The sequence below is a fragment of the Paenibacillus baimaensis genome, from assembly GCF_025567575.1.
The window spans coordinates 115,343-166,319 of the sequence record NZ_JAOQIO010000038.1 but is presented as its reverse complement, the minus strand read 5'-3'; the positions used below and the strand labels follow the sequence as shown (position 1 = coordinate 166,319).

Sequence of the window (50,977 nt, the reverse complement as noted above, 5' to 3'; positions counted from 1 at the left end):
TCGTCTATGTCTTCGCTTGGAAACCAACCAACTTCCTGAACAATTTTAGTTCAACTTATATAGTATGGCAAACGTTGGGGCGACGTACAGGTGGATATCGTTGGACCACTCATTAACAAGCGTAGCGAAATTGAAGCTCTCGGCTGGGATGTTCATATTGTTGATGGGTTTAATCACACCCAAGCTATGCAAGCGGCCAACGTCCTGCCGATTGTACGTCCTTGGTTAGATTCCAAGCTAATACGTAATCAATAAATAGATCAGCAATGCGCACGACCCTTCCCTCCTGGTAATAAGGCAAAAAAAACGCTAACGAAGTGAGCTCTCACTCCGTCAGCGTTTATCACCTTCGCTATCATTCTCTAATAGGAATAACCATGTTCCAGGTGTTCCGACCACCAAAATTCCCGTCTCCGTCTGCCGTAGCTGCAAACAAATGAGTCGGTTTCCCATTCTGGAACAGCAGGAACGGCCTTTCGAAATTGCCCATACGCCTTGTCGTTCCGTCATCCCAGGTGACTTGCCGTGAATAAGCTTTAGGATTTTCGGCAAGCTGCCAATTCATACCGTCCCGGGAATGAGCATGAATACCTCCGTGCTTTTCTCCGCCCACGTTTCCGTTCATGTCTTTGGCTATCATCTCATAACCGTCTTCGGTTTTCCATACGAAGGGATCTTCAAGGTGAATATCCGAAGGCGGGAAAATCGGTTCCTCGCTCATAGCACGGTAAGGACCTGTGTAATGATCCGCCCATGCTGCCCCAAGAGCCATATCGCTGAAGGTATGTCCCTTGTAAGCTCTGGATTTGTAAATGAGCAGTACAGAGCCATCTTCGTGTACACAAGGAGCCGGATTCGATGTAAGATAGCTGTCGAACTTATCAGGCCGGACATCTAGAATTGGCTTGTCCAGTCTCTCCCAAGGTCCTTCTACACTATCCGCTGTGGCCAAGCCGATCCGTTTGTTGGCTCTGGCCACGATACAACGAGCATCATCCAAGTCGTATTTTTCGCCTGGCGCTACATCGGGGAAAGGATAAGTTGTTCCCATGTAATACAGGAGATATTTACTTCCATGTTTAACGATATGTGGATTATGAGTACTGCGGCCGTCCCAATATTGTGCGCCTCTGGCAGGCAATACGACCTCTTGAAATTGGTACGGACCTTCAGGCGTGTCGGAAACGGCCCGCACTACTTCCGAATGGGCAAGCCAACCCGGATGCATAGGAAGATGCTTAGGCCAACGGGAGGCGAACATATGGAAGCGTCCGTCCTCGCTCTGGACTACCGAGCCGCACCAAACCCAATATCCTGTCATTTCAAATCCACCGTCTCTCGGTGCTGGTAGCAACCGCTCATATAAGTTTGTGGTCATTACTATTTTCACTCCATTCCAGCCCGACAGGGCCATGCTCTCCTTCCATTATAGATTCTCTCCAAATGCATTACTATTCAGAAAATCATTCAAATTAAGCACAAAATCAATCTTTGATATGTTGCAAGGGCCCCATTCAGCCATTATACTTAAGTTACATAAACGAATGGAAAGGTTGCGTCCCCATGTCATGTCTGGAGCTGTCGATTCCTCCTCTTCCCGTCCTGGTCACGGTGAGCAAAGTCAAGTTTCCCAAGTCATATCAACATTATGAACGCATATTCTCACTGTACGATATCATTTTCGTCCGATACGGCACCTTATATATGAATGAAGACGGGATCCCTTACGAAATTGGGGAAAATCAGATGCTCGTTCTGGAACCAGGCAAGCTGCACTATGGCCATATCGCCTGCAGGGAGGATACGTTGATTTATTACCTGCATTTTCAACATCATTCTGCTCACCGACTCGTGCACCCCGAAGAGATCCGTTGGCATTCCGTTCTACCCATCACCACATACCGCGACCTTGAACCGCAGGAACAGTTCATGTATATCCCTAAATTCAAAGAACTGAACACAAGTCAGATTTGGTCGCTTCTGGACGAGATGATAGAACTTCGCAACCTCTCCGTCCTTGAACAGATGCTCCCTCTTCAGGCTCTATTTGGACAATTGCTCATGATGCTTCAGAAAATGTCGAAAACTTCACATAATCACCACAGTCAACAAATCTGCGACGACATTATCATCTATCTGAATGACCACATAAACAAACCTTTCCGCCTTGAGGAGATGTCACAAAAATTAAATTTTTCTATTGATTACTTGTCCAAATGTTTGAAGAAGCATACCGACTTAACGCCTCTCCAATATTTGAACAGAATTCGGATGTTGAAGGCCAGAGATCTATTGGAGCACTCTGAATCATCCTTGCGGGAAATTAGCTCTAGTGTAGGTATCTCTGATATGAACTATTTTTTTCGTCTGTTCCGCAAACACTTTGGGATACCACCGGCGAAGTACCGCGCCTCCTTTTATTCCGTCATTTCTGAACGCTCAATAACTTAACCAGCATTGACCTTTCAATTAATTGATTTAAAAATAGCCCTCAATCTAAAGATAGAGGGTTTTAGTCATGTGCTTATTGGGCAATTTTCTTCTCGATCGTTTCAAATCCCTTCGTGTCATTCCACATCTGTTCAAATTGCTCTGTGAAGGATTTGGCTACCTCATCGTTACGCATGACCATCAACACTTCATCATTCATCGTACTGGCTGCTTTGGAGTAGTTAAATGATCCCGTAGTTGCGATCTTCTTATCGACAACTGACATTTTAAGATGCATGAGGCCGCTATGCTTGTTAACCTTCATCGGGACACCGGCGCTGCCCAGTATTTTCATAGCTTCGCCCTGTACTTTGCCATCGGATTGAACCTTGTCTGTGATGATCCGAACTGTTACGCTTCGATCTTTTGCGCTTTTGATCGCTGCCACTATATCTGGATGAGTCAAGCTATATATGGCTATGTCCAATGTCTGGCTTGCAGCATTAATGATATCGATCAACGCTTTATCGGGATGCTGATCAGCACGAGTGAAGTAATATTCGCCCACCGACTGCCCCGTTGTTACTGCGGTCGATTGAGTTAACCCTTGAGCCGGTTTACTTAGATCTGACTTTACAGAAGCCTTTACTGCGGAGTAGCCTGCTATCACAATAATACACACTAACGTAATACGTCCGATAACTTTTTTCATCATTCACCTCTATGAAGTTTATAGCAATATTATCACATGGCAGGTAATTGCATGCAAACAAAAAATGCCTTCGATCCCAAAGGAAAAGGCTCTTGATATTCCCTCGTGGTTGAGATTATGGTCAGGAAAAGTTCACTTTACTGGGTATGGTACTTTATTCCTATATTTGGTATAGTTGTATCTGACAATATCAGACAAAAAAAGGGGTTTAAAACGTATCATGAAAAAACAGTTTATTTTATATTCGTCAATCGCTGCATTATGCTTGTTTGCATCCGGCTGTGGTTCGGCACCTAATCAGACAAATGTTCAGTCATCTTCTACACCAACTACCGTTCCCGCTACAGCACCCGCAAAAAAAGAAGAGCCTATAAAAGCTGTTACTTTAGAGAGCCTTGTTCAAGCATTTAAAGATGGAGGCCTTGAAGCTGAAACGCCTACTAAAATGGAGGCAAAGGACTACGGAATGGCACCTAAATTAGGTAATGGGTTGCGCGTTCTTGTTCCATCCTTAGGAAAAGACATCGGAGGCCGTGTGTTACAGTTTGAAAATAAAGCTGATTTAGATAATATTAAAAAATATTACGATGAGCTTGGGAAAAGTTCAGCTATGCTGTATTCCTTTACTTATGCAAAAGGGCTATTTTTAATTCAAATGAGTGGGGACATGAAAGAAGATCAATTTAAAAAGTATCAAGATGTAATGGATAAATTGATCAAATAATCAAATATGCCCTCAATCCCGATGATGAAGGATGAGGGCTTTTGAACTTACTTATCACTTGGGAATAATCAGAAACGCCAACTTCGAAGCTGTAAGCGTTGTACACTGCCCCATCACCTTATACAGCATATCCCATTGCCATTGTATTTTTTGCTAATATATTTCATCTAGCGAACCGCCCAGCGCCAAAAATGCATCAATTACATTTTTTAATGCCTGTTTCTCGGAATCAGTTACTTCATAATCCGAAGATGAGTCTTTTCCCGTAAATCTCACAATGGGTTTTGGGGAAGAAATTATATTTTGTGATATTTCCAGATCTCTTCTAGTAAATGCTTTATCCCATGTCTCATAAATCTTGCTTGATTTAGTTGTTCTTTTTACATTATTGTAATCTACGGCAAAATCGAATGTTTTATCATCCGTCTTGATTTTGTAGGATTGAACATACAACCAACTTAATCCTTCAAATCGGAAGACCATACGCAATTGCAGTTTCCCTTTTTCGGGCTTTCCAACATAAGCGTGAACGCTTGATCCGGATGCCTTTGTTGAAGTATCAGTGTGCCAAGTTATATTTTCTACTTCATCAACTTCCGCCTTCATTTTTGAGGTAGCCAAGGCGATTCTTTGTTTATCTTCTTCTTTTTGCTTAACCTGATCACTTTCGATAAGTATTAACAATTCTTTTGATTTTGCAACTTCTGGTGACGATGGGTATTTTGTTGTTAAATCCTGAATCGTTTTTTTAGCATCTGTATACTTTCGAGCGTTGTACTGGTCTTGTGCTAATGCAATCATTTTTCCGGGACCGTTTTTCAGTTCATCTAATTCTTTCATTTGTAACGAAACTTTTTTATTCAACTCATCATTGGCAATCTTTAATTTTTCGTAATCCGATTTCATTGTTTTGAATTCGCTTGAATTCTTGGATTCGCTTGAATTGTCACAGCCGATTATTATTGCAACAAAAACAAGTATTACAAAAAATAACTTATAGTACGACCTGTTAACATAGGGGATTTCATTTTTTTCAGGTTGTCGTTCTTCGTTCATTCGCTCTTCCTTCTCTCTTGCCAGCGCATTTTTGATTTCTTCTTACGACATCATTAGCTATTTTACTTCCTGTGATTTTTGCTTCTGTTGTTCTTCTCATGCCTCGTTGGATATTATTAACATTATATCGTAATATCCAACAAAAGGTAGAGATCATTCGGAAATATCTGCATAATCAACGTCTGCTATGTTTTTGGAATTGAAATACATGTTGTTGCCAGAACGATAAATGAGATCGAGAACACAGATGGAGTCGGTGCTGACGTCTCTAAATCAAAATTAATTTGTTGCCCATCATTCTTAGCTATCAAGAAAATCATTCCTGTAAGTAGCACCTTGATTCTCCCCTCAAAATTTAACTTATACAACATACTTTGACTTGCATAATTGTTTTTTTCTCCGCAAGATAATTAATAATGTAGAGACCTACGATGCCCTGGTAACAGCCTACATTAAGTCGACCATTCTTAAAAAAGAGGGTATCGTTCCTGAAGCTGCATTGGTGTAAAAAATATCCATTCCTCTAGCCATCTTTCTTATGAGGTGGTTTTTCTTTATTCCTAATTTTTTTCACTATTAACCTAGTAAACTAGCCCTCACTGTTATGAGAAAGAAGAATAGAATATATCACCAAACAAAAAGTGAGGCGATATATATGAATCTTTTACTCAATCGGTTTTATGGTATTGTCGTTAGAAACACGAATGGAACTACGACTGTCTTTAATGGACGAGTTGTAGCCAAGAGCCGCACTCATACCACCATCCGGTTTATGAACTCTAGAGGAGTCATTATACGGAGAGCCATACTGACCGCCCTAATTATCAGAGCTATCCTAATTTAATTAAAATTCAAGATGAAGGAGTTGCTGAGCCAAGGCAATTCCTTTTTAATCGTTTACACTCGAACTATCATTTGCTCGGAATATCTTTGAATATCGCTTGATCCATTAGTCAAATTGCGTCCTTCTGTCGGGATACTTCGGTGCCATCTTTCGATTCGGATCATTTCCATTGTTACAGTCTACACACCTGCAGCCAGTGGATGAGTGATCTGGACGACTCATAGATGATGTTATAAACGCATTACCGCCCATGGGGAACTCGCGCCAGCAAATAAATACAGGTGAAAGGAAATAAGCTGTCACTCTCCTGCCAGATCAGTCCACCCTTCATAGAGTTGCCTTTAAAACCTTGGAATGTAATGCCCCTTTCATCACATCCCTATTGAGGATATTCATTCGGCAGCAGAGGTGGTTTTGCTATTTCAAAACAATTTTGATTGAGTCCCTTAACAGGAATATAGGCTCCTTAATGGTTTATTGCTTGAGCGATTTCTGATAAGCATTAGTCTCAATCCCTGCGCGTTCTGGCAACCATTCCTGATATTTTTTGATAATGACTTTTACTTGCTCCGTAAATTCTAGATGCGAATCAATAGGATTCAACAAGATGAATTTGTTGTTCACGTTAATTCCAATGGTAAAGTCTACAGAATCATCCGCAGACTCCTGCTCGCTTATAGTCGGATCAATCCCAGTATTTCCATGGGAGATCGATAGAGAAGCTACAAGGCAGGCTGTAGAAGAACGTTTAGTATCAGCCCGCATCTATAAGCAATTTAATTGTCCCATTCCGATCACCTACCCCCCGTGTAATAATGGTTGATCGGAACGGTTATTCCCCAGCGCCTCCGCCAAGAGTACACGCTAACGTCATACGGCATTCTACGTGCCTGTTCAAGCGCATCGGCATCAGGATTGTGTGCATCGTCGTTTTCCTTCTGGCGTAAGGCGTCCAGTGAACCACTCCTGCCAACTCTTCTGGACGTTCCCGAATGATTCGGAAGAGATTTACAACGTCGCCGTCAAGATCGTTGACCGTTTCGAGTTGCGAGGGCACTTTGTTAAAGAGTACTGCGCCGGATCCGAAGAATGGTTCGAGATAGGTTGTATGCTGCGGCATGTCGATAAGCCAATCCGATAGATTCCACTTGATGCTAGGGTAATGCAGTATCCTTGGGACTGCCATGTCCTTGCCTCCTCTCCTTGGTATAAGGGGTAATAAACTATTAATTCTTTACACGGCTGCCGCACTACGTGAGCGTTTTTAGTAAATCCATTGTTGTCCCCTGCAGCTTGTCCATTTCATTTGATCCTATCAATGCATTTACTGCTAGTACGTAAGATTGAGAGGAGTGATAAATATGTCTATAAAATACTCAACAGGTCCACTTGAAAACACAGGCAATAATCGTTCAGTTGATACCGTTACCCATGTATTAAACAACAATCGAAACAAAACTGTAACAGCAAAAATTAAAGTTTTCGCCTTGGATGGTACAAAAACAATAATCGACGAAGTTACTGTAAAAGTTCCATCACGTTCCAATATTTTTCATACAACTACTATTCCTGTTAATGTCATTACGTATGAGGTTCAAATCAAAGTACATCATGAAGATGATAACACCGTGCTGGTTGGCACTTTCGGAAGAGACGCGGCCTTCAATCAGAACCCTAATCATATCGTGCATCGAGAATTTACACGCATTGATGTCTAACTTTATAACGATAAATAGCGAATATATGCCTGAGCAGCCAATGATTAATGGCTGTCTCTTTTTTTTAACAAGTAGTCAACTTTGTTGTAAACTAATATTCTTTGTGACGTATACCATTCCATGTACACCGCCCTATCCAAATTATTTTTGCTTGATAAGCCCGTAAGCTGCCAAAGCTACTTTACGAATCCATTCCACATTTTCGGGAATTTCCTCGTCCGACATTTCGCAATTTTTTTTGGACTTCTTCATACCCGTTCCCCCTCCATTCATGGCTAATACCTCATAGTTCCGTCTTTCGTTCAGCACATTATATATCTACTTTGCATTTAATGTTGAGAAACTAAAGTAGAAAAGAGATGATTGTGTGGCTCGTGTAAAAGCTGTTCGTCAGCCCGATTTAGTCCTTATCAGCTGGTCAAGGAACCCTCTGGTACCCGGTTCAGCACGCAGGATTATTTCTTCGCGTGTTATTGGAAGCGCTCAACCATGTAAGGCTAATTTGGCACCTAATCGATTGCTTATCAATGCATATAACTGCCTACTTGACAATGACATTCGTTTTAAAGTGGTCTTTAGGAAAAACACTTCTGATATTAGCGGTTTTGTATTACTACAACGCAATCATTAAATAGATACTTCTCTGGCCTCGTACATAAAAAGATGTGCGAGGCTATTTGATTTCATTTTCTTAGCGCAGTATACGTGTTCCGTTTTACCGTGTACGCAATGGCTCATGCTTCCCTCACAATGTTTCAACTGGTACTATGCAAATATAGTACTACCGAAAAATAACAATACTTGGTAAGTTATGTTTAGAAAGGTAGTGTTCTTATGTTTCTTCCCGATTATTTTTGGATTAAAGTTATTTCTATAGTTTTCTTTTCAGTATTAGGAATTTGTGTAGTGGCAGGTTGGTTTGGTTATTTAATATGGGACACGGTTAGAATGGCGAGAAGTAGAAAAAATGAATCCTGTTGAGGTGAATTACTCGTGTTCATAACCGTATTTTATCGATAATTGTAGCAGTTTTTCTCTGTACTTTAAAAGTGATCGCGGAATGAAATGACCTTGTTCATGTCGGCATATCCCAATTGCTGAATAGCTAGCTTTAAACTTCCAGCAGCAGAATCTCCAAACACAATATGCACCTTTATTTCTGCATGTTGCTTCATTCGCTTGAACTCACCTCTCTATCCCCCCAATGATCAGCTGTAAGATGCTGACTGATCAGGTCCCTATTCAAGTCGATCTTAATTCATACAGGCCATTCTGAAGCCTAGGGCTGGCTGAATCTGTGACTTTAATAGAAACTGTTGTATCGAACACGGCTGGTGTTCGTCCACCCGGGAACCAGGGCCGCTGCTTGATCTACAACAATCAAGAGGCCTTCCACGTCACCAAGCGGCGCGAATTGCTGCCCGTCCCCACCCCATTGGTTAAGCTGAAACGCTTCAGTGAGCACCCTGGCAACCAAGCTTCGTCTACCGCATTGTCAAGCGTATGGTGAGCGATGAACTCAATCAGATTATCGACGCAACGTGATAAAACGGATTTTCCGTGGGCGAGCTCTCCCGGAAAGAAAGAATCGATTCCCCAGCTTGGAACGACAGATGCGGCTGTTGATCCTCTAGAATGTCCATCCCCAACAAGGAGCCATAAAAAGCTTTCATTGCGTCGAAGCGATGTGTGCGTATGATTACTGCCTTCCCTGGCTTGCTTGCTCAAAAAATAAGACTTGAAAACAACTGTATGCTGTATCATCATTAGGGGGAGGCAGCCTCCCCTATTCACTGTTTGGCAAGCCTCTACTCTAATGAATAACTCTAAGGAGGAACAAGCGAATGAAGGTGCATTTTCTGGGAACCGCTGCGTATGAAGGGATTCCGTCACTTTTTTGCCAATGCTCCACTTGTCATCAAGCTCGTGAACGAGGGGGACGTAATATTCGGACACGAACATCAGTAATGATCGATGAAGTACTGAAGGTTGATTTTCCGCCAGACACGTTGTATCACTCGCTGAAATACGGAATTGATATGAACAACGTGCAGGATCTGCTGATCACACACTCCCATTCCGACCACTTGTATGCAGAAGATATGGGAATTCGCGCTAAAGGCTACGCACAGTTCGGAAACAGCCCCCTGCATGTCTATGGTCACGAAATACCCCTCCAACGCTGTCAGCAGGCATTAAAGGGGCTGTCCCACAACTATAAATTCCATAGGGTTGATCCTTTTGAATCCATCAAGACGCAGACCGCGACCATCGTTCCTCTACTGGCGGATCATGATCCAAATGAAACTTGCCTGCTCTATTATATTGATAAGGAAGGTACAACGATACTGTACGGCAACGACAGTGGATGGTTCCCTGAACAAACCTGGAATTGGCTGAAGGATAAACAGCTCGATCTGGTTATCTTGGAATGTACAACAGGCCATAGTTTGAACAGGAACAATCATATGAACGTCGAAGCAGTACTTGAAACGAAAATATGGATGGAGGACAACAACGTCCTGAAACCGGGAGCTCAGGTTGTGGTGACCCACTTTTCTCATAATGCCGGCTTATTGCATGAGGACTTGACGGAAATTTTTACACCGGCTGGCATACAAGTAGCGTATGATGGGCTAGTCGTCCAATTGTGAAGAGGAACTATCTTATGTATCGACAGATTTAGACGTATCTCAAGCTGATCGCGATCGAGCTCAATCGTACTTCTCAGCCGCTCCCATCCAGCACCATAGGTATCTCGATCCTTGCACGGACGCCCTGATCTTCGCGAAGCGAATACTGTATACCATAGTTGATGCCAAAATGCAGCTGAATGCGCTTCTGCACATTAATAATGCCATATCCTTTGTTGGGCTCTCCATCATGCAGAATCGCATTTAGCTTCTCAATATCTACTTGCTTGTATCCATTGTCCTCAATGCTGATGACGATGCGTTCACCGACCATTTTGACAGAAACCCTTAGCTCACCATCGTGACTCATATTTTTGATACCATGTAAAATCGCATTTTCAATGATAGGCTGCAGCACAACTTTTGGGACCAGGTAGCGTTTCGTTTCCTCTTCGATGTCCCAGTAGACCTGGAACGAGTACTCGTAACGAAATAGCTGCAGCCTCAAGTAAGCCTCCGCATGATGAATTTCCTCCATAATAGGAATGAGCAGCTTCCCTTTACTCAAGCCAATACGCATAATCAGCGATAAATCCTTTATCATTTGAGCGGACTCGGCTGCACCCTCCATTAATGTATGCCAATAAACCGATTCCAAGGTGTTATACAGCAGATGCGGATTGATTTGCGCATGAAGCGTGGACAGCTCTACCTCTTTATTTTTCAGCTCCAGCTCATACTTGTCATATATCGTTTGATTCAGCCGGTTCGTCATACGAATGAACAGATTGTTCAGCAGTACGATTTCGTTTTGGCTGTCCGATTGTATGGAGATGGACAACGACTGTCCTGGATGATAGGAGTTCGTGATGCGCGCCAGCCTGGAGATTGGTTTCAATATCGATTGAATGAAGTACATACTAGCGAGAATGAGAATCAGGAAATATACAATCATAATCCAATTCACCAAATGCTGCACACTGATATGATCGATAATAATCGACTCCACAGGCACTCTCATCAGCAGCTGCGTATTCGTGTATTCACTTGTATGCAGGATGCACATCAACTCGTGATTCGCCTCTTTTACTTTGTATACCCCTTCCAGCTTATATGGCGGCACACTCACGTTCGTTCCGACGCTGTAATGTTTCGTATTGCTTGCTAGCACAGATTGAGAATGGTCGAGCAGTACGACCTCAGCATCCGTATATTTGCTGAATGGCGTAAAATCCATCTGCAGCTGAGTTTCAATACCCGATACAGCCAAATAACCGATAACCATCTCTCCATTGTATATGCTGTTCAGCTGGCGAAGGTAGGCAACCGTCTGTGTATGGTTAGGATTATATCCGAATTTATCGATAACCCGAATAATCCCTTTTCCTTTGGCTTCGCTAGCGTCCTTAAACCACGATAATTCATTAAAATCGGTGGAGTAGAAAATTCCGTTCGTTAACAAATCCGGGTTGGGGACAAAAGAATACGATTTATCCTTATCCGATATAAACAGCGAGTACCGTATCGCATTCGTCGAGTAATTATTCAAATATTTGTCCAATGCATTAAAGATAGCAAGTCTTTCATATTCGGATGAGGAAGGCAAGCTGGCCAACTGTTGAATCTCTTGCGAAATCATGATGTTCTTGGTCTTTTCCTCGAAATCGGTGCTTTCCCGATCCAATGTCAAATGACTTCCACTCACTAGCTGCAGCAGTGCATTGCCGACCTGTTCTTCCGTAATGGATTCGAGCTTTTTGGCTACGACAAAATCGATAACCAGAATGGGAATGACGACGAATACGATGAGCAGCATGATGAGCTTCTTCATCAATTTCATATTCCGCAGCATTTTGATCATAGCCTCATGCATCCCTTTCTCGTTTCATGATACTAGATGTTATATATTTACAATAAATTCGTGAGCATCCGCACCTTTTCCTTTAAATAAAAGAAAACACCTTCAGAAAATGTCTTCTGGAAGGTGCTATTTCAAGTTGAGGAGCTGCTAACCTTTTACACTTGATGCACTTAAGCCGCGTATAATAAATTTCTGGAATGTCAGGAAGAACAGGATCGGCGGCAGCATGGCCAAAGTGAGAATGGCAAAGCGAACACTCCACGGAATGACTGAGGTCGGATATACGACATAACGATAAATACCGGTTGCTAGCGGATACATGCTTTTTTCCGTCATCACGATATTAGGCCAGTAGAAATCGTTCCAGGTATTGGAGAAAGCGAGCAGCAGCAGGGTCCCGATGATCGGCAGGGAAAGTGGAACCGCAATCGTTGTGAAGGATTTAAATTCACTGGCCCCATCCATCCTTGCCGCTTCCAGAATTTCTTTGTGGATGCCGTCAAAGAAGTTTTTTAGCAGCAGCATAAAATACGCATTCACCGCAGCAGGTAGCCAAAATGCCCAATACGTATTAATAAGCCCGAGACTTTTCAAATTCAGAAAATTAGGTACGATATAGGTGGCAGGCGGTATCAGCAGTGTAGCCAAAAAGTACAGTGTCACCCATTTCTTGAAAGGAACCTTCAAATGAGATAGCGCAAAGGCCGCCAACCCGATAAACAACAGCGAAAATACCATATTGCCGACATAAATCAAGATCGTATTTTTCAGAAAGGTCAGCAAGGGTAAATCAAATTGTGTCCAGGCATCATAATAATTTTTCCAGATCCAATCCTTCGGGAAAAACGTCGGCGGAAAGCTGAAAAATTCTTCGCGTGTTTTGAGTGAGCTAAAAAAGGTATTAAAGAACGGATACAGCATCGTAATCGCCATGCAGACAATAACCAGCACCATAAGTGAATAGCCGAGCTTAACGGACACCTTTTTAAAGTCATAGCTTGAGATAATCCCGCGATCTTCTTGTTTCATGCCTTGTCACCTCTGCGCTGCAGTAAATTATATACAATAGACAACAGAATGAGTACAAAAAACATCAGACTGCCCATCGCGCTTGCCTTGCCAAAATCAAGATCACGAAATGCGGTATGGTTAATCCACAGCAGGTAAGTCAGCGTTGCATTGTTGGGTCCGCCATCGGTCATTGATAATTGGGCCTGAAAGCCCTGTGATGTCGTGATGAGCTGTAAGAGCAGCAGCAGTACCATGAGTGTCTTGATGCTGGGCAATGTGATGTGCCTGATCCGCCGCCATATGCTGGCGCCGTCAATCTCAGCCGCTTCATACAGATCCTTCGGAATGCTGACAATCGCGGCAATATAGATCAGAGTCGCCGCACCAAAGCTTTGCCAGGTTTCCAGTAGCACAATCGAGATCATCGACATTTGAGAGCTGAAAAAATCTACCTTCGTGAACCCTATGCTTTCCAGTAGACTGTTAATCGGGCCAACCGCATCAAAAAACCATAACCACATCCCATAAAGCACAATAGCGGGAACGGCGCTTGGCAAATAACCGATAATTCGAGCCGCTCCCTGAAAGTATTTTAATTCGGTGACTGCAATGGCGACGAGAGGTGGAATCCAGAAGCCAAGCAGGATACCGAGAGCCATATAGTAAAGTGTGTTTTTGATGGAGGTGAATAATAGATCGTCCTGCGCGATGTTCAGATAATTCTCCAAGCCAATAAACTGATTGCCATCCACAAAGTCGATGCTGTAAAAGCTGTACACGATGCCTTTAAAAATGGGTACCCATAGAAATATGAAAAACAAAATAAGCTCAGGCAGAACAAATAAGGTGCCCCATAGGTACCAATTCAACTTTTTTCTTGCCTGTGACGTCAACACAGCTTGTCGCGGGAACACATCGGTTTCCATATCAGACACTCCTCATTCATCGGGTTAGCGATCATATGGCATTATGCCATCCACAAACAATCGGACCTCAAACCAACAGAGGTTTAGGTCCGATTATGCAGCCTGCTATTCGACTTTGACTTTATCAAATACTTCAGTCTGCAATTTATCCGAGGTCTCTTCCAACGTTTTCTTCAAATCGACATTTTTGGTGGTGAAGATTTTCTGGATGACGTTGGCCATTTCCGTATAGAACTTTTGTGCCTCGTATTGAGCTTCGGGTTTTCCATCCCACAGGCTGAGCAATTGCGGATCATATTTGAAAACGTTATCGTATTTGGCGAGCAAGCTGGCGTATTTTTTACCAAAGTCCGAAGAGTCATTCCAGTAATTGATCGGTTGGGGAATGTATACGCGATTTTTGCCTTTTCGATCCTCGATTTCTTTTTGAGTGGAGCCGAGGAATTCATCTGTGAAGTATTCATCTGTGATCCATTTGAACGCCGTTTGTTGGGTTTGCTTGTCGGCTTTAGGGTTAATGACGCGGTAGTTCCCGCCCAGAACACCCGTATGCTTGCCACCTTTAGTCAGTGATGGAATCGGATACACGACCAGATCATCCTTGCTGATACCGCCTTCATTAATCGCTGTATCAGCAGCGTTACCGCTTCCACACATGACCATCGCGCCGCGTCCTTGAGAGAACGCATTTAAAGCGTCACCATAACCAAGTGCCCAGTTCTGAGGAATGAGATTTTCATCCTTCAGCTTTTTATAGAACTCCAGCGCTTTCAGACCCGCCTCGGAATTAAATTGGCCAACAACCTTGCCATTGTCCAGCTTTTGCACGTCTCCGCCAGCTGCGTAGAGGAAATTCGTCCAGTTCCAGCCTGCTTCCGGCCCTTTACCCATAGGAATGAAGCCTGCAATCCCTTTGGCAGGATCACTGATTTTACGAGCCGCATCTAGCAGATCGTCCCAGGTCCAATCGATGGGAGGCAGCTCAACGCCTTTTTCCTTGAACAGCTTTTTGTTTAAAGTAATCGTCATGACATATCCATCAACGGGTACGCCGTACGTTTTACCATTAATGACAAATGGTTTGGACAGCAAATCGTTCATATCCTTGGCATGATCCCAGCTATTCATCGAATCTGTCATATCAGCGACCCACTTTTTATTAACCAGCACTTTACCTTCTGTGGCATACGTCGTATATTCTGTTGGTGCACTGTTCGATGCCATTTTCACCCCGATTTCAAGCGGATTATACTGCCAGTCGTCTTTTTTAAAATCCACATTCGGGAATTTGGCCTTGAAACGATTAATACGTTGATCGAGCTGGTCGTTCTTTTCCTTTTGATCCGGTTTGAACCCTTGCGCTGTAATGGTTACTTTATTCGCCGCCGCTGTTTCCTTCGGAGTTGTAGATGCTGTCATATTGTTCGTACTACAACCTGCTAGCAGAGCCGTAAGTGCAAATGCACTGAATGCATACCCTTTCTTATCTTTCATGTGTGGTTCCCCTTTCAAATCATTTCATTAAGGTTTGTTGTCTACACTTATGATTATAAAGGGAACGTTATCTCACTACGATGTGCAGTCTTACGCTAATCATGTCGCATGTTACTGACCCGTGCTTTTTAACTCTGATATGTTGATCCCGAAATGCTTTTTGAAAATTTTGCTAAAATGCTCGGGTGACTCGTAGCCGATTTCTTCAGATATCTCATATCTCCGTTTATCTGTCATAAGAATCAGGCGCCGGCCTTCTTCCATTCTCAGCTTCGTCACATAATCCCAGATGTTAACCCCCATTACCTTTTTAAACAAATAGCTCAAATAGTTCGGACTTAAATGCACGCTGTCGGCAATAACCTGAAGCTTGAGTCCTTTATTACAGAAATGGCTCTCTATGTAGGCTTTTGTTTCAAGCACGACGCGATGATTCACCTCATCAATTTGCGTATGGGTTAAGGATTGATCGTTCATGACACTATCGATATCCCCAATGTAGGACATATAATGCCCTTTGTTGGTGTCGCTCCAATTCAAGCTTTCCAGTGCCTCTTTATAAATGACTGGCCATTGTGTCACACCTTCACGGATGCGACTGATACCGATATGGCATTTAACGTTAACGTATTTATGTAAATTGTTATGAATCATCTGGGCAACCATGAGCAATTGATTCATGCGCAGCAAATCGCGATTCTCTTCTTCGGTTACTTGCAGCAGCAGCGAGAAGGTTGAATTGTGATTATTAAAAACAAAATGGTTCCACTGATTCACCGTCTCATCAATAATGTTCAATGAAGCGTATTTCAGCAAGCTCCTGTCCTTCATTGCAATTATTTCTTCATCATGGATACCGCCCCGATCCAAAGACAGCTTGATCATGAGCATGCTAAAATATTTGCCGCTCACACGGCTTCCAAGCTTCTCCACAATGGAGGCTACATCGGATTCGTGGATCGAACCTGTTACAAGTTCATTCAAGTAATAGTTCTGTTCCAGATTGGAATACTCAGGCAACGCCAGCTGCCCTTCCCAGTTCACCCAATGATGGGATTTACTTTCTTTCTCACTCAGTAGTGTGCCAACAACCGAAACCAAATGATCCGGTGTAATCGGCTTAACCAAATATTCCTTTGCTCCAAATCGGATCGCTTTCTGGGCATACTCAAACTCCCCATGAGCGGATAGAATGACAACTGGAAGAGAAGGATCCTCCATAAAAAGGTTTTCAATCAGCTCGATACCATTCATCTTCTCCATTTGAATATCTGTGAATACCAGATCGATTTTCTCCAAGTGAATAAAGTCCAGCGCTTCAAATCCGTTATATGCAATAAAAACCTCAGAAATATTCAGCTTCGACTGAGTAAGAATAGCAGCGATGCCCTTACAAATCATCGGTTCATCATCCACGATCAAAATATTATACATACCCTCACCCCTATACTTATTAAGTTCTTGATAGCTCGGATGGAATCCTTCATTATTTTACATTTATCCCATAACTGTACACTCATTGTATGGCAGTCCACCCGAATTTGACAGGTGTTTGATTACGATAATTGTGTTATATATACGCAGATAATTCCCTTTAAATGGTATAAATGAAATCAAAAAAGAAGGGCTGCTTATTCGGTTGAACCGATAGCAGTCCTTCTGGGAATGTATTGTTATTTAGCTATTGAGATCCGTCAAGCTTACACGACCCGAGTATGGTTCTTAATGGCGTTAATTATGCGTTCCCAATCGTCAGAGTGAATTTCGTGACCCGTCCCCTCGAGGGAAAGCAGCGATGCATGGGGAAGTTCATCGGCTAGAGCCAGACCATGCTCCAGTGGAAGCACTGTATCTGCTGTACCATGGATAACCAGTGCAGGTGCTTGGATGCTTTGTAGCTTCCCGTCAAAAGAAGCATCGTCTTGAAGCAGTGCATGATTAAACATGCTGAGCAGGTTACTTGCTCGTTTTATTTCTTTTCTGACCTGCTTGTAAGCTCTCTTTTCATCGAATTTATGTTTGGGACCACACAGCAAGCTTGAACCTGCAACCAAATAATTTGCAACCGTATCTTCATCTGACCAGTCCAAACTGGCACCATTAGCATGATAAGCAAGTATCCGCTCATCCATTGGAGGTAACTCCCGCTTATTATCAGATTCGAAAATACTCGATGCGATCAATGTCAAGGTTTGCACCTTGTGAGGATAGCGTACTGCCATAACCTGAGCAATCATACCGCCTAACGACATCCCGACAAGGTGTGCTTGTTCAATATGGTATGCGTCAAGCAACCCGATAGCATCTTCGGCCATATCAGCGACCGTATAATTTGAACTTCCAGGAGCATACACCGTGGAACGCCCAACATCCCGGTTGTCATATCGAATCACGTACCGACCTGTCTCCGCCAATTGTTGGCAAAATTCATCATCCCAATACACCATGGAACACATGGCACCCATGATCAGTAAAACCGCTGGATTGTGAGAATCCCCAAAGCTTTCCGCACATATATCGATTCCGTTTACTCTAATTAGTTGTTCGCTCATATTGATTCCTCGTTTCATTCGAATGTGTTTACATGAAAAAATGTACACTTAAATAAACCTCAGCACATTTACAAAAAAATAGATGAGTCTAGATAAACTGTACTTCAATTTAACGTAAACGAATGAATTTGATAATCACGATAAGCACTCCCTGGATTCATATTAGAAATAGGGTTAGTAACCCGCATCCATTATACCATAATTCTGCTGGTTATGGTTTGCTGACTAGCACGAACAACCCTCTGTAGGATATCATTTAGATTCCAAGCAAGGAATCCTATCAATTAATTTGTAACCTTTACCCAATTCAAACGTGTATAGGTTGAGGGGGGAAGGCATGAAGCGACACACGCTCGACAGCATGTATCAATCGTATGTAAAGGACGTCTATCGGTACTTAATCTCCCTCTGCCGAGATCATCATGCCGCGGAAGATTTGGTGCAGGAAACCTTTTACCGAGCTTATTTGTATCTGGACAACTGTAAGGATGATAAAATTAAGCCGTGGTTATTCAGGGTCGCTTACAACGTTTTCGTGGATTATTATCGCAAAGAACAGCGAAGTATACCCACAGAGACAGAGTTTTTCATGCAGCTATCTGATACTCAAACTCCTGATGAGCTGCTGTTGAAGAAAGAGCTATGGGGGCACATTGGAGATGCCATATCCACATTACCGGTCAATCAAAAGCAAGCTATACTGCTGCACGATTTTCATGAGCTATCGTACCGCGAAGCCGCAGAAATTATGGAAATCCGGTTATCTCATTTTAAAATACTTTTGTACCGCGCAAGACAAGTCGTCAGACAACACAATGAAAGGCAGGGTTCATGATGAGTGATGATTTCAAGCGTCAATTACAAGACTATGCGGACGGTAAATTAACGGGCAATGACAAGGAGCAGTTCGAGCTTGAGCTTGAAAAGATGGAAGCCTACCAGGCTTATCTTGGTGAGCTTATGGGGAATGATGAAGATCGTCATCCACTGGTAGATGGTAGTGCCTATAAGGCTTCCACACCAATCAAAGAAGCATCCCTGCTGCGCAGAAGTAAGTGGCGGGCAAGAATTCAAACCGCCTTGACTGCTATTGGAATCTTGATCACGTTTACCCTCATCAGTGCGATATTGACTGGACTTTTTTATGGATTGGGCAAGCGGTCAAGTATATACCAGGATGTTGTTTCATCTGCGATTGCCCTCACCCGCCCTAACCTCACCGTAAGTGGAGGCAGCAATTCAAACGCCTATTTCACTATGGATTACAAAGGTAATATGAAAAAGAAAATTGGCGATTCAGAGGTTTCTGTCGGAGATTTCCAACTAAAGTTTGTGTTGGGCTGGCCTATGGGGGAGCAAACCACATGGCATTCTGAAAGAAATAACTCCAACACCAGTCTGTTTCTACTTTCCGGGTCAGATGCGGCTAGCAATAATCAGGACTGGGCAACACTTGAGAAGCTTCCTGAGGGTACGGTTACCGAAGCTTTTGTGTCATTGGATAAGAGGTATACAACCGATGAGCTTCTACAGAAATTTAATGGAAAAAATATGACACCTGTTTGGTTTGCCGCCTACACGGGCCAAGAGAGAAAGCTCGGTGTCGCAGAATTGGTGATGAATCCGGTCGGCTTTCCCGCATATCCGCTTTGGCATGCTGAAGACATGCAGGTGACAAGCCGTTCTGAAGAAAAGCGAGGCTGGTTCGGCAAGACTGTCATGGAAAGTTCTATCTCACCAGGCATCCAAACTTATGGAGACGGATCGGTGCGAGACAAAAATTTCCTGGACACTCTGCATCTGCTGCAAAAGTATGCAACGATTACCAATCGCCTTGCCCCATGGCTTCCACTCGAGCCAACCATTACTTATTTGGAGGCTAACGGAGTGAAGCTTTACGGAGTGGTTGTGACCGGACCTACCAAAGAACTGTTAAAGCTTAAAGAGGAGCAGTGGGTGTCCAGCATCCGTGTGGGCGAAGTCCGTTTGTGGAATTGGAATAATCGGTGACAATGATTTACTTTTTATTTTTGATATCCATCATCTTTACGATCCAAGCTGCCGCTTCTGCGCGGGTAGAGAGATCTATTGGGGCGAACAGACCGGTGGTTTTGCCACCCACGATAATAATGCCCGTCTTCTCTACAGTAGACACTGCGCCTCTGGCCCATTCAGGAATGTCGCTGTCATCCGAATAGCTTGTTGTCGTAACGGCTGATAGCGGAATTCCCAAAGCCTTGAATACCATAGCAGCCATCTCGGCATGCGTAATATTGGCCTCTGGTCGGAACGTACCGTCCGGATAACCGCTAACGATACCAAGCTGTACAGCCTGAGAGGTAGATGTCTGCGCCCATATGCCTATCTCGTCACTGTCAACAAATCCCAATTCAGATGGCTGCAGCTCTGGCTTTAATCCGTTCATCAGCATGACTACGAATTCAGCCCGGGTGATGCTGCCATTCGGCCGAAACGTAAAGTCCGGATAGCCGTTCGTTATATGGAGTTCATAAGCCCGCGCAATCTCCTCACTCGCCCAGTGTCCCTCGATGTCGGTGAATGCATCCGAGCCCGGCGCCGTCATCGTTCCCTGCAGTACGGTAATCTGACTCGCAGCTGTAAAACCTCCGTCAACCGTCTTCGCGGTAATGCTTGCCCTTCCGGGTGCAATCCCCGTCACCTGACCTGAGTCGTTTACCTGAGCGATGCCAGGATTGCTGCTGCTCCAAAGCAGCCCTTGATTGGATGCGCTGCCTGGCAGCACGCTTCCCTTGAGCTTCCCGTTGTGCCCCACCTTGACGGACAACTCGGCAGGCTGGATACTAACGCTTTGCACCTCGATTGTTCCTGCAGGATTGGTTACAGTAACCTCGCATGTGGCAGCTAGTCCTCCGTCCTCTGTCCGTGCAGTTATCGTTGCCGTACCGGACGAGACAGCCGTTACATTGCCTTCGTTGTCCACGGAAGCTACTCCATTCTTGCTGCTGCTCCATATGACTTTCTTATTAGGTGCATTGTTCGGGGACAGCGCAGCCGATAAGCTTTCACTTGCGCCCGTCTGCAGCGTTGCTTGAGTCTTATTCAAGGTTATCCCATTGACTTTGACCCGCAAAGCGTACAGGTTCAATTTTGCCTCTTTCATTCCACTTGCATACACGGTACCGTCCTCTCCAATAGTCGGAGCGAGAGCCATGTCGGGGGTGCTGATGCCATACCTCCATTGTGTGCTGCCGTCGGAAGGATTCAAGGCATGAACCATACCACTAGCCGTTAGCAAATGAATGGATCCATTCGGACCGATGACGGTCGGCGTTATGGCTTTGTTGAAAACGGTTTTCCATTTAAGTGTCAAATTTGGCTGTAGTGCATACACGGTTTGATCCGTGGCCCCGGTATAGATCGTACCGTCCGAGCCAATCACAGGAGAAAATGGATTCCCTCCAAAAGTGTACTCCGATTGTTTCGTTCCGCTCGGACTGATCGCATACAGCTTGCTGTCAGCAGCACTGACATAGATGGTGCCGTCCGCTCCCAGTACAGGAACGGTATTGACTACTCCTCCAGCTTGGTACGTCCATTTGATACTGCCATTGGGCTTAACCGCAAATAAAACGTTGCTCTCATTACCCAAAAAGATCGTGCCGTCCTTGCCTATGGCCATGTAAGCGGTCGACTTGAACCCAACCTTGGATGACCATTGCACAGTTCCGTCGTTTGAATGAAGTGCATACAGCGTTCCATCCTTGGCAGCCACGTATATGGTGCCATCCGATCCAAACACGGGCTTGGCATCCACGAGACCTATGGAAGCCGACCATTTTAGCGTTCCATCAGGGTTCATTGCAATAAATTTACCTTCATTATACTTAACGCTGCCAACTCCCATGTAAAGGGTGCCGTCCGGACCTATTGTGGGAGAAACCAGAAGTTGATCTGAGGTCAAGTTATTCCATTTACTCTTACCTTCGCGTGTGACGGCGGATACCATACCGACAAAGCCCGTAAACACAAACTGGTTATATCCCAAATAGACTGTACCGTCCGCTGCCACTACCGGTGAACCTTTAGGATCAATAAGGTCCGCAGCTGGATAATCCCACATTAAGCTGACATTTCCCAGATTTGTATTTGGAAGGATGAGCAGATCAGGTAGGATCCGGGGGAAATTGTCAATAACGGGGGTCGTCAGGTTGGAAATCGGTATAGCGTGAACCTGAGATTCTAATGTGCCGAATAAGCAAGATAATACGGTTATACCGAGTACCATTCTCCTTTGAATATGCCATCCTTGCTTCAACATTATGGACCCACCCTCTCCTCAGACATTTCTACAGTAGCATATTTGATTGTGCAAGTATATTCTACAAAAGTAGTAAAAAAGCAGTATATACATATGCAGGAAGTCCCCTATGGATTTTCATAATGGGCAGTAATATCAAGAAAAAAGAAGAATTAACCACTGTGAAATGGTCATTCTTCTTTTTTAAAATTAAAATGGGTTTGGTTACTTTCCGTCCAGCTTTGCTCTTGCTTCCGTATACTCCTGAATGACTTTATCTCCGCCAGTCTTTCTCCATTGATCGATGGCTTGCTTCCAGCCTTCATCATCAATAACACCAGTGATGTATTTAATTCTGGCCGTATTAATAATTTTGGTCAACTCCGTGCCATTGGTGGATACTGTCGCCGATAAGAGTGGAACGGATACATCCACAACGATGTTCTTCAGGTTGTCTTCCTGTTCTTTCAATATTTTCTCAGTCATTGGCGATGATTTACCTTGAATAGAGGATCTGTCCACGACCTGATTGGTCAAAAACATTTGCCAGACCGTATTGACTTCCTTGGAGACCAACGCCGTGTTTCCTACCACTGTAGGAACCCCGTTTTGATTCGTATAATGGGTTCCTTCGATCCCCCATTTAATTAATGCCTGTCCTTCGGGTGTATCCAATTTATCAAAAGCGGTCAAAATGGCTTTTAGTTCAGCCTCTGTTTTTACGCTAGTCTTCGGAAATGCGAGCACCCCATTAAATCCTGGCTGTGCCGGACTCCTTACAGTACCATCCGTGGATTTGATCAAATAAGCCGTATCGATCAAATCCATTTTGGCATCGGCAATGCTCTTGCCAGCCAAAGCGGGGTTCCGCTGCTGAACCAGCTTGACCAGATTATCCTGCCTGTCCGCTGCATCGGAGAAGTTGTTAATGTACATCCCTCCGCGCTCTTTATCAATTAACTCAAATACTTGTTCCGAACCTTTCACGATTGCGAAATCCTGATTCAATAGCTTCTCGTCATACAGCTTTTTAACCCACTTCAATGCATTCATGTAAGGCTCAGACATAAAGGTCGGCACTACTTTCCCATCCTTAAGTTCCCAGTTGTTGCCTCCTCCAAACATACAAACGATGACATCAAAAGCGTACCCAGCTATGTTCCCACTGCCGTCAACTCCCATCAGCAGACCCGCGGTATCATCCTTGCCGTTTCCGTCGGGATCTTTGGTCGCGAATGCTTTAATTACATTGTATAGTTCATCAATATTGGTAGGCTTCTGTAAGCCTACCTTGGCGAGCCAATCTTTACGCAAGATAATGGCGTTGCGGGCCATAGGCCGGCCTCGAGGAAGCCCATAATTTTTACCGTCGGTTAGTGCATTCGCGATCAGTTTAGGATCATAATTTTTGGCAAATGTCGGCATTGACTTCAGATAGCTTGTAACATCCCAGAACATCCCTGAGCGGACTGCGTTAACGAAGGTAGGCGACTTCATATCCAGTATGGTTATAGCCTGCGGCAGTTCATTGGATGCAATGGATATATTCACCCTATCGTTATAATTAGCAGAAGGAACGAAATTCAAATCCAGCTTGACATTGGCGAATTCCTCAACCTTTTTAATTAAGGGGCTGTCCGCAGCTGGAGCTTCTGTATTATACAAAGGCAGCATCATGCTGAACTTGGTTGGTGTTTGCTTGGCCGTCTCCGCAGGAGTAGTGCCTGGAGTTGTGGCAGTTGGAGTCGTATTTGTGGCTGTGCCCGTGTTCCCTGTACTGCAGCCCGCAAGCAGGGACAATATAACTGAAGAAACTATGGCTGATGTTGTCAACCGATTATTAACGTTCATGGATTCTTCCCCCGTTTAAGTTCATGTGATAAAGCTTATAAGCGATGCCTTGCTCATAGCTATCCTTTAACCGAGCCGAGCAGCATCCCCTGCGAAAAGTATTTTTGCAAAAACGGATACGCACATAGGATCGGAAAGGTTGCTATCGTAATCACACACATCTGAATCGTTTTGGGCTGGATGAGTGATGCACTCTCCACCATATCCCCAATCTGGGAGGATGAACTCATCACTTGCCTTAATACTAATTGAACTGGCCACATTTTCGGATCATTCAAATAAATGACGGCATTAAACCATGTATTCCAATATGTGACGCCAAACATGACCGTAAAAGTCGCCAGCAATGGTTTGGAGGAAGGCAAAATAATTTTAAACAAAATCATCAAATCATTATAACCGTCTAATTTGGCAGATTCTTCAAGCTCCGCTGGCAGCTCCTGAAAGTAACTCTTGAATATAACAAGGCTGAACACACTAATTGCTCCCGGTAAAATTAACGACATATACGTATTTAATAAATGCAGCTTTTGCACGATGATATAGGTAGGAACAAGACCCCCATTAAACATGATAGTGAAAATAACCATAAGCATCAGCAATTTTCTGCCAGTCAATCCTTTGTGGGCCAGCGGATAAGCCATTAAAACAGCCATGATCACACTAAAATAGGTTCCTACAATGGTTATAAAAGTCGACACAACTAAGCTTCTGATCACCACATTTGTAGAAAAAACATACGCATACCCTTCCAGCGACAATCGGCTTGGAAAAAGCACAAAATCACTTTTCGCCAAAATTTCCGGTAGTGTAAACGATGCCACAACGATATGAATAAAAGGCAAAACCGTTAATAAAGAGACAAGTCCAAGGACAACAATATTCAGTATATCAAATGCATGACTCCCATATCTGCTTTGACTGCGCAATACTTTCACGCCCCTAACCTAATAAATACCTTCCTCTCCAAACCATTTGGCAATGGTATTGGATATGACAATCAACAGCAGCGCCGCAACGGATTTGAAAAGTCCAACCGCTGCCGTATAGCTGAACTGGCCACCCACAATCCCCATCTGGTATACATAGGTATCGAATACTTCTCCCAGTTCCCGGTTCATCGTATTGATCATAAGCAGCAGCTGCTCGAACCCCGTATCCAAGAAGGTTCCAAGCCTTAATATTAATAAAATCACGATAGTGCTGCGTATGGATGGGAGCGTAATATGCCATAGCTTTCGCCATCTCCCTGCCCCATCCACTTCGGCCGCTTTATAGAGCTCAGGATTGACACTGGCGATAGCCGCCAGGAAGATGATGGTTCCCCATCCCGTTTCCTTCCAGATGAATTGAAGTACAATCATCGGACGGAATCCTGTCAAGGTCATCAAAGGATTGATTTTATCAAACCCCATGGATACCAGCAGCTCGTTTGCAAGCCCTCCTTCTGTGGTGAAAATGGTATAGGTCAGTGACGATACCACAACCCAGGAAACAAAATGGGGAATGTATACCAACGTTTGAACGACACGCCTGTAACTTATCCACCTCAGCTCGTTAAGCATTAAAGCTAAGATGATAGGCAAAGGAAAAAAGAAAACGATGTTTAATAAACCCAGCGTAATGGTATTCTTAAATAACATCCAGAATGCCGGATCGGTAAAAAAACGTTGAAAATGTTGAAAACCAACCCATTCACTTTTGAAAAAACCTAAAAAAGGCTGATAATTTTGAAAAGCCATGACCAATCCAAACATGGGTGCATACTTAAATGTGAGAAAATACAAGATGCCAGGCACCAGCATGAGATACAGCCATCTTTCTTTAAATAATTTCTTACGGAAAACACTCTTTTTTCTGGCTGTATGGTTCATAGAAGCTACAGCTACGGCATTCCCATTAACATGATTCATGATCGACCCCTCCGAAGTTTATTGCTGCGTCCGCATCTACAACATATCATGCCGTTTTTGTAACAGGCTATAATCAATTATGACACAGCCCGCTGCCCTGCCAGAATCACGGGAAAACCATATGCGGAAGATCGGCCATAATCATTTATAAACAGATAATCATGACACCCATGACAGCTTAAAAAGGAGCCGTTTATTGTGGCCCCCCTCCATAAACTAATTCTCATAACCATCCAGTCTTCGTTTTCGGATCTCCCTGTATTGCCCCGGCGTTATGCCTTCCAGCTTCCTGAAGCTGCGGATAAAGTTTTGCGAATTGTTGTATCTTAATCTATTGGCTATATCCAATACCTTCATATCGGTGTCCATTAACCATTTCTTAGCCATATTGATTCTGTACTGGGTCAAATATTCACCGAAGTTTTCTCCAATCTCTTTGAGAAAAACACGGCGGATATAGCTTGGATGATAATTTAACCGAACAGCACATTCCTCAATGGTCAAGTCTGTATCAAACTCCTCCTCGATCATCCGCAGGACAACTCCAGATATCTTTTTATATTGATTTTCACTTTTATCCTGCAGCATGTGCATGATAGGCTCGATAACGACGTTGCTGAGCCATTGCTCAATATCATGTGCTGTTTTTAGTTCAAACAACTGGTCAAATAACGATTTTTGTCCCTGAAATAAAATACTGTACGATTCCCCCGAATCCTGTACGATTCGCACAAGATCCGTAAGCAAACGCGCCACAGGAATCTGATATTCCAGATAACTCATCTTTAATTTAAATACCTCTTCCATGAACTGATGAAGCGATTCTTTCACTTTGTCATAATCGATCGATTTTACGGCATCAATCAATTCATACTGAATCCGAACGGGAAGTAAAAGCTGCATATTAGGTCCAGGCTGAACATCTTCATTGAACAGAATCACATTGTAGCCTAACCTGATCTGGTATTTCAAAGCCTCGACACCTTCGTTAAATGCTCGATGGGTATGCTCGAATTCATGAAAAGTTCGACTGATTCCAATGCTAATCTGCAGCTCCAAATATTCTTTTACCGTTTTTTGAATATGCTCTGCAAGCGTGTAGATATCATTTTTGAATTGCTCGTAGGTCTCCTGCTCGCCGCCGATAATGGTGACCTGAAAATCATTGACTATAATCGGATGGATGACACATTCCTTGACTAATAGCTCACTGATAATATTATTGATCGCAAACATCGTCAGCTCCCGATCGATACTGCTCCATTTCGTTTTTTCTGTCGTATCGATTTGCAAAACAAGAATGATCATCCACCGTGGAGGTACAGGATATCCATACAGCTTTAATTTATCTTCCGTTTCCTGCTGATCCGCATCCCCTTGAATCAGCTTTAAGGTGAAAAATACTTTTAACTGCTGCAATTGGGTTTGTATCTGATTGGCCATTTTTGACTGATTGGTTACTAGTAATTGTATCTGTTCTCCGATGAATTTAAATTCATTGCTCACCTTCATAGTCGGCCCTGAACCCATGATAGCTTGATAAAGATTGAAAATCGGATTATACATTTTGCGCGAACCAATGAATGAAACAATCGAAATGACCACCAAAATCCCCATACAAATAAAAAGCAAATACCAACCCACAGCCTTGGAATCCTTGGTAATGTCTTCTATGGACATAATGGAAACATAATACCATCCATTGTAGCTTGACTTTCGGTAGATAACGCTTACATTATCATCATCCAATTTCGTATTGAAGTTTCCCGTTTGCTGATTTTCACTCATAATCTTTTTGATATAGCCGGCTTGAACCAAATTGGCACCTTGAGGATTAGCATGGTTATGATTATTGGCCAGAACATGGAAATGATCATCCAGAATCATAACCTCCCCAATTCCGTCACTCCGGGAAATCAATTTACTCATAAACTCAAGCGGCACCTTGGCGATAGCAATACCGATAGGAGACATTGAATTAATGGGAATTTTTTTGATCAGATTAACGGCTTGTTCATTAAAAAACTTATCGGAATATACCAAATCACCATCAGGACCAAAATCCAGCTCACTAACCCACATCGATGGCTGAGGCAGCCCGATAGTAGCTTCGTATTTGGTTTTATTGTCACTCTCGTTGAGTCTGTAAAATCCGTAATTGTTATAAATCCATTGTTTGGAAATATTCATAAGCGAGACATCCTGTACACCTAAATCAAAGGCTTGAAGCTTTCCAAGTTGAATATTTAGACCCATTAATTTTTCAAAGTCCTTAGGTTTCATATCTAGCGTCATGGCTTCATTGACATCAGGAGAGTCAACGAAATACATCAGTGAACGGTCCACACTCTTCAACACTTGCTCAACACCTATTTGGGTTTGGAGCAGAACCTGCATATTGCTCGCGTTCACTTTTTCCTGAATGGTATGAGAGGACCTGTAGTACGAGAAAATACCCATTAAAATTACCGGAAATGTACCCAGCAAAAGACAAAACACAATCATGGTCAACAAGTATTTAGAGGAACGTATTTTCATAGTTACTCCCTTCATCTGTGTCATATTTCCCTCTGTTAACTGCAAGTACGAACAAGACATAGGAAGGGTTGAATCCATTTGTCTTGTCTATTATAGTTACACACTCAACAAAATTTCACAATTATTATTTATCATTCTTCATGAAAAATCCTCTCTTTTCAATAAATGATTATCTGTACAAAAATGATCATTGACTCCTTGCACTGATCGCTTATCTCTATGTGTGTTATCTCGAACCGCTGTGACAAATTTGATTATAGCCTGTTACCAAAACTGCGTGGTATCGTAACCCTGTGCAAAAGCAACTGCAGCTGCGCATAGAATTTTGAATCGTAAAATTATTTAAAAGGAGAATGACTCATGAGCTCTGAAACCAATTATAAGTTTGAACCACAGGATTATGGAATGGTGTTAAATAACGTGGCAGGGGTAGCCGTCAATTCACAAGGAAATTTGTATGCTCTGGTGCGCGGAGAGGTACCTGTGCTCATCTTCAACAGTGACGGGCAATATGTTGGCGGTTGGGGAAAAGGCTTGATTGGCGGTCCTCATGGCATCTTTATTGATTCCGATGATTTTGTTTACTGTGTCGACAGCAAGCAGAACATCGTTATGAAGTTTTCCCCAGACGGACAGCTCCTGTTGACGCTTGGAACGGCTGGCGAATCCTCCGATTCAGGCTGCATAGGTGGAGATTTCAAAACTGTTACACAAGGAGCAGGTCCCTTCAATAAGCCAACGAATGCAGCAACCTCTCCATCCGGCGACATCTTCGTCAGTGATGGATATGGCAATGCCAGAGTACACCGGTTCTCCGCAGACGGTACGCTTATCAAATCATGGGGAGAACCTGGCTACGAACCCGGTCAGTTCCACCTTCCTCACGGCATCGCGGTTGATCAGAACAGCCTTGTCTATGTGGCAGATCGCGAGAACGATCGAATCCAAATATTTGACATAGACGGGAACCTCCAAGCAATATGGGAAAACCTGTACCGCCCTACCGACATTTGTATCAAGGATGGATTTGTTTATGTTTCCGAGGTTGGTCACAGGATGTATATCGACAATGTCCTGTTCAAGCCGAGCAGCAATCCGCCATGGTCACAGATTCGTGTCTTTGATTTGGCTGGTGTAGAAAAAACAAGAATTGGCGGTCCTGAAGGCTGGAAAGCGGGCAATTTCTTTGCAGCTCACTCGATTTGTGTGGATCAGGAAGGCAGTATTTATGTAGGCGAGGTGATCTGGCCAGCCCACGAAATCAGTACGCCTGAGGATTTGCATCACGCTTTGCAAAAATTTCGCAGGCTGTAAGCTTGGATAAGGAGCGGTACAAACCATGAAACCAGTGCTTTCCACATTTCAAGAGGCAGTACAGACCATACCTGACGGAGCCACGATCATGGTTGGGGGATTCGGGTTGGTCGGAATTCCGGAAAATTTAATTATTGCTTTGGCAGATTCAGGTGTTACCAATCTAACCGTGATCTCCAACAATTGTGGAGTCGATGATTGGGGACTAGGCTTGCTTCTGAGAAATAAGCAAATCACCAAAATAATCGGCTCCTATGTTGGTGAGAACAAAGAATTTGAACGTCAGCTCCTGTCAGGCGAGCTTGAAGTCCAGCTAATCCCCCAAGGAACACTGGCCGAACGAATTCGTGCAGGCGGGGCTGGGATTGCCGCATTTTATACCCCTACCGGAGTAGGTACACCACTTGCCGAAGGTCGCGAGATTCGGCAATTCGAGGGTCGCAGCTACCTGCTTGAGCATGCACTGAAGGCGGATTTCAGTCTAATTCGTGGCTGGAGGGGAGATCGTCTCGGCAATCTGGTCTACAATAAAACAGCCAAAAACTTTAATCCGATGATGGCGACTGCGGGAAATGTAACGATTGCGGAAGTGGAAGAGCTCGTTGAAGTCGGACAATTGGATGCCAACCATATCCACACACCAGGTATTTATGTGCAGATGCTAACCGTAGGCTCACAGCAAAAACGTATTGAACGTCTTACAACAAGAGGTGTCATGGGTTGAACAACAATATCGAACAGCTCGATAAAGCTGCGGTACGCGAGAAAATTGCTAAACGGGCCGCCAAGGAAATCGTCGATGGCTTTTATGTCAATTTAGGGATCGGCATCCCTACCCTTGTCGCCGACTACATTCCAGCAGGGATACATGTCATGCTGCAATCGGAAAACGGACTACTTGGGATCGGCATGTATCCTGCGGACAACGAGGTTGATCCCGATCTGATTAATGCGGGCAAGGAAACGGTCACTGCCGTTCCAGGAGCAGCATTTTTTGATAGCAGCGAGTCGTTTGCCATGATACGCGGTGGACATATAGATCTCGCCATTCTTGGAGGGATGGAGGTATCTGAGCAAGGGGATCTTGCCAACTGGATGATTCCTGGCGTGATGGTGAAAGGTATGGGCGGGGCCATGGATCTGGTACAGGGGGCCAAGAGAATCGTGATCCTCATGGACCATCTTACCAAGAAAGGTCAGCCCAAAATTTTAAATCGATGCACGCTGCCGTTAACAGGACAAGAGGTTGTGCATCGGATCATTACGGAGCGGGCCGTCCTGGATATAACGGCTGAGGGCCTGAAATTGCGGGAGGTTGCAAAAGGCTTCACAATCGAGCAAATCATCGCTTCGGTTGAGCCCAGCCTGCTGGTTGATCTGGACGTAATTATAGATGCTTATTAAGGCGGGGTGCAGGTACAATGACAGCAGATGAAGCACAATCCGGGATGCAACAGGTCAAACCGGATATCGAACAGGTATACATTCTGGATGGAGCAAGAACGGCATTCGGAGCATTCGGGCAATCGTTCAGGCAAGTTAGTGCCAGGGAACTCGGTCTGATTAGCGCGAAGGAGGCCTTGCTGCGTGCTGCGGTGGATGCAGCAGAAATCGATCATGTCATTTATGGAAATGTGATTCAATCGGGTATTGATGCAGCTTATACGGCAAGACACATTGCGTTACAGGCAGGCGTTCCGATAGAGTCGCCGGCCCTTATTGTCAACAGAGTCTGCGGCTCGGGTATGCAGGCTATTATTTCCTCCGTGCAGAGCATTCAGTTAAAGGAAGCTGGAATGGTGTTGGCAGGCGGTACGGAAAATATGTCACAGGCTCCACATGCCGATTTTACCAGCCGCTTCGGGGGAATGAAATTAGGCCACATCCAGTTGGAGGACATGCTGCTCCATACACTCACGGATCACTATATCGGCTGTGGTATGGGCATAACTGCGGAGAATATTGCAGCTGCATATGATATTTCACGTGAAGCTCAGGATGCTTACGCCCTGCTCAGTCATGAGCGTGCTGCAAAGGCTTCAAGTACGGGAATGCTGGGAAAGGAAATCGTTGGGGTTGAGGTACAAACACGTTCGGGCAGCCAGTCGATCCAGCAGGACGAGTTGATTCGCAGTGATTCGTCCATGGCACAGCTTGGGAAGCTAAGAGCGGCTTTCCAAAAGGATGGGTCCGTTACTGCCGGCAATGCAAGCGGTATGAATGATGGTGCCGTATCGATGGTACTGGCAGGAGAACATCGATTGGCTGGACGCCAGCCGCTGGCACGTATTGTTTCCTGGGGTATTGCAGGAGTCGCACCCGAGCTAATGGGACTTGGTCCTGTTCCAGCAGCCCGTATGGCATTAACACGCGCCGGCCTAGTGATGGCGGATATCGATCTTGTAGAAATCAATGAAGCGTTCGCTGTGCAATATTTGGCCGTAGAGCAGGAGCTTGGCCTTAATCGTGAACGTACGAATGTTAATGGCGGTGCCATTGCCATAGGGCATCCGCTCGGTGCCAGCGGAGCACGTATTGTACTGACCTTAGCCTATGAGCTCAGAAGACAGGGCAAACGGTTCGGCTTGGCGGCAATATGCGTTGGCGGTGGTCAAGGTATGGCAGTCGTTATTGAGAATTCCAAATGGAAATACACCCCCTCGAACTTATCGGAATAACCAAATGGTTTTTCCCATGTCTATTCCAAGGGGGCATGTATCAGGTTATCATGTAAAAACAAGAAAATAATTACTGGCTGACTTCAAATACGACGACATCATAATCTGTAACTTCGGGGATGGTCACTGTTTTGAAAAGTCCATCCTCGGTAATAGGTAATTCGATTCCGTCTGAAAGCAAGAAAGCCCGTTTCATAGGAGCAGCTTCAGAAATACCTACCTTAACATCACGCACTGGTGTTATTGAAGTAAAGAATCGGCGTCCTCCTAAAGTATTGACCATATGAACCATCCGATACTGCTCCTTTTCCCGGAGAGAAATAACTAATGCATCTGGTGCAACCACCTTAAGCTGTTCTCGCCCATGAGATGTCCAACGTACAGCATTGGCAATTAGCGTACCCAAATCAGGAAACCCGACTTTACTATAGGATTTATCCACTTGATTGGGGAAATACACGACCCTGCCTTTGTTATTGTGCTCAGAAGCAATGAGCATCGGGTATTCAGCGTCATCCTCCAAAGTGTAAGAGAAGCCTTCAGGAAACACCCGGAACGGTGCAGACAATTTTAAAGGGCTTTGATAATCAGCATCTACGGTACGTACCGGACAATATTCACCATAAAGAGGTACGACATCGGTGCCAACAATACCTTCAAGAATCTCATGCTCCCCCACTATCCTAAGGTAAGCCTGCTTGAGTACATGGTCGAATTCTCCGGTAACTCTGCCGCTTGCTCCTAAGCTCGAAGCTTGAAACAAGTCGCCAAGCAAAAAGTCGTCCCGCTTATTTCCCGTTTCATCGTAAAGTGTGGTTTCGTGGGTAGCCACCAGACCTCCGCCATTGTTCACGAATTTTCGGATTGACTCGGCCTCTTCCTCCGAAATGCAGCAAAGTGACGGCAGCAATAACGTCTGATATCGGTCTATTTTATCTGTCTGTAAGGTTCTTGTTGAAATGATATCGAAAGGAACATGTGCATCCAATAAAGCTTGCTCCATTCCCCTGATACTTTGGACGTATTTTTCCATTCCATGATCTTGTCCATAGTGGATCAAGGTCTCCTGTGAAAATACGATAGCGATGGTTGCGCTTGAGCGGTCATGATCATAAAACGCCTTATGTTCCTTCAGAAAACCATACAGCTCTTTAATAGCCTGGAAACCACGGGTATCGTTGTGGGTCGCAGGTGGACCTCCTGATAGATTCACCTGCAGCGTGCCCCCGTTCGCGGCAATTTGCGCTAAGTAAATTTTTTGCTCGACAGGCGGAACCGCCGTTCTCCGCCATGGCCAAGCCAAGAAGTAGGAAACGACGACCCAAACCGGATTATCGCTGATCGAAGTCATGTAACGGGTTTCCTCGTCCGGCCAGGTTAATGAATGCCAATCTTCATGATCGGTCGTTTCATTAATTTTGACACGAGATTGGGCTTCGATAATGACCGTATCCTGATATCGGGCAATCTCCTCCATATCCAGAGACGAATTGACCGTCCAGCCTGCATCTCCAAAACATACAGCATTGCCAAGTACAGGGATCTCCGGATTGATTTTCTTCACCATATCATAAATCCGTTTGGCCGATTCGGTCGTCTTCTCCATTCTCCATTTCAAAAATGGTTTCCATAGTGGATCGGACCAATCTTTGATAGCTGGTATCGTTTGACCTGAGGTCTTCAAGAAATCAGCTTGGCATTTGTCGCAATAGCATATACCCGACCCATATGCCTGAAAACCGTAGCTGGCACCGCACCAGTATAATCCGTCCACATCATACCGACTTAAAACCTCCTGGACAAACAATTCGCCTAATTCATGATGATATCCACCCAATGGGCAGCAGGCATACAAGGTTTCAGCAACTGTATATGGATTGCCTTCATGGTCACGAGCGCACCACTCTGGATGTACAAACCCGGCTTCTATTGGCATGACGCCAAATTCAATCGAAGGAAGAGCTTTGATCCCGTATTCATGTAGCGCTTCAATAATTTCCCCTGTAATATCCCGATCCTGCAGAAAGGGACTTCTTCTTTGCAAGCTGACCTGTGACGGATAGGTCGTTACATAACCCCCTGAGAAAAACGTTAAAAAATTAACATCAAGCTCGTGAAGATCCTTGGCAAGCCTCTTTGCGTCAAAATCGATGCAATCCACATCACGAATCGTCATATGAATTCCCCGATTACGTTCCTGCAGCCAATCCCATTTACCCATTATAGTCACTTTCCTCTCCTGAATCAGATATGTAACCTTGATTTAACCTTTAATCCCTGTCAAGGCAATGCCTTGGACGAAATACTTCTGACCAGCCAAAAAGACGATAAATATAGGCAGCAGCGAGCTGACAGAAGCTGCCATGATCAGCGCATAACTCGTTCTGTTCTCTTCCTGAAAGGACAACAATCCCAAAGGAATCGTAAAGAGCTCTGCTTTCGATAAAAAGATAAGCGGATTTTCGTAATCGTTCCAGGACCAGACAAACGAGAAAATAACGAATGCAACAACAGCAGGTTTTACCAGGGGAAGCGCGATATGAATAAAGGTTTTAAAATGATTGCATCCGTCTATACGAGCGGACTCAAAAAGCTCATTCGGTAAGCTCATAAAAAATTGTCTCATCAAAAATGTCCCAAAAGCTGAAACCATCCCCGGCAACATCAAAGCCCAGTGGGTATTGTAGATATCCAGGAACTTATAAAAGATGAAGCGTGGGACCAGCATCATTTGATCCGGAAACATTAATGTAGATAAATAAAACATGAACAGTACGTGCCTGCCTTTAAACTGGATTTTGGCAAAAGCATATCCGGCCATCAAGCTGGTGCAAATGACACCCACAACGGAAATCGACGTCACTTTGATGGAATTCAGATAAAACAGGTAGAACGGCACCTTTCCCAGCCAAACGTCCCTATAGTTATCCAGAGTAAACGAAGGGGGAACCCATTGTATTGGAAAATTAAATACATCTGCTTCCAGCTTGAATGATGTGGAAAGCATCCAGAGAAAGGGCAGTACCATAATAATGGATAAGGCGAGCATGATGAAGGTCAGTATGGACTTATGGATCATGTTCTGCATGTTTCTCGTCATCTCACACCTCATCTTATTGTTATTGTGTATGCACCCATTTTTTTTGCTGTCTCCACTGCCATAAGGTGAGTACAAGAATGATGACAAAGAGTACCCAGGCTATACTGTTCGCATACCCCATCCGATTGTAGTTGAACGCCACATTGTAAATATAGTAAACGAGTACGGAGGTTGATGTACCAGGCCCGCCTTGGGTCATAATGTTAACTTGTGCAAATATTTGAAAGGAACCGATGACAGAAGTAATCATTACAAAAAACAAAGTAGGCGACATTAAAGGAATCGTAATGATTTTAAATTTTTGAAATAGGTTGGCTCCATCGACCTCAGCAGCTTCGTAATAATCCTTTGGAATCCCCTGTAGGCCAGCTAGCATAATGACCATGTTGTAACCAATCGACTGCCATATGCTCATAATGATGAGGGAAGGCATTGCCCAGGTTGAAGAGCTGATCCAGCCCGGGGGGTTGCTGATGCCGATCGATTTCAGGAACATATTAATGGGTCCAAAGCTGGGCGAGTATAAGATAGCCCAAATGACCGAGATCGCCACCATGGAAGAAATGTGCGGCGAATACAGCAGCAATCGGATTAAGCCCTTGCCATATACACTCTGATTAACAATGACCGCAACCAATAGCGATAAACCTATGGAGATGGGAACGCTGACGAAAGCGAAATAAAACGTATTCATCAAGGAGCTTATAAACCATTGATCATGCAGAAGCTCAGCAAAGTTGTCCAGACCGACAAATCGGATGCCCTTCAAGCCGGAAATCAGGTTCCAGTCACAGAAGCTGAGTACCAGGGAGAATACAATCGGAATGAACCGGAATAACAGATAGCCTACCAAGCTTACAGACAGAAACAGCCAGCCATCCAAATTTTCTCTAAGTCTTAGCTTATTGGACCGGGCCTTTGTGACAACAATCATGTCGGTGTTGGGTTTCATCCTATAAGCATCTCCTGCAAAAGTTATTTTTTGGCCTTAGCGATCAGCTCATCTGATCTTTTTTTCATATCCTTGACGGCATCATCAACACTTTTTTCTCCCAAAAACACTCTTGTTACCTCTTCCTTAACGACTGCACCAATTTCTTTTTTGGCTACGGTTATGGTTGTCTGATCGGAAACCAGAACCGTACTCGGATCATTAAACACCTTATACACCTGATCACCGTTAAAGGTAGGCACATTATACAGGGTGTCAAACACACCTTTTTTGACATTTTCATCATGAATAGGAGCAGGAGGCTGCATGCCTTTGGGCGCAGAGGTCACATCTGGACGGTCAATCGTAAAAAATTTAACCCATTCGAAAGCCGCCTTTTTTTGCTTGCTGCTCTTGGGAATACTCAAATCGCTGTAAGAAATGGTTGAAGTCGTCTTGTAATCTTTATCATATCTGGGCATATTGACGACGCCAATATCAAAGTCGTGTTTGTTTTCCGGGAACTTGGAATAAAAGGTGATGAAGGAAGCTCCCATATACATGCCCGCTTGCCCCTTAAAGAACACATTGGCACGGTTCGTCGCCGAATCGAGTTTCTTGGCCGGAAATTCAGCCAGTGGCATAATCGATTTATCCGTAAATTGCATGTTGTGAAATAATTGCAGACTTTCCTTGAAATACGGGTTATCGTAGTTGCTTTCCTTATCATTCTTATACATCGCGTTCAGCCCAAGCTTCAACTGTGCAATCGTCGCCCAATCTTCAATCACGTAGGGAAGGAATCCGTATTGCTTGTTAGGCCCTTCGCCCTTCGTCAGCTTCTTGGCCGTTTCCCTGAAATCCTCCCAGGTCCAATCGTCCTTCGGATAGGGAACCTTGGCCTCGTCAAACAGCTTTTTATTGTAGAAAATACCATTTACTTTATTCCCGTACGGGACTCCGTAAATGTTGCCATTGATGGTTTCCAGCTTGGCAACCTCTTCACCGAAAGTTTTGGCAAAGTCAATTTTGTTTTCTTCAAAATAAGAATTAAGCGGTTCGTACAAGTCGTTATCCACGCGTGTCCTTAAATCGTCAGGAGACCACTGCGCTATAACATCGATCTGTTCCCCGGAAGCAAGAAGTGTATTCACTTTTAACGGGACGTCGGGAGAATCGGGAATTTTCACATATACGGCTTCAATATCAGGATGAGTCTCATTAAACACCTTGACGGCACTTTCCATTCCCTCTACCGGAGTCCAGTGATAGACTACAATCTTCGTCTTCCCTCCATTCGCCTGCGCTGGATTGTTCGCGCTGTTTGGATCGGGTGCTGAGGAGCACGCAGAAACAAAAACCAGACTGATCGAAACTAGTAATGCTGCTTTTCTCTTACGCATATCATTTCCCCTTCGTTGAGAATTAATTTGTGAACACTAACAATATAAAACAATCAGGTGCAATTAAAAATGGAATAGATTGAGGTGACATTGTCTTCTTCTACTCACATTCCAGAAGCTTAATTGAGGCTATCTGTTGTATACCATTAACCTTGACAGCTGCTTGTCTTTTATTCCGATATGTTGTTTTTTAATCGTTTTTCATATCGTCATTATCGTTGTCGGATGCTGTGAAGCTGCTCCTGTATTGTATGGGGGTTACGCCAACCACCTTTTTAAATATTTTACTGAAATAAAAGTTATCATGATATCCAACCCGTTTTCCTATTTCATGAATTTTGTAATTGGAGGTTGTTATCCATGTTTTGGCATGCTCAATTCGAATATGAATCAGATGATCGATAAAATTTTCGTTAGTTTCCTTTTTGAAAAGATGACTCAAATAATTACCGGAAATATGGAGATGCTCAGCAACCATCTGCAGCGATATGTTTTGGTCATAATGATCATGAATGAATTGTTTAGCTTGGGAAATCAATTTATGGTTATCACCCAAAAGATCCGATATTTTATTGAGCGTGGCAATTAACATCGATAACCAGTCTATGTAATCCTGCAAAACTTGAAATTTTTCTATCTGATTGAAAGGATCATCCTCCCATAAGTCATACAGGGATAAGTCCTTGCTTTTGGAAAATGAAATCAGCATAAAAAGAATCGAAGCGCAAAGTCCCTTTAGACTATCCGGGGAAACTCCTATCAACCCTTGTTGTATAAGCTTCAACTCATGAATAATAGTATCGGTTGATCCCATCGCGCAGGCCTGCTCCAGCTTCATAAAGGTTTCTCCAAGGGCGTTGTCGCTCTTGTCCAGATTGTTCAAATCGTCATTAAAAAAAATAATGCTTTCTCGGGGTAAGGCGAATCCGTTTTGCAGCGCTTTAACGGCTTGTCCGAAGCCCTTTTTAATCTCTACGTACGATGGCTGCCCTTCGCTAACTCCGATAGTGACCGATATGTTCAGGTACTTTTTTAATGCTGACTGGATTCGTTCGCACAACCCTCTGATTCTAATAGCCAGCTGCCCCGTTTCGGACAAAGAATCGTCTGCATAGATGACAACGACTTCCATAGGTTTCGTCGTAAACACATAGCCTGCATGGAATTCATTAACTATTTCTTGGACAACATTGGTAATCGCATACGTAATAATATATAAGTCGTTTTGTTCCTTATACTTTTTGAATACCTCATAGTGGTCGACCTTAACGAGCAGGCAATAAATATGAGCTTGTGGCAGTTCAATTTTCATCAGCCTGAATTGACGGTGAACTTCCTCATTATCTTCAAAATACCCGAATAGCAGCCTGTTAAATAACGCTTCTCTCATCGACGGCAAATAGCTGTCTATTTCGTTTTCGCTTTTGTTTAGGCTGATTTGCTGACTTTTCTCTTGAAGGATCTTTTCCTTGATTTTAATCAAAATCTGCAGCAGATGATCCGGTTCCATTTTCAATTTTAATATATAATCTTCCGCTCCAAGCTTCATCGCTTCCTTGACGTATTCGAAATCGCCATAGGAGCTTAATATAACAAATTTGGTTGTCATACCGAGCTCTTTCATGGCTTTAATGAATTCGATTCCATTCAACAAGGGCATTTTAATATCCGTAATCGCGATGTCCGGTAGCAGCTCCTTAGCTAATGCCAAGGCTTGTTCACCATTCTCGGCTTCCGCTACCACTTCAAACTCATGTTGTCTCCATGGAATTATCGATTTGATACCTACTCGCGCCAAGATCTCGTCATCAATAATCATTACCTTAAGCATGTTCCCAGAGATCCTCCTTAGCTGTATATTGAACCGGTAACAGCAGTTCTATTTCAGTAAATTCCTGTAGACGACTTCGGATGGTAATGCCATAGGCTTCCCCGTACGTCATTTTCATTCTCTCATTCACATTTTGAATGCCGATTCCATTCAAGCCCTGCTTCGTTTGTTCTTTATCGTTCAATATTTCCTCGATTCTCTGCTCATCCATTCCCATTCCATCATCTCTGACAATCATGTGGACATCGTTACCAACCAAACGAGCTGTAATCTGAATCGTACCGAAGCCAGGCTTAGGTTCAATTCCATGAAAAATTGCATTTTCAACAAGCGGCTGGAGCATGAATTTGATGCATAAACATTGGAGCAGCTGTGGCTCGATTTCAAATACAACGTCAAATTTGTCTTTGTATCTCATTTTTTGAATGCTGAGATAGTCCTTTACATTTTGAATTTCATCTTCGATACAAATAAAAGGTTCCACGCTGTTCGTACTATTTTCTAGCAGCCTTCCTAAGGTGTCAATCGTATCTTTGATGTTGTCAGCTTTTTGGATGATCGCCATCCAACGGATCGAATTCAAAGTGTTAAATAAAAAATGAGGATTAATTTGTGCCTGAAGCGCTTTATACTCTGCATTTTTCTTCATTTCCTGCTCTTCTAGCACTTTCATAAACAAGATGTGTATGCGGTCGATCATGTAATTAAAGCTGTTACTGAGCACGCCAATCTCGTCATCACTCTGGATTTTGGCTTTAGCTACTAATTGCCCTTCTTTTATGCTTCTCATCGTAACGATTAAATCTTTAATCGGCTTAACAAACTTGTAGGCTAACAAGTACCAAATCAATCCGGACACAAGCAAACAAACCAAAAAGACCGTAATCGTTACTTTGAAAATTAATTTATTGTCTTTGATTAGCTCATTGTATGGTAGCGTTTCCATAACCCACCAGCCATAACGACTGATATAATAATAAGCTGTCAGCTGCTTGTCTGCAGTATCGCTATCCAATAAATAGCCTTGCTGCTTTTGTTGACCTTTAATCTGACTGAGGCTTCTTTTCCCTCTATCCAAATCAAAGTCCTCGGATGTATAAACAACCTCATCATGATTATCGATCACTAAAATTTTACCACCCTTTTGGATCGATGAATTTCTAAGCATCTCTTGAAACATCGAATTATCAAAGCTGATATAAATCATACCAACATTATCGACCATATTCATATCTTTGATCGTTCTTGCCATTGAAATCAGTTGTTTTTTTCCCGCTACCTTACTGGGATCGTTATAATTATCATCTTTACCGACCCAGTATATTTTCCCGTTTAATTGCTCTGCCTCATCGTACCAAGCATTCGTTTTCATTTCTTTTAAATTTTTTCGGTAAAAGTTCCCGGTTTCTTCACCATACAGCAGGTTGACTCCATTTTCACCCAACACTTGAATCGAGGAAATGTATGAAAAATTACGTGAATGAATGGAATACAAAGAAAAAGCTTCACTCGCTTTAACCATGGCATAATAAGATTCTGGCGTGTTCTCCACAAAATCTTTGGCTAGTATTTTTCTGATATCGTTATTAATGTACATATAGCTGGAAATTTGCTCAACCTGCTTCATTTCATTTTCGATTCCATTTTTAATAAAGCCCAGAGATTCAGTCACCGATTCACTTACTTTAGTTTTTAAAATATCAATTGAAATTAAATAAGAGCAGATACCTATAGCTGCTGTTGGAAACACAGTCGCCAGTATTAAATAAAAAAACATTTTCCGCTGAATACTTTTATTGATAAAGGCTACTACTTTCAATATAAAACCACCTGCTCTCGTTTATTTGCCATGCTCCCAGACAAACACATTATACAGCTTCCTGAGTGGCTTCGCTGCTACTTTTTGATTAGATTTAGTATCGATCAAGGTGACTACTAGCGGCGATATTCATCCTCTGGCAGATCCTCGGACACATCCAATATTATTGAGTATACACGAATGAAGAGGTATAATAGATTAGAGTAACTCTAATTAAATGGAAGGAGATTCATACATGTCATATACGGTCAATGATGTTTCCAAAAAAACGGGGATATCTGCTCACACGCTCCGCTTCTACGAAAAACAGGGTGTACTGCCTTATGCAGAACGAAATGATAATGGGATTCGCTTGTATGATGAGTCCAGTATTGAATGGATTGAAACGATCATATCGCTGCGTTCCACAGGAATGCCTTTGGCTGAATTAAAACAATACGTGGATTTGCATAAAGAAGGGGATCAGACTCTACTAGAGCGTAAAAAAATGATGGTGGATCATAAAGAAAGAATCGAGGAACAAATGCTTCAATTAATTAAAACATTAGGCAAAATCAACTATAAGATGGCTTTGTACGACGTACAATTACAACAATTGGAAAGGGACTCCCGCGCATTGTGACGCTTCAGCAACCCTCCCCATTGCCCAAGCTTTAATAGATTATAAGGTAAGAGTAAATTCGCGATTATGTACTTCTTCCTCCATGTAAACTCGTTCCTTATAGTAAATCTCTTTTTCAGTCATCAACATTACCGTCGAGCTCCGGGTTCCGTAGCCTTCGCTTTTAATAAAAATAGGCGAAAGCGTCCGTTCCCATTCCAACGAAACTCCTGTCTGAGGAAGCATTTCATTGGGGGCCGGGTCAGCGGTTTGGAGTAACGTCAACAGCTGCTCTGTTAAATCACCTTTATTTTCACTTATTAAGGTTGACAAGCCCTCTTTGCCATGCTCGACTTTGGGCCACGCGGTATTTAATAAATGATTACTGATCCCATAAACACCCGGTTTCAGTTGTTGAATCTTATCCTCAATATTGGAATAGTAGTAAAGCTTGTTAGCATCGCCAGCCAACAAATTATACCCAGGATATGCATTGCGTTTGTTAGCGGCTTCCTGCATGTAAGATTCAGGCCGCTCATTGTTGATTAAAAAATCCGCCACCAATTCTCCTCTTGAACGTTTGCCGTCCGTTGATTCCTTTGGGTTTCGATAATTCGTTAAAGCTGCAAAGCGCCCAGCTGTGGTCACTCCCATCCAGGTGCCCATTTTGTTCAAATCCCGACCTGCAAGCACATCAGGATGATCCTGCCAATAATGAACGGCTGCTGTCGGTCTGTTGTAAAATTCATCACGATTAGCAGCAACGATAAGCTTATAAGTTTCGTGTGCCTGATAAGCAAACAAAATTAAACACATGGAAATCCCAACTTTCCTAATGGCAAGAACCAGTCTAACACAGCAGGTTAGCGTTAAGACTGGTTCTTGGCACAATCCTCATTTTTTATTCCAGGTATCCTTCAACGGTACAATACGATTAAATACGAGCTGCTTGCCTGTAGTGAGCTTCTTATCCACACAAAAATAGCCATGTCTGAAAAATTGAAATTTTTGTTCGGAATGTGCATGTTCGACGAATGGCTCCAGCAATCCATCCTTTACGATAACGCGTGAATCAGGATTTATCGCTTCCGTCCAATCCCCGCTGCCCTCCTTCGGAACGTCCTGTTCAAGCAGCAGCTTCTCATACAGATGAACGTCAGCCTTTACGGCATGCGCTGCTGAGACCCAATGGATCGTGCCCTTCACCTTACGCCCGGTAAATCCGCTACCGCTTTTTGTGATGGGATCATAGGTGCAGTGAAGCTCAGTAATTTCTCCTGATTCGGCGTCCTTGATCACTTGCTCGCACCTGATGAAATACGCTCCCTTCAGCCTGACCTCCGCATCCAGACTCAACCGATGAAAGCCCTTAGGTGGCTGCTCCATAAAATCGTCCCGTTCGATATAGATCGTTTTGGAAAAAGGCACTTCTCTTTTTCCCAGCGCCTCATTCTCGCTATTGTTTTCAACCATTAACAGCTCCAACTCATTGTCCGGGTAGTTGGTGATAACGACCTTTAAAGGCTGTAAAACGGCCATAACGCTAATCGTTTTCGGTTTGAGATCCTGCCTGAGACAGTGGTCAAGCAGCGAAATGTCTACCGTGCTTTGAGTTCGAATACTGCCAATTTCCTCGATGAAGCTGCGTATGCTTTCCGGAGTGAAGCCCCTTCTTCTTAAGCCGCGGAGCGTAGGCAATCTGGGATCATCCCAACCATCTACGTAATCGCCTTCTACCAGCTGCCTCAAAAACCGTTTACTTGTTACGACACCCGTTAGACTCAACCGACCAAATTCTCTTTGCCGCGGAGGCTCGGGGACTTCAAGCTCCTTGAGAACCCAGTCGTACAAGGGGCGATGGTCTTTGAATTCAATGGAGCATAAGGAATACGTGATACCCTCAATCGCGTCTTGTATAGGATGGGCAAAATCGTACATCGGATAGATGCACCAGTCATTTCCTGTTCGGTAATGCTCAGCATGGAGTATACGGTAAATAACAGGATCACGCAGGTTGATATTGGGCGATGCCATATCGATTTTGGCGCGAACAACCTTGGAGAAGGCCGGATAGTCCCCTTGCTTCATTTTTGCAAAAAGCTCCATATTCTCCTCAATTGAACGGTCTCTATACGGACTGTTTCTGCCCGGCTCCGTCAAGGTTCCGCGAAACTCTGACACTTCCTCTGGCGTCAAATCACAGATATAAGCCTTCCCTTGCCTGATCAAGGTAACTGCAGCGTTATATATTTCGTCTGAATAGTCCGATCCATAATAGATATGATCGCCTGGATCGTAACCAAGCCACTGGATATCCTCTATAATCGCGTTCACATATTCGATGTTCTCCTTAAGAGGGTTCGTGTCGTCGAATCGCAAATGAAAGGTTCCGTTAAATCTATGGGCAATCGTATAATTCGTGTGTATGGCATAGGCGCTTCCGATATGAAGATAGCCGTTAGGCTCGGGAGGAAATCGTGTACACATGTCCCTTCCGAATTTACCCGCCTCAAGCTCCTCAGTAATCAGTCTAAACAAAAAGTTTTCAGTTTGATGCTCGTTCCCGTTAGCCAATATGGTCTCCTCCTAATGAACGTGATAAGTGGACAATCAACAAAAAAACTTCACCTCCAAGACCAGTTTTATGTCTCGGGGACGAAATTTTCGCGGTACCACCCCAGCTTCATTAATATGTCGCCATATTAACCTCATCAAGTACGGCATTGCAGACAATGCTTATACTTTAGCTCTATAACGGGAGCTCCCGTCACGCCATCCCCATCGAAGGTTCCGACGCACTGCTCAGAGGCTTGGTTCGGGGAAAAACTCTTGACTCCTTTTCAGCTGCCGGAGCTCTCTGTGCAAGAACATTTTCCCTTACTCATCTCATCATCGCTTTTGAATATTCCTTTTATGTTATCAAATCATTACCTTTTGTGTAAACCATTATACGTAATGAGTCAACAATGTGCAATTTGTTACCTGAATTCCCTACTGCTAGCCGATCTGTCGGAATGCCATCATAAACGATACCAGTGCCGCCAAGGAAGCGATAGTTCGTACGTGGTTCCAAGCCGTCCAGCTAGCGTTGTAACGAATCCATAGATCGGCGCCTTGGGCACTGCCAGGGTCTACTGCGGCCAGTGCGTCGTTCAGCGGAACATTGAACACGATGGTTACCAGAAAGGAGCCAATGAGATAGAATATGCTGCCGACAAGCAGATACATCATACCTGCTTCGCCCCATTTGAAGCAGGAGGTGATCGCCAGGACTCCACACGCTAATGCCGTCCCTCCAAATACCAAGCCAAATAGTGGGTTGAGTATAACGATATTGATGGACTGCATAGCGGCAATACCTTGCGCCGGTGGGAGTCGGACGAGGGCAGTCATTACGAATACTGAAAAGGCAAAAAATATTCCTGCTATCAATCCAGAGCCGACAGTCGAGAACAAGGTCAGGCTATTGACGATCCGGTCGCTCATCTCGAACCTCCCCACACACCTGTAGCGGCTGCATTTCGAGCGTAGTCGGCAAAATCCCGAGGTTCCCGTCCCAAAGCCCGCTGGACGCCGTCGGTCAAGTGGGAATTACGGCCATCCAGCACCTTGGTGAACAAGTCGGTCAGCAGTGCCATTATCTCTTGCGGTACGTCCTGTTGTGCCAGCATAGAATTGAACTGCTCTGTAGAAATTGGCACATAGCGGATAGCTCTGCCGCTCGCCTTGGCAATTTCTTCGGTTGCTTCTGCAAAGGTGAGCGCTCGCGGTCCGGTCAACTCGTAAAGCTGTCCAATATGTCCTTGCTGCGTCAAAGCTGCAACTGCTGCATCTGAAATGTCTTCAGCGTCGATGAACGGCTCCGCCACCTCTGTAACCGGAAGAGCAACCGTACCGCTGAGCACCGACCCTAGCAGGAAGCTTTCACTGAAATTTTGACTAAACCAGCTCGCTCTCAGAATCGTCCAGTCAGCACCGGATTCCCGCAAGGCCTGCTCGCTTAGCTGTGCCTCTTCTTCACCTCGGCCGGATAGCAGAACCAGCCGCTTGACCCCACTATTCACGGCAAGGTTGGCAAAAGCACCAATGGCTGTGGCGGCACCCGGCAGCGCCAGATCAGGGTAATAAGTGATATACACCGCTCCCACGTTCTGCAATGTCGCTTCCCATGTGTTTGGGTTCTCCCAATTGAAGGACGGGTCGCCAGAACGGGAACCAATCCTTACAGGTAAACCGAGCTTCGTCAGCCTCTCAGCCACACGTCGACCGGTCTTGCCTGTTCCACCAATAATTAAAGTTGGTTGCTTATCCTTGATAATTGCCCTCTTACCTGTTTCGTTGTTCATCCATGATCTCTCCTTTAGTTAATTTCAATATATTTTAATTTCTTACGTATAATATTGTTTGCGCAAGCAAGTGTTAATTCAAATAAAGAATGTTGGATCATTCTATATTTTCAATGCGATCACTCACTTTATACAGATAAAGTGATAATTCATCGCCTTCCTTTTCCCCCAATAAAGCAGCATAACGACTACGAAGGCTATTCCAGCATTCGTTGATTGGCTCCTCTAATGCCTTCCCTTTATCCGTAACATAAATAAGTGACAAACGCCCATCGACACGATTCGTAATTAGCCCTTTAATGATAAGCTTCTCAATAAGACGGGTTACAGTTGAGGGTTGAAGATGGAGTATTTCCCCTAACTCTTTTTGTGAAATCCCTTCCTTTTCAAAAACGGCCATCAATAAAAAAGCTGACGTTGGTGACAACCCACTTGCGGCAAACTCATCCTCTGCCATTTTGGTGATCACTCTACCCAGTCTATTCGCAGTAAAATACAGACATTCTTTTAAATAGGTCCCCAGCACGGTTACAACCTCATTTCCGATAAATTGCTTGCGCATACAAATATAATATATTTCCAAAATAATGTAAAGTCCCTATTTCCTACTTCCTCTAGCCACGTCATTCATCAAGGATCCTGAGAAAGCATTGAAATTGGATAAACACCAAATTGGGCCATTGACCATATCCTATAAAAACTTTAACTAAGGGGTAGATGACGGTAATGAAGCTTACTTTGGAAATAGCTAAGGTATTGTTAGAAGCAGCTGAAAGAAAAGCAAAAGAAATGGGATTGGCTGATGATATCGCTATTGTTGATGATGGCGCTAATCTTATTGCCTTTCATCGTATGGACACGGCCAGGATTGCAGGAATCGATATAGCTCAGAACAAGGCTTGGACAAGTGTAGCGATGAAAATGCCAACGTCGAATTTGGCACAAGCCGCTCTTCCTGGAAACCCGTCGTTCGGGATTAATACGACCAATCATGGGAAAGTCGTTATTCTTGGCGGGGGGATTCCTCTTATGAAGGATGGGATGGTTATCGGTGGAATCGGTGTAAGCGGCGGCACCAGTGCTCAAGATATCGAAGTGGCGAATGCCGCAATACATGTTTTTGAAGCTTTAAAAAACAAACGGGATTCCGCGGCCATCTCCTATCGTATAGGATCAAATCAGCCTATGTAGTTGGGAAATTAAGTTTTTGAACATAAGCCGGCGCTTTCTTCTGATCAGAATCTGATGGGAAAAGACGCCGGTTATGGTTGTATATGTGAACCTCTTACATAAAATGCTGCCTTAAATGTTACAATTCTGGCTCATTCGTGATGCAATCTTCGTCAAAACCTCTCTACTCGTCTCGATTGTAGCTTACTAAATTTGAGAAACTACAAAAAAATGAGTAAACTATAAGTACTAAAGGAGGCGTATCACAATGACAGGTTTAACCAACAACATGGAAATAGGAATCAGTACATTTTTGGAGGCTACGCCGAATCCAGTTACTGGAGAGGTCATCAGCCATGCTGCGCGGATACGCGATGCAGTTGAGGAAATCATTCTCGCCGATCAGGTCGGTCTGGATGTCTATGGGATTGGGGAGCATCATCGAGCCGATTATGCGGGCACCTCACCTGCTGTTGTATTGGCAGCTGCGGCAGCCATGACCAAGCGGATAAGGCTCACAAGTGCGGTTACCGTGCTGTCCTCAGATGATCCGGTTCGCGTCTATCAAGCCTTCTCTACCCTTGACGGCATTTCAAATGGACGAGCTGAAATTATGGCTGGCCGGGGTTCATTCATAGAGTCCTTTCCGCTTTTCGGATACAGTCTGGACGATTATAATGAATTGTTCGAAGAAAAGCTGGAGCTGTTGCTTGCAATCAGATCCTCGGAGAAAGTTACCTGGCGCGGCGGCCATCGTCCTGCCATCGATAACCTTGGTGTTTATCCCCGGTCTGTTCAAAACCCACTACCTGTATGGATCGCAAGCGGCGGCAATGCAGAATCTGCTGTTAGGGCAGGCATGCTCGGTCTTCCTATCGCATTCGCGATCATCGGCGGAATGCCGGAGAGCTTTGCTCCGTTAGTTGATCTCTATAAGAAGTCAGCCGCGCGCGCCGGTCACGATCCTGAAAAGCTGCCGATTGCGACACATTCACACGGTTTTGTTGGAGAAACAACCGAGCAGGCAGCCGATTTGTTCTTCCCTTCCACACAAGCTCAAATGAACGTCATCGGGCGCGAGCGTGGTTGGGGTCAGCATTATAACCGAGCTGCTTATGACCAAGCACGCAGCCTTCGTGGTGCGCTCTATGTCGGAGATCCCGAATATGTCGCTGAGAAAATTATTTTGCTGCGCAAAAATTTGGGGGTTACTCGTTTTTTCCTGCATGTAAATGTCGGTACGATGCCGCACCGTGAAGTGATGCGTGCCATCGAGCTGCTCGGAACCAAGGTTGCACCCATCGTTCGTAAGGAACTGGCCCGAAACGTGGCAAAGGAATAATCAATCTTAATTAGGGTACTGAAGCTATCCAACCAGCTGCTTATGCGCAGCTGGTTGTTCATTTAGCTTTAGGGTAATGGCACAATACTAACAGGCTCGATCAGAAGTAAAATCTCTCTGACATCATCCGCATCAAACTTACCATCCATATTGCTGTCATACATGGAAGAAATTTTCGTAAGTGCTTGAGCAGCATCCATGCGCTCTGCTGCAGATCGCTGAATGGTGATAGCGTATGTACTTTTGCTCGTTCCGTCTTGGGCCGTTACCTCAATGCTAATGTTATTGCTTCCTACCTGTAGATCGATCGGGCTGCTCGCTTGTCCGACTGATAAAGCGATTCCGTTAACTTTTATAGAAGCAGTACTGTCTTCTAATGAAGCCCTTACCGCTACCGCATGAACCGTATTACTCACTGAAGCTGTATACACATAGACATTTTTGTTGAAAGGTTCAACCATAGAAATGCCATCCAGTGTAAGTCCACTAAGATTAGAATTGCTCCGTAACAAGATTTCTAGTGAAGTGGCGCTTGAAGCACTGCCCATAAAATTGGTATCTCCCGTGTATTCGGCTTTAATGGAATGATTCCCAGCGGTTAATGAAGAAATCGAAATAGATGCTTGTCCCCCTGATAAGGAAGCAATGCCAAGTATCGTAATGCCATCCTTGAAAGTAACCATCCCCGTAGGTTCACCTCCAGGCGAAGATGTCACTTGAGCATTAATGGTAACTGAATCACCATAAGCTGACGTATTGCTACTGAAAGTCAAGCTTGTGGACGACATCAGCTTGTTCACAACTTGGGTGAGTCCTGTGGACATACTCCCTGAGTGTAAGCTGTCCCCCTCATATACGGCCGTAATCGGAGCATGCGTGCCAGCAGATAGTGATGAGGTAGAGAACGTTGCTGCTCCACCTGCCAATGATGCCGTCCCGAGTGTTGTACTTCCTTCTGTAAAGGTAACCGTACCCGTTGCCGGATATCCTCCCAAGGATGTAACTGTGGCTATGAAATCAACTGAATTCCCATACGAAGAAGGGTTCGCATTAGAGTTCAAGGTGGTCGAAGTAGCAATAGGATTTACGGTATGCTGGACCCCACCAGACGTACTTCCAGTATGATTGCCTTCTCCGCTATAAGCAGCTGTAATCGTGTGTGTGCCTATTGCCAATGTGGATGTCGTGAAGCTGGCAGCAGCACTATGATTTTCAAGAAAACCCCATTCAACCGTAGCATTGCTAGTTCCTTGTCCCCAAAAGGTTATCGACTGGGCTGATGCATCCACAGTGATCTGCCACAGATAACGAGTGCCTGTTCGTTCCCATTGCTTCACAACCGTGCCGGAACTGTCATAGGCAACAATGCCCAAGGAGTCACGATTATCATTGTAGCTAAATGCCCAGTAGGTATAATCGCCCCACTTCACAACGGGGCAATCTACTGAAGTAAAGGTGTCGGGTCCTGAATAACAACTTACTTTCATTCCGGAAGGAACTGCTGGCTGATTGGGCACTGTAGCTACCGCAGGTACGGTGCTGGACAAAGTCGCAGTTCCCATTGTTAAGCTTCCGTCTTTAAAAGTTACTGTACCGCTCGGCTGAGTCCCTTGGATAGCAGAATCGGTTACATACGTTGTAAAGGTAACGGAGTTCCCATACGTTGATGCAGCCACACTGCTGGATATTGTCGACGTGGTTACATTCTGAGCAAAAATCGCATCAGGATGCATACTTGTTATTAATACGAAAAATAAAACAAAACCTATGAATCTTATTCGTTCTATGAAGTTAAAAAATCGGTCCACGTCATAATCCTCCTGAATAAAGATAGTTTCCTCTATTTATTATACAACATCTTCCACACCTTTAATGAAAATATTTATTGACTTTAAGTATA

General features: G+C 44.0%; 43 protein-coding genes and 1 other annotated feature. Of the genes, 13 read left to right on the top strand and 30 right to left on the bottom strand.

The genetic code is table 11. From position 1 onward, the window contains the following. Positions 1 to 355 precede the first annotated feature (355 nt). On the bottom strand, positions 356 to 1,378 hold the full coding sequence (locus OB236_RS13855; RefSeq protein ID WP_262684520.1) for a glycoside hydrolase family protein: 1,023 nt from the start codon (positions 1,376 to 1,378) through the stop codon (positions 356 to 358). Between the two features lie 185 nt (positions 1,379 to 1,563). Here OB236_RS13855 and OB236_RS13850 point away from each other — a divergent pair, with 185 nt between their 5' ends. Then, on the top strand, positions 1,564 to 2,451 hold the full coding sequence (locus tag OB236_RS13850) for a helix-turn-helix transcriptional regulator (protein ID WP_262684519.1): 888 nt from the start codon (positions 1,564 to 1,566) through the stop codon (positions 2,449 to 2,451). Positions 2,452 to 2,524: 73 nt separating this feature from the next. Here OB236_RS13850 and OB236_RS13845 read toward each other — a convergent pair whose 3' ends face one another. Beyond that, positions 2,525 to 3,142: a phospholipase D-like domain-containing protein gene (locus OB236_RS13845; protein ID WP_262684518.1), complete on the bottom strand. Its 618-nt coding sequence runs from the start codon at positions 3,140 to 3,142 to the stop codon at positions 2,525 to 2,527. Between the two features lie 220 nt (positions 3,143 to 3,362). Between OB236_RS13845 and OB236_RS13840 the strand changes: the two genes are divergently transcribed. Next, positions 3,363 to 3,866 carry a stress protein gene (locus OB236_RS13840; RefSeq protein ID WP_262684517.1) on the top strand — a complete coding sequence of 168 codons (504 nt, stop codon included), beginning with the start codon at positions 3,363 to 3,365 and terminating at the stop codon, positions 3,864 to 3,866. A gap of 153 nt (positions 3,867 to 4,019) precedes the next feature. Here OB236_RS13840 and OB236_RS13835 read toward each other — a convergent pair whose 3' ends face one another. From OB236_RS13835 to OB236_RS13825, 3 genes are all read right to left on the bottom strand, one after another. Further along, the gene (locus tag OB236_RS13835; protein WP_262684516.1) at positions 4,020 to 4,922 is read right to left on the bottom strand and encodes a tol-pal system YbgF family protein; all 903 of its coding nucleotides are present in this window, start codon (positions 4,920 to 4,922) and stop codon (positions 4,020 to 4,022) included. A gap of 1,318 nt (positions 4,923 to 6,240) precedes the next feature. Then, a complete protein-coding gene (locus tag OB236_RS13830; RefSeq protein WP_262684515.1) occupies positions 6,241 to 6,531 on the bottom strand; it encodes a hypothetical protein in 291 nt (96 codons plus the stop codon). Positions 6,532 to 6,598: 67 nt separating this feature from the next. Continuing rightward, positions 6,599 to 6,952: a DNA adenine methylase gene (locus OB236_RS13825; protein ID WP_317259347.1), complete on the bottom strand. Its 354-nt coding sequence runs from the start codon at positions 6,950 to 6,952 to the stop codon at positions 6,599 to 6,601. A gap of 175 nt (positions 6,953 to 7,127) precedes the next feature. Here OB236_RS13825 and OB236_RS13820 point away from each other — a divergent pair, with 175 nt between their 5' ends. Continuing rightward, the gene (locus tag OB236_RS13820) at positions 7,128 to 7,484 is read left to right on the top strand and encodes a hypothetical protein (protein ID WP_076237160.1); all 357 of its coding nucleotides are present in this window, start codon (positions 7,128 to 7,130) and stop codon (positions 7,482 to 7,484) included. Between the two features lie 1,043 nt (positions 7,485 to 8,527). On the opposite strand, the gene OB236_RS13815 is transcribed toward OB236_RS13820, so the two are convergent. Beyond that, positions 8,528 to 8,659: a DUF1835 domain-containing protein gene (locus tag OB236_RS13815; protein WP_262684514.1), complete on the bottom strand. Its 132-nt coding sequence runs from the start codon at positions 8,657 to 8,659 to the stop codon at positions 8,528 to 8,530. 205 nt (positions 8,660 to 8,864) lie between these two features. After that, complete coding sequence (locus OB236_RS13810) at positions 8,865 to 9,251, bottom strand: hypothetical protein (protein WP_262684513.1); 387 nt, start codon at positions 9,249 to 9,251, stop codon at positions 8,865 to 8,867. Between the two features lie 77 nt (positions 9,252 to 9,328). Here OB236_RS13810 and OB236_RS13805 point away from each other — a divergent pair, with 77 nt between their 5' ends. Further along, positions 9,329 to 10,138 carry an MBL fold metallo-hydrolase gene (locus tag OB236_RS13805; RefSeq protein WP_262684512.1) on the top strand — a complete coding sequence of 270 codons (810 nt, stop codon included), beginning with the start codon at positions 9,329 to 9,331 and terminating at the stop codon, positions 10,136 to 10,138. Positions 10,139 to 10,211: 73 nt separating this feature from the next. Here OB236_RS13805 and OB236_RS13800 read toward each other — a convergent pair whose 3' ends face one another. The 6 genes from OB236_RS13800 to OB236_RS13775 all read right to left on the bottom strand — a co-directional run bounded on the left by OB236_RS13800 (position 10,212) and on the right by OB236_RS13775 (position 17,961). Beyond that, on the bottom strand, positions 10,212 to 11,978 hold the full coding sequence (locus tag OB236_RS13800) for a sensor histidine kinase (protein ID WP_262684511.1): 1,767 nt from the start codon (positions 11,976 to 11,978) through the stop codon (positions 10,212 to 10,214). A gap of 147 nt (positions 11,979 to 12,125) precedes the next feature. Beyond that, a complete protein-coding gene (locus OB236_RS13795; RefSeq protein ID WP_076237151.1) occupies positions 12,126 to 13,007 on the bottom strand; it encodes a carbohydrate ABC transporter permease in 882 nt (293 codons plus the stop codon). After that, on the bottom strand, positions 13,004 to 13,915 hold the full coding sequence (locus tag OB236_RS13790) for a carbohydrate ABC transporter permease (RefSeq protein ID WP_262684510.1): 912 nt from the start codon (positions 13,913 to 13,915) through the stop codon (positions 13,004 to 13,006). The genes OB236_RS13795 and OB236_RS13790 overlap by 4 nt, the downstream gene beginning before the upstream one ends. A gap of 105 nt (positions 13,916 to 14,020) precedes the next feature. Further along, positions 14,021 to 15,409, bottom strand: a complete 1,389-nt coding sequence (locus OB236_RS13785; protein ID WP_262684509.1) for an ABC transporter substrate-binding protein — start codon at positions 15,407 to 15,409, stop codon at positions 14,021 to 14,023. A gap of 111 nt (positions 15,410 to 15,520) precedes the next feature. After that, a complete protein-coding gene (locus tag OB236_RS13780) occupies positions 15,521 to 16,843 on the bottom strand; it encodes a response regulator (RefSeq protein ID WP_262684508.1) in 1,323 nt (440 codons plus the stop codon). 266 nt (positions 16,844 to 17,109) lie between these two features. Continuing rightward, on the bottom strand, positions 17,110 to 17,961 hold the full coding sequence (locus OB236_RS13775; protein WP_262684507.1) for an alpha/beta fold hydrolase: 852 nt from the start codon (positions 17,959 to 17,961) through the stop codon (positions 17,110 to 17,112). Positions 17,962 to 18,298: 337 nt separating this feature from the next. Between OB236_RS13775 and OB236_RS13770 the strand changes: the two genes are divergently transcribed. Continuing rightward, positions 18,299 to 18,796, top strand: coding sequence for a sigma-70 family RNA polymerase sigma factor (locus OB236_RS13770; RefSeq protein WP_262684506.1), 498 nt, complete (start codon positions 18,299 to 18,301; stop codon positions 18,794 to 18,796). After that, on the top strand, positions 18,796 to 19,971 hold the full coding sequence (locus OB236_RS13765; RefSeq protein WP_262684505.1) for an anti-sigma factor: 1,176 nt from the start codon (positions 18,796 to 18,798) through the stop codon (positions 19,969 to 19,971). The genes OB236_RS13770 and OB236_RS13765 overlap by 1 nt, the downstream gene beginning before the upstream one ends. Before the next feature lie 7 nt (positions 19,972 to 19,978). On the opposite strand, the gene OB236_RS13760 is transcribed toward OB236_RS13765, so the two are convergent. The 5 genes from OB236_RS13760 to OB236_RS13740 all read right to left on the bottom strand — a co-directional run bounded on the left by OB236_RS13760 (position 19,979) and on the right by OB236_RS13740 (position 28,542). Next, positions 19,979 to 22,261 (bottom strand): S-layer homology domain-containing protein, encoded by a 2,283-nt coding sequence (locus tag OB236_RS13760; RefSeq protein WP_262684504.1) that lies wholly within the window; start codon positions 22,259 to 22,261, stop codon positions 19,979 to 19,981. A gap of 204 nt (positions 22,262 to 22,465) precedes the next feature. Further along, positions 22,466 to 24,091, bottom strand: a complete 1,626-nt coding sequence (locus tag OB236_RS13755) for a type 2 periplasmic-binding domain-containing protein (protein WP_262684503.1) — start codon at positions 24,089 to 24,091, stop codon at positions 22,466 to 22,468. 59 nt (positions 24,092 to 24,150) lie between these two features. Then, on the bottom strand, positions 24,151 to 25,029 hold the full coding sequence (locus OB236_RS13750) for a carbohydrate ABC transporter permease (protein WP_408638465.1): 879 nt from the start codon (positions 25,027 to 25,029) through the stop codon (positions 24,151 to 24,153). Positions 25,030 to 25,038: 9 nt separating this feature from the next. Beyond that, a complete protein-coding gene (locus OB236_RS13745; protein ID WP_408638464.1) occupies positions 25,039 to 26,004 on the bottom strand; it encodes an ABC transporter permease in 966 nt (321 codons plus the stop codon). A gap of 216 nt (positions 26,005 to 26,220) precedes the next feature. After that, entirely contained in the window at positions 26,221 to 28,542 is a 2,322-nt protein-coding gene (locus OB236_RS13740; protein ID WP_262684501.1) for a helix-turn-helix domain-containing protein, read from the bottom strand. Between the two features lie 360 nt (positions 28,543 to 28,902). Here OB236_RS13740 and OB236_RS13735 point away from each other — a divergent pair, with 360 nt between their 5' ends. The 4 genes from OB236_RS13735 to OB236_RS13720 all read left to right on the top strand — a co-directional run bounded on the left by OB236_RS13735 (position 28,903) and on the right by OB236_RS13720 (position 32,534). Next, positions 28,903 to 29,856 carry a peptidyl-alpha-hydroxyglycine alpha-amidating lyase family protein gene (locus OB236_RS13735; RefSeq protein ID WP_262684500.1) on the top strand — a complete coding sequence of 318 codons (954 nt, stop codon included), beginning with the start codon at positions 28,903 to 28,905 and terminating at the stop codon, positions 29,854 to 29,856. Between the two features lie 25 nt (positions 29,857 to 29,881). Further along, positions 29,882 to 30,580 (top strand): CoA transferase subunit A, encoded by a 699-nt coding sequence (locus OB236_RS13730; protein WP_262684499.1) that lies wholly within the window; start codon positions 29,882 to 29,884, stop codon positions 30,578 to 30,580. Beyond that, complete coding sequence (locus OB236_RS13725) at positions 30,577 to 31,260, top strand: 3-oxoacid CoA-transferase subunit B (protein ID WP_262684498.1); 684 nt, start codon at positions 30,577 to 30,579, stop codon at positions 31,258 to 31,260. The genes OB236_RS13730 and OB236_RS13725 overlap by 4 nt, the downstream gene beginning before the upstream one ends. A 65-nt stretch (positions 31,261 to 31,325) precedes the next feature. Then, a complete protein-coding gene (locus OB236_RS13720) occupies positions 31,326 to 32,534 on the top strand; it encodes a thiolase family protein (RefSeq protein WP_262684525.1) in 1,209 nt (402 codons plus the stop codon). 70 nt (positions 32,535 to 32,604) lie between these two features. Here OB236_RS13720 and OB236_RS13715 read toward each other — a convergent pair whose 3' ends face one another. The 6 genes from OB236_RS13715 to OB236_RS13690 form a co-directional block, all read right to left on the bottom strand. Next, positions 32,605 to 34,755 (bottom strand): alpha-amylase family protein, encoded by a 2,151-nt coding sequence (locus OB236_RS13715; RefSeq protein ID WP_262684524.1) that lies wholly within the window; start codon positions 34,753 to 34,755, stop codon positions 32,605 to 32,607. Between the two features lie 42 nt (positions 34,756 to 34,797). After that, a complete protein-coding gene (locus OB236_RS13710; protein WP_262684497.1) occupies positions 34,798 to 35,634 on the bottom strand; it encodes a carbohydrate ABC transporter permease in 837 nt (278 codons plus the stop codon). Between the two features lie 19 nt (positions 35,635 to 35,653). Further along, on the bottom strand, positions 35,654 to 36,586 hold the full coding sequence (locus OB236_RS13705) for a carbohydrate ABC transporter permease (protein WP_262684496.1): 933 nt from the start codon (positions 36,584 to 36,586) through the stop codon (positions 35,654 to 35,656). A 23-nt stretch (positions 36,587 to 36,609) separates the two neighbouring features. Further along, a complete protein-coding gene (locus OB236_RS13700) occupies positions 36,610 to 37,968 on the bottom strand; it encodes an ABC transporter substrate-binding protein (protein WP_262684495.1) in 1,359 nt (452 codons plus the stop codon). A 190-nt stretch (positions 37,969 to 38,158) separates the two neighbouring features. Continuing rightward, positions 38,159 to 39,799, bottom strand: a complete 1,641-nt coding sequence (locus tag OB236_RS13695; protein WP_262684494.1) for a response regulator — start codon at positions 39,797 to 39,799, stop codon at positions 38,159 to 38,161. Then, complete coding sequence (locus OB236_RS13690) at positions 39,792 to 41,618, bottom strand: sensor histidine kinase (RefSeq protein ID WP_262684493.1); 1,827 nt, start codon at positions 41,616 to 41,618, stop codon at positions 39,792 to 39,794. The genes OB236_RS13695 and OB236_RS13690 overlap by 8 nt, the downstream gene beginning before the upstream one ends. 235 nt (positions 41,619 to 41,853) lie before the next feature. On the opposite strand from OB236_RS13690, the gene OB236_RS13685 reads away from it, so the two are divergent. Further along, positions 41,854 to 42,240 (top strand): MerR family transcriptional regulator, encoded by a 387-nt coding sequence (locus tag OB236_RS13685; RefSeq protein ID WP_262684492.1) that lies wholly within the window; start codon positions 41,854 to 41,856, stop codon positions 42,238 to 42,240. 39 nt (positions 42,241 to 42,279) lie between these two features. Here OB236_RS13685 and OB236_RS13680 read toward each other — a convergent pair whose 3' ends face one another. The 5 genes from OB236_RS13680 to OB236_RS13660 form a co-directional block, all read right to left on the bottom strand. Beyond that, entirely contained in the window at positions 42,280 to 43,035 is a 756-nt protein-coding gene (locus tag OB236_RS13680; RefSeq protein ID WP_262684491.1) for an NRDE family protein, read from the bottom strand. Positions 43,036 to 43,113: 78 nt separating this feature from the next. After that, positions 43,114 to 44,793, bottom strand: a complete 1,680-nt coding sequence (locus tag OB236_RS13675; protein ID WP_262684490.1) for a glutamine--tRNA ligase/YqeY domain fusion protein — start codon at positions 44,791 to 44,793, stop codon at positions 43,114 to 43,116. Between the two features lie 74 nt (positions 44,794 to 44,867). Further along, positions 44,868 to 45,121 (bottom strand) — a binding site (T-box leader). Between the two features lie 95 nt (positions 45,122 to 45,216). Beyond that, positions 45,217 to 45,705, bottom strand: coding sequence for an anthrone oxygenase family protein (locus OB236_RS13670; RefSeq protein ID WP_262684489.1), 489 nt, complete (start codon positions 45,703 to 45,705; stop codon positions 45,217 to 45,219). Further along, on the bottom strand, positions 45,702 to 46,565 hold the full coding sequence (locus OB236_RS13665; RefSeq protein ID WP_262684488.1) for a Rossmann-fold NAD(P)-binding domain-containing protein: 864 nt from the start codon (positions 46,563 to 46,565) through the stop codon (positions 45,702 to 45,704). The genes OB236_RS13670 and OB236_RS13665 overlap by 4 nt, the downstream gene beginning before the upstream one ends. A 97-nt stretch (positions 46,566 to 46,662) precedes the next feature. Beyond that, positions 46,663 to 47,127, bottom strand: coding sequence for a MarR family winged helix-turn-helix transcriptional regulator (locus OB236_RS13660; RefSeq protein ID WP_262684487.1), 465 nt, complete (start codon positions 47,125 to 47,127; stop codon positions 46,663 to 46,665). A 164-nt stretch (positions 47,128 to 47,291) separates the two neighbouring features. On the opposite strand from OB236_RS13660, the gene OB236_RS13655 reads away from it, so the two are divergent. Further along, the gene (locus OB236_RS13655) at positions 47,292 to 47,756 is read left to right on the top strand and encodes a GlcG/HbpS family heme-binding protein (protein ID WP_408638463.1); all 465 of its coding nucleotides are present in this window, start codon (positions 47,292 to 47,294) and stop codon (positions 47,754 to 47,756) included. Positions 47,757 to 48,003: 247 nt separating this feature from the next. Then, complete coding sequence (locus OB236_RS13650; protein ID WP_262684485.1) at positions 48,004 to 49,077, top strand: LLM class flavin-dependent oxidoreductase; 1,074 nt, start codon at positions 48,004 to 48,006, stop codon at positions 49,075 to 49,077. A gap of 68 nt (positions 49,078 to 49,145) precedes the next feature. Here OB236_RS13650 and OB236_RS13645 read toward each other — a convergent pair whose 3' ends face one another. Further along, on the bottom strand, positions 49,146 to 50,885 hold the full coding sequence (locus OB236_RS13645) for an Ig-like domain repeat protein (RefSeq protein ID WP_262684484.1): 1,740 nt from the start codon (positions 50,883 to 50,885) through the stop codon (positions 49,146 to 49,148). Positions 50,886 to 50,977: the final 92 nt, after the last annotated feature.

Excerpts from the sequence above, each read along its gene's own strand:
- OB236_RS13755 (WP_262684503.1), bottom strand. The coding sequence starts at position 24,091 with ATGAACGTTAATAATCGGTTGACAACATCAGCCATAGTTTCTTCAGTT.
- OB236_RS13670 (WP_262684489.1), bottom strand. The coding sequence starts at position 45,705 with ATGAGCGACCGGATCGTCAATAGCCTGACCTTGTTCTCGACTGTCGGC.
- OB236_RS13740 (WP_262684501.1), bottom strand. The coding sequence starts at position 28,542 with ATGAAAATACGTTCCTCTAAATACTTGTTGACCATGATTGTGTTTTGT.
- OB236_RS13850 (WP_262684519.1), top strand. The coding sequence starts at position 1,564 with ATGTCATGTCTGGAGCTGTCGATTCCTCCTCTTCCCGTCCTGGTCACG.
- OB236_RS13855 (WP_262684520.1), bottom strand. The coding sequence starts at position 1,378 with ATGACCACAAACTTATATGAGCGGTTGCTACCAGCACCGAGAGACGGT.
- OB236_RS13770 (WP_262684506.1), top strand. The coding sequence starts at position 18,299 with ATGAAGCGACACACGCTCGACAGCATGTATCAATCGTATGTAAAGGAC.
- OB236_RS13840 (WP_262684517.1), top strand. The coding sequence starts at position 3,363 with ATGAAAAAACAGTTTATTTTATATTCGTCAATCGCTGCATTATGCTTG.
- OB236_RS13715 (WP_262684524.1), bottom strand. The coding sequence starts at position 34,755 with ATGGGTAAATGGGATTGGCTGCAGGAACGTAATCGGGGAATTCATATG.
- OB236_RS13775 (WP_262684507.1), bottom strand. The coding sequence starts at position 17,961 with ATGAGCGAACAACTAATTAGAGTAAACGGAATCGATATATGTGCGGAA.
- OB236_RS13785 (WP_262684509.1), bottom strand. The coding sequence starts at position 15,409 with ATGAAAGATAAGAAAGGGTATGCATTCAGTGCATTTGCACTTACGGCT.
- OB236_RS13735 (WP_262684500.1), top strand. The coding sequence starts at position 28,903 with ATGAGCTCTGAAACCAATTATAAGTTTGAACCACAGGATTATGGAATG.
- OB236_RS13820 (WP_076237160.1), top strand. The coding sequence starts at position 7,128 with ATGTCTATAAAATACTCAACAGGTCCACTTGAAAACACAGGCAATAAT.
- OB236_RS13695 (WP_262684494.1), bottom strand. The coding sequence starts at position 39,799 with ATGCTTAAGGTAATGATTATTGATGACGAGATCTTGGCGCGAGTAGGT.
- OB236_RS13825 (WP_317259347.1), bottom strand. The coding sequence starts at position 6,952 with ATGGCAGTCCCAAGGATACTGCATTACCCTAGCATCAAGTGGAATCTA.
- OB236_RS13810 (WP_262684513.1), bottom strand. The coding sequence starts at position 9,251 with ATGATGATACAGCATACAGTTGTTTTCAAGTCTTATTTTTTGAGCAAG.
- OB236_RS13845 (WP_262684518.1), bottom strand. The coding sequence starts at position 3,142 with ATGAAAAAAGTTATCGGACGTATTACGTTAGTGTGTATTATTGTGATA.
- OB236_RS13805 (WP_262684512.1), top strand. The coding sequence starts at position 9,329 with ATGAAGGTGCATTTTCTGGGAACCGCTGCGTATGAAGGGATTCCGTCA.
- OB236_RS13745 (WP_408638464.1), bottom strand. The coding sequence starts at position 26,004 with ATGAATCATGTTAATGGGAATGCCGTAGCTGTAGCTTCTATGAACCAT.
- OB236_RS13655 (WP_408638463.1), top strand. The coding sequence starts at position 47,292 with ATGAAGCTTACTTTGGAAATAGCTAAGGTATTGTTAGAAGCAGCTGAA.
- OB236_RS13800 (WP_262684511.1), bottom strand. The coding sequence starts at position 11,978 with ATGATCAAAATGCTGCGGAATATGAAATTGATGAAGAAGCTCATCATG.
- OB236_RS13790 (WP_262684510.1), bottom strand. The coding sequence starts at position 13,915 with ATGGAAACCGATGTGTTCCCGCGACAAGCTGTGTTGACGTCACAGGCA.
- OB236_RS13765 (WP_262684505.1), top strand. The coding sequence starts at position 18,796 with ATGAGTGATGATTTCAAGCGTCAATTACAAGACTATGCGGACGGTAAA.
- OB236_RS13665 (WP_262684488.1), bottom strand. The coding sequence starts at position 46,565 with ATGAACAACGAAACAGGTAAGAGGGCAATTATCAAGGATAAGCAACCA.
- OB236_RS13730 (WP_262684499.1), top strand. The coding sequence starts at position 29,882 with ATGAAACCAGTGCTTTCCACATTTCAAGAGGCAGTACAGACCATACCT.
- OB236_RS13710 (WP_262684497.1), bottom strand. The coding sequence starts at position 35,634 with ATGACGAGAAACATGCAGAACATGATCCATAAGTCCATACTGACCTTC.
- OB236_RS13685 (WP_262684492.1), top strand. The coding sequence starts at position 41,854 with ATGTCATATACGGTCAATGATGTTTCCAAAAAAACGGGGATATCTGCT.
- OB236_RS13815 (WP_262684514.1), bottom strand. The coding sequence starts at position 8,659 with ATGAAGCAACATGCAGAAATAAAGGTGCATATTGTGTTTGGAGATTCT.
- OB236_RS13760 (WP_262684504.1), bottom strand. The coding sequence starts at position 22,261 with ATGTTGAAGCAAGGATGGCATATTCAAAGGAGAATGGTACTCGGTATA.
- OB236_RS13780 (WP_262684508.1), bottom strand. The coding sequence starts at position 16,843 with ATGTATAATATTTTGATCGTGGATGATGAACCGATGATTTGTAAGGGC.
- OB236_RS13835 (WP_262684516.1), bottom strand. The coding sequence starts at position 4,922 with ATGAACGAAGAACGACAACCTGAAAAAAATGAAATCCCCTATGTTAAC.
- OB236_RS13700 (WP_262684495.1), bottom strand. The coding sequence starts at position 37,968 with ATGCGTAAGAGAAAAGCAGCATTACTAGTTTCGATCAGTCTGGTTTTT.
- OB236_RS13830 (WP_262684515.1), bottom strand. The coding sequence starts at position 6,531 with ATGCGGGCTGATACTAAACGTTCTTCTACAGCCTGCCTTGTAGCTTCT.
- OB236_RS13795 (WP_076237151.1), bottom strand. The coding sequence starts at position 13,007 with ATGAAACAAGAAGATCGCGGGATTATCTCAAGCTATGACTTTAAAAAG.
- OB236_RS13660 (WP_262684487.1), bottom strand. The coding sequence starts at position 47,127 with ATGCGCAAGCAATTTATCGGAAATGAGGTTGTAACCGTGCTGGGGACC.
- OB236_RS13680 (WP_262684491.1), bottom strand. The coding sequence starts at position 43,035 with ATGTGTTTAATTTTGTTTGCTTATCAGGCACACGAAACTTATAAGCTT.
- OB236_RS13650 (WP_262684485.1), top strand. The coding sequence starts at position 48,004 with ATGACAGGTTTAACCAACAACATGGAAATAGGAATCAGTACATTTTTG.
- OB236_RS13705 (WP_262684496.1), bottom strand. The coding sequence starts at position 36,586 with ATGAAACCCAACACCGACATGATTGTTGTCACAAAGGCCCGGTCCAAT.